This window comes from Paenisporosarcina sp. OV554 (genome assembly GCF_003058165.1).
Lineage (GTDB): Bacteria > Bacillota > Bacilli > Bacillales_A > Planococcaceae > Paenisporosarcina.
The window spans coordinates 1-57,671 of the sequence record NZ_QBUC01000023.1 but is presented as its reverse complement, the minus strand read 5'-3'; the positions used below and the strand labels follow the sequence as shown (position 1 = coordinate 57,671).

Here is a 57,671-nt window from a genome sequence, read left to right as displayed (position 1 = left end):
TGAAGTATATACCACTCCTTTTATTCTTTGCAGCATGAATCAAACCGAATTGCCGAAGAGTTCACTGGTGTTTGATTTTGTCGAGAAAGAGTTTAAGTCGAGGTTGGTGACAGATCCTGTCATTAAACTGGCCTCTCCAATTGGTGGATTTCTGTTCCCTAGCTTCACGGATAACGCCGCAGACATCCATCACATCCTTTACGCAGCGAGCAAAGCGAATAAACCGGATTTCCAATTTATCGAGAATGTTTTGAACGGCAATGAAATCATGACGGCCGAGGAAGACAAAGCGGTGTTTGAAGAAATTGTCAAAGCAGTAATCGGGGATGAAGTAAATTCGAAAACCCTCGCTAATGTATATGATGAAATCAATAGTATGTTAGTGGTGGATGAAGAGTATGAGGACGACGAAGAAGAGAGTATGCCTACTTTGAATGCGAAAGAGGTTGAACGTGTGCTGAAGGCGAGCGGCGTAAAAGATGTGAGTACGGAAAAAGTGGAGCGGGCCTTTCAACAGGTGGTTGAAGACAGAACGTATGAAATGAAAGCAAGTCATATCATTCCGAGTTACGCGTCCAAGTCCATTAAGATTAGCACGAAAGTAGCGAATATTTCAATCAGCCCTCAAGACTTGAGATATGTCAAAGAGGTCAATTACAATGGCAAACGCTGTCTGTTGATCGAGGTGGAAGAAGACACGATGATCGAAGGATTTAAGCTGCTTCCGGAAGAGCTGTTGGAGTAAAAGTGAGATCTGGGTCATCCTTCAGCTGGCTATCTAAAATGGAAAAGAAATTGCTGGGAGATATAATGCTGATTCTTTAGGGTTTGTTTTGAATACTTTAGCATGGTTGGATAATAGGTTTGTATTGCAAAATCAGAATGTTGCTATTTTGGGATATTAGGATATCAAATTTATAAAAACCTCATTTAGATACACCACGGGGAACCTTACCACAAATAAGTGCGGTTTTAAATTAAATTAAATAAAAAACTAAGGCTGATTTTCTTTACTAAAAGAAAATCAGCCTTTATAAATCATATACAGATTTTTTCATGTACTTTTATTACTGAGTAGTTAATCCACCATCGATAACGAATTCTGAACCTGTTGAGTGACCGGTACCCCCTATATATAATATATGACAAAATCTGGGCTACATAGATTAGAGTGTATGGCAAACTGGGATACCGAAAAACGGCTAATTGAATGGAGAACCCTAAAAGTTTTCTACTCTCCTTCGAGCTATTGGTACTTTAGTTGAGTAAGGCACAATAAGATAGCTTTTTTTCGTATTTTATTATTTAACAATCTAGGCGCATAGATCTAATAGATCAAGCGTCTTTTTTTTGTGTCAGATTGTATTATTCTACGGACTGTTCTTGCGAGAATATATGATAACGTTAATCAAATGAATTTCATATTTATGAAATTATTTCATAATAGATTGAATTTTACTCTGATATATATTATATTATTCACGAATATGAAATTCGGGGTGAAGTGATGAATATAGGAATGGAAATAAAGAAATTGAGGACTGAAAAAGGAATTACTTTGAAAGAGTTAAGTGAAAAAAGCGAACTATCTGTTGGATTTCTGTCTCAATTAGAAAGAGGGCTTACTACCATAGCAGTGGATTCACTTGAAAAACTAGCTGATATTTTGGAAGTACATTTAACACATTTTTTTGATTATCCACTTAAAAGGAAAGATATGGTTTTAAGAAGTTATGAACAAAAAATAATGGATTCAGTAGAAGGTGGTTTTATTAAGTATAGTTTAAGTACAAATTTGGAAAGTAAACAACTTGTTCCAAGGCTTATAGAAATTATTCCTCAAAAGAAAGATGAAGAAATATTATCCTATAAGCATGAGGGAGAAGAGTTCATTTATGTTTTAGAGGGTATATTAACAGTTTACATAAATGGTAATAGGCATGAAGTATATCCTGGTGACAGTGTTCATATGGACTCAAATATTGCACACAATTGGGCTAATTACACTAATAAAATGGTCAAGCTTATAGCTGTTAATACGCCTAATTATATCTACAATAGAGGATTTGATAATACAGATGCTGACTAGTAAAGACATTATATAAAGTTAATAGAAAGTGGTAATTACAATGGATAAATTAATATTATATCTAATTGGTTCTTTTTTTGTAATCGGAGCTATTGATTATATTACCGGAAATCATTTGAAACTGGGTGGGAAATTTGAGGAAGGCATAAAGACCATGGGGGCTTTAGGGCTTGGCATGATAGGAATAATTTCATTAGTCCCTATATTTACAAATTTTTTATCTGTTGTGATTATTCCAATCTGTAGATTTTTTCATCTAGATCCCTCTATAGTTCCAGCAGCATTTTTAGCTGTAGATATGGGGGGCTATCAAATGGCTAATAAGCTAGCATTGACAGAGGAAATGGGGGCATTCTCAGGAATTATCATTGCATCTACTTTAGGAGCCACAATTAGTTTTACAATACCTGTCGCGTTAGGGATGCTTTCTAAAGAGGATGAAAAATACTTTTCTAAGGGTGTGTTGGTTGGAATTATTACTATACCAATAGGATGTCTTGCAGCAGGCTTATGGCAAAAAATAAATATCAATATATTAGTGTTGAATCTGGTCCCTATATTTGTTTTTGCCATTATTTTAGGGGCAGGATTATTAAAAGTTCCTCATGTTTTTATAAAAGTTTTTAATGTATTTGGAAAGCTTATAGTGAGTTTGAGTATTGTTGGGTTACTTTTACAAGGTATAGAAGTGATATTTGATGTAAGGCTTGTATCAGGATTAGCACCACTATCTGAATCTACTGTTATAGTAGCCAAGATCGCATTTGTTTTAGGTGGAGCATATCCTATGCTAGCGCTTATTAATCGAATTTTTAAAAATAGTTTTGAAAAAATAGGGGAGAAATTTGGAATTAATTCAGTGTCAGTAGCAGGCATTCTAGGAAGTTTAGCTAGTAATCTGCTGATATTTGGAACATATAAGGAAATGAATCCTAAAGGAAAAGTGGTATGTACTGCCTTTGGAGTAAGTGGAGCATTTGTATTTGGTGGTCAACTTGGATTTGTGTCAGGAGTAGCACCAGATATGATAGGAGCATTTATAATATCAAAGCTTACAGCCGGAATAATCAGTATAGTACTAGCCGCATGGCTGTATGACCGTGAAAGTAAAGAATTTAGTCTTAAGGAAAATGGAGGTATTAGTAATGAATATCAGAGATAGGGTCGAAAAGTTAAGGCAGCTAATGAAAGAAAATCAAATGGATGCTTATATAATTCCCAGTTTTGATGCACATCAGAGTGAATATGTAGCAGAACATTGGAAATGTAGACAATGGATATCGGGATTTACAGGGTCAGCAGGTACTGTAGTTATTACATTAGAGGATGCTGGGTTATGGACAGATGGTAGATACTATATTCAAGCTGAAGAGCAGCTTGAGGGCTCAGGAATCAGATTATTTAGAATGATGGATCCAGGGGTACCATTTTATTCAGAATGGCTAACAGATGTTCTTAATGAAGGAGGCATTGTGGGCTTTGATGGAAATGTTTTTTCAATTAATATGGTTAAAAAGATGGAAAAAGATCTAAAAGCAAAGAGAATCGCATTAAAAATGAATCAAGATTTAATTGGTGATCTGTGGGAAGATAGACCGGAGATTCCTAAAGGACCAATGTTTACTCATGACGTAAAATATGCAGGCAAATCACGAGTAGAAAAATTAAGTGAAGTAAGAGAAGAAATGAAAAATAAAGGAGCAAATTATTATATTTTAACTTCCCTTGATGACATTGCATGGCTTTTAAATATAAGAGGAGCCGATGTGCCTAACAATCCAATTGTAATAGCTAATGTAATCGTAGCAGAACATAAATGTTATTTATTTATTGATTCTTGCAAGGTTCCCGCGTTGGTTAAATTAGAACTGGAGGCTGAAGGAATCGAGTTAAAAGCGAATCATGAAATACAAACATTCTTGAGAAATCTTTCAGACGGAGATGCCGTTATTTTAGATACGAATAAAACAAATATCAGTTTATATAATGCCATTAACAGTAATACAAAGAAAATTGAAATTCCTAACATCACGACTAATTTAAAAGCTATTAAAAATGAAGTTGAGATAAAAAATTTAAAATGGTGTGAAATAAAAGATGGTTTAGCCATGGTGAAATTTATAAAATGGCTAAAAAACTCTGTAGATAAAGAAGAAATTACAGAGATTACTGCAGAAGAAAGATTAGAAGATTTCAGAAGGGGTCAGGAAGGATTTGTTGGACCTAGCTTTGATACGATAGCGGGTTATAAAGAACATGCTGCGATGATGCATTATAAAGCCAATAAAGAAACCCAATATACTCTTAAGAATGAAGGTCTTTTTTTAATTGATTCAGGCGGACAGTATTATGATGGAACAACAGATATTACAAGAACGATTGCTTTAGGAAAACTTACCGATGAACAAAAAAGAGATTTTACTTTGGTGTTAAAAGGATTTATTGCATTAAGCTCAGTAAAATATTTATACGGAGCAACAGGCTCTAACTTAGATGTTTTAGCAAGACAACCAATTTGGCAGTATGGTTTGGACTATAAATGCGGGACTGGACATGGGGTAGGTTTTTTCTTGAATGTTCATGAAGGACCACAAAGCATAAGGAATGATAATAATAATGTTATATTAGAAAAAGGCATGATTATTACGAATGAACCCGGAATTTACCTCGAAGGTAAATATGGAATTAGAATTGAAAATATGATGTTAGTAGTTGAAGACGAGAAAACAGAGTTTGGTCAATTTATGAAGTTTGAAACAATCACGTATTGCCCAATTGATTTGGCCGGTATCAATAAAGATATGTTAACAGAGAGTGAAAAGCAATGGTTAAATAATTATCATCAAGAGGTATACACAAAGCTAGCTCCTTATTTAAATGAAGAAGAGAGAGTATGGCTAAGGGAAGAAACTAGGGAAATATAAATAGGTATTGCCGAATACAAGTAATATTTATCGCCTTAAAGTATAAAATCAATGAAATTCACTAACCTTGCAGATTCATTTAAAGTACAAGTAGAAATTACAAAAGAGACATATGGCTTAAATGGAATTCTAGGTGTTTACTTTATGATTAAGTTGGATCTAATCATTGATTTTAGAGAAAAAGCAGCGATTCGAAAATAAAAAAAATTCATATAGATGTGCCACGAAGAAGCGTATCATAATGTTATTCAATAATATGGTACTGTAATGGAGCAATGAAAAATAAGCCTAATTTCTCAGCATTAAATTGAGAAATTAGGCTTTTTAATATTGAATTTTCCTTAACCATAGTAGGCTTCCGATTAAAAGGGGAAAAGTTCCATTCTCTCAAATAAAGCAAGAGTTAGTGCAGCGAATAATTAACCCCCCTCAATGAAATTATTTAATGAAAAGGGCTTATCTAACACAATAGGACAATATTTTGGGATAAATAATAAACAATAGCGAATTAATTTTAAGATTACTGAAGCAAGGAAATACGTCGATAGCTACTGGCATGTGAAAATATTTGCCTACTATATAAACCTCATTTAGATATATTACGGTGAACCGTACCATATAAATGAGGTTTTTTTGAAAGAAAATATTAGCAAATCTAATGATAAAATTTGTTTCTCCACTCTACACATGAGGAGAATGTTACAAAGTTAGTGCTGAAATAGTTGGTTTATAAAAAAGTTTGATCAAAAATACGTCTTATTAAGTTGATTTCCCCAATATAAAAGAGCCTGCTGTTGAAAAAAAGATTGATCAAAACAGGCTCTTTAAATATCTCACGAGAACGATTTTTATAAAAAAGCTTGATCATTTTCTACCTGTGTTGCTCAACAATCACGCCCGATTATTGAAGTTCGGTTTTAGACTAATCAACTTCACATATTTACTTTATGAAACTTCAAGATAAAGACTGCTGCCACGATAAGAAGGGACACCGTCAGAAAAGTAACCGCGAGCGCGTTTTGCCCACTTGCGTACAAAGCTGCGGAAGCAACAATGAACACAACCAGCTTAAGCGTAGTTCGTATGGGGAAGGAGAAGATGGGGAGCGACGCCTTCGGGGAGAGAAACATACCCCATAGAGTGGCTATGACTAGTGGCGTGGCAACCGCGAGTATAATTTTGACCGCTGCTCCTGTCTTGATATGATAACCCCAGTAACTGAACGCAGCCATTGCACCAAGCTCCAGTAGAAAGAATCCGGTGAGGACGCTAACACCTATCCATTTTATTTCCATCCGACTCTTCCTCCTAATAAAAAGAATTAAGAAACTAATGTTAATTTTTTTATATACAATATGTTTCGGCCATATTCTAAAATCCTGCCCTCTAACTTAATAAAAATTATTTAAAAATTCCGTGATTTTAGCAATCGCTTTATTCCAGAAAATGGCCCTTTAATTGAACAATACTGCTGGAGTTTAAAGGTCAAAAGAAAACCCTATATTAATACAGGGTTTTATCAAACTTTGTTATAAATTATCAATCTTTTTTACAAATTATCAAACTTTATTTTAAATCAACTGAAATAGTTCTGTGATCTTTACTCAACCAATGTGGAGTGCGGTTTACAACTGCTTTTAAAAGATTACGATGTAAAAAAGTCTCTTTGCAAATAAAATGTACTCTATAGACTAGACTCTTAAAAAATCTACCTATAGGGTGCTTTCTTTTGGTCAAGAAAATGGTGAAATTGCAGCTTTTGGATAACTTATAAGGCAGTTTGTAATTGTCCAGCTCTCGTAATTTTATATTCTACAAATACTTTCAGAGAGTATCTATTCCGACTCTACTTTGTATAGGCAGCGGCTACAATATTTACAAAAAAACATTAACTGAGGAAAGTTTTTTTATCTTTTCTATGAATATAAGAATTATTACTTCCGACTAAATATCTATTTGTTATATTAAGGTGATTGCATAAACCGAAAGCACCAAGACCATTTACTTATTTATATTTACTTTCTCTTATTATCATATTAATCAAGGATTTACATCAATCATCTAAACTTATAAGAGTAATAGATTTTATAAGGAGATGAGCAATATGAAGAGGAAAAATTTTATATTAGCAACAATGGCCACCCTTATGGTGTGTTCAGCGGCAAGCCAAGTGTCAGTACAACCAGCCTCAGCCGCTATAAACCCGTCTTGGTCACACAACTCGAAGAGCCTTGGTCCCAAAGAGTTTGATCTTCAGGCGCACCGCGGCGGACTTGGGCTCACCGTTGAGTCCACAATTGCATCGTTTTCCAAGGCCCTCGAGCTCGGGGTGAGTACACTCGAACTTGACGTGCAGATTACCGAAGACCATCAAGCAGTTATTACTCACGACCGTAAGATATCGGGTGCCAAGTGTAAAGACAAAGGCCCGGCATTTGCTGGGGACCCTGAGTACCCTTACGTTGGCAAGTATATAAAGGATCTAACTCTTGCTCAGGTACGTACGCTGGACTGCGGTTCACAAATGTTGCCGCAATACCCAGGTCAGGCCCTGAGCACTGGTGCACAGATACCACTTCTATCCGAGGTTTTCGATCTTGTCAAGCTCTACAACGCTAATAATGTCTGGATGAATATCGAGACGAAGGTGGAAGCCGGGGCACCGGAGCAAACAGCGCCACGTGAAGAATTCGTGCAGATTGTTGCCCAAGAGGTTCGTGAAGCCGGAATGCTTAACCGAGTTTCAATCCAAAGCTTCGATTGGGGTGCGCTCATGCGAATGAAAGAGGTTGAACCTCGCTTGCCCCTAATCGCACTGACTAACGGTCCTCAATTCCTGCAACCAGGTCAGCCGGGTGCATCTCCTTGGTTGGGTGGTATTGACATAGACGACTTTGGGGGAGACCTCGTTGCGGCGGCCCACTCGTTCGGCGTTGACGCCATTTCACCAGTTCATGGTTTCCCGCAGAATGGAAAAGTCACTGATGAGAGCTATGTGCCGTATGTGACAAAGAGTATGGTTCAGGATGCACACAAGTACGGCATGAAGGTCATTCCGTGGACAGTCGACGACGAGCCTACTATGGACAAGCTTATCGATGATGGCGTAGATGGAATCATCACTAACTACCCAGACCGCCTACGTGTGGTCATGGAGCAGCATAATCTTGAACTACCTAAGAGTTATTCTGCTCGCAAAGAGTAATGGAAATGAAAAATTTTATTTGGTTGAAAAAGGAACCTGAACTATAGATAGAGAATACTTACATTATAGAAACTCCTTTTATCAAGGTGGAAGAATGTCCATTTGCCTTTGGTGAAAGACAAAGTATGTAATCAATAAATAGGAGGTAATTATGGGGAGATTAGTTCATTTCGAAATTCATGTGAATGACATGGAACAGGCAAAGAAATTTTATGGAGAGGTATTTGGATGGTCATTTCAAGATTATAGTGAATATGCAGGAATGCCTTACTTTGGAGCCGTGACTGGTGATGAAAAGGAACCTGGAATCAATGGTGCTTTAATGCAACGTCAAAGTGCTCCGGCGGAAACTGGCCAAGCTTTAAATGGATTTGCTTGTACAATGGGTGTGGAAAATTACGATTTAACGGAAGAAAAAATTATTGAGAATGGCGGCAAGGTCGCAATGCCCAAATATGCCCTGCCTGGAATGGCATGGCAAGGATATTATATTGATACCGAAGGCAATATATTCGGAATTCATCAACCCGATGTGAATGCAAAATAGAATCCGTGATAGGTGAATAAAAAGGGGAGCAAGGGAGAAGTAATGGAAAAACAATATTTCCAAAATTCCTGACTGGCTTATTTACAAGGCTTGAACGGTGGGCAAAATAACTTTATGAACACAAAAAAACTGGAGCCCCAAAAGGCTCCAGTTTTTTGATTCAAATATTCTTAAACGAAGATGGCCTCGTTTTCCTTACCACTGTTCTTTGGCTTTTATTACCTGGTTGTATTTCCAATTCACTTTGCAGTCCTTTCAGCAAGGAGTAGCACATGAAGATCATAATAAGGGCAAATGGAAAAGCTGCTGCAATAGAAGCTGTTTGCAATACCTCTAATCCACCGGATATTAGCAGGACCGCTGCAACCGCAGATTGAATGATGCCCCATGTCATTTTGATTTTATTGGAAGGATTCAACGTTCCACCTTCACTCAACATGCCTAATACGAATGTAGAAGTATCCGCAACAGTTACGTAATAAATAGCCACAAGAGCAAATCCCATGATGCTTAATACGGAACTTAATGGAAGATGTTCAAAGAATGTAAAAATAGCCAATGACACATTGTCCGCTATATAGGTCGCCAGTTCATGGTTTTCTGAGTTGACTACCATATCAAGAGCGGAGCCGCCAAATATGGACATCCAAATACATGTTCCAAGTGTCGGAACAATCAATACGCCGATGACAAACTCTTTTACCGTTCTCCCCCTAGATATACGGGCGATAAACATGCCGACGAACGGTGCCCAAGCAATCCACCATGCCCAATAAAATAATGTCCATGATGCAATCCATTCTCCTTCACCAAATGGTGTCATCCTTAAACTCATTTGGACAAAATCATTAATATAGAGCCCAGAAGTATTAAAAAACACTTTAATGATCGTCAAGGTTGGACCGACTATAAGGATCAACAGCAAAATGGCGAACGATATAATCATTGCCGCGTTGGATAAGTATTGAATTCCCTTCTCCAAGCCAGTGTTGATTGAAATAAGGAAAATCACTGTAGCCACTGCAATGACAATCAGCTGGACAAACAGCGTATTTGGGGCACCGAATATGGTATGCATCCCTGCAGTAACTTGCAAGGCTCCAAGGCCAAGGGATGTTGCAATCCCAAAGACTGTTGCAAAAACAGAGAGAATATCAATCGTTTTGCCGATGGGTCCATATATTTTATCCTTCAGAATCGGATAGAAAACAGAACTGATGGCTGCAGGCAGTTTTTTGTTATATTGGCAGAGAGCAAGAGCTAGTCCAATAACCGTGTAAATTGCCCATGGATGCAAGCCCCAATGAAAAAATGTATATTTCATGGCGAGATTGGCTGAGTCAATAGTAAAGCCTTCTCCATATGGAGGGTTCGTATAGTGGGTGACCGGCTCAGCGACACTCCAGTAAACAATCCCAATTCCCATTCCTGCCCCAAACAACATGGCTAGCCAGGATGCGGTATTAAAATCAGGCCGGTCAGTCGTCTTGCCTAACCGAATATGGCCATACTTAGAAAACAGCAAATAGATGGAAAAAATCACAAAGAAAAGGGTAGAGCCGATATATACCCATCCAAGGTAATCAATGGATGCATTATAAATAGTATCGGTTACTTTGGTAAGAAGGTCTGTGAAAAAGACCCCCCATGCAATAAAGATAAGGGTTAATAATAGTGAGATGATAAAAACACTATTTTCTTTTAGCTTATTAACATTCATGGAAACCTCCAACAGAATTAAATTGTGAAACTAATATGGCAGATAAGTCCAATTGTGAAGACGAAATAAAGAATTCATTGATCAAGAAGGTTATATAGAAATTCCCATTTTTCAGTGTTCATTAACTCTTCAAGTGCCAACTCTAAATTGCCACCCAGAAATATAGTATTACCCTGTATGGCGACAACCATCGCTTCGATTGATGCATCTTTATCATTGCTTCTATACACGTCGCCTATTGATGGCAGCATATCAGCATTAAAGTTTGTCAGGTCATTTAAGCTGCTGTCATCAATATTTTGTATGTCTTGATATTCAATCGGGTTACTTTGTTCATGGCGGCCCTGAACCATCAAAAGATACTCATTATGCCTAACCCCGTTAGACTTGCTAGTAATAACACCTTTGGATTCAACGGTTGCCACTACCTCAATTTCATTTAAAGAATAATGATCCAAGTAATCAGGATTGGGGTGTGTAATTAATATGTAATCTCCTTCCTCAGCTTTTCGATCCTTGCTGAGGGTATAGATGTTTTTATTGAAAATAAAGCTATCCAGTTCCTTTGGCTGGTACTTATCTATTTCCGCCGCACTGCTTAAATGCTGTGATAAATCCCTCAATTTCATTAAATGAACAGATTTTCTATACATAGGTTTTACCGAATAAACCCTGTGTAATTCGTTCTGATAATATACAATTTGCCCTTTTCGGACCTGAAACAATTTCACATTCTCAACCTCCAAATTATTGCGCATTTAGTTATTTCTAGTTTTTTATATACCCTATTATTTTTCAGGTAATAAATGCCCATTATTATGTATTCCCCTGATGAGTACAAATTAAACAAAATCATTTCTTCGTGCAAAATATAGCTAATTCCCTGTAAAAAATGCCTGGTTATACAGAGATGCTTAAATAAAAAAACACTAGCACCTCATGTGTTATCACATACACTCCACGCATTGTGAAGCAGTAGCTTGGTTGGAATTGAGATAATAAAGTTTTTAAAATAATGTAAAAGTTCAAGCCGCAAATGGCTTGAACTTTTTTTATTAAAGCTCACGAAAGAAATGTTGGCAGGGACCATTCCGTAAAAAGGCCCCAGCAAGAAAATCACTGGAGCCTTTCCCGATCTATTAAAGAGCCTGCTTGATGACTTTCTTGGAGTACAGAACCGACAATAATCCGAAAATCGAATAAAGTGCTGTGTAGATGCCCATGACGATGAACATTGGTGCCCATAGCTCGGTCCCGAATAGGAACCATCCCGATTTGACGGCGAAGTAGCTGTGGCAAAGTCCGACGATTAAAGGAATGCCGAAATTGAACAGCTGTTTCAAGCGAATTCCTTTAAGCAAATCGCCTTGCGTAAAACCAAGCTTTCGCAGAATGGTATAGTTCGGTTTTTCTTCATCACTCTCGCCCATCTGCTTGAAGTACAGGATGCATCCGGAGGTAATCAGGAAAGTGAGCCCAAGGAATCCAACAATGAACATGGCAAGGCCCATCGTATTTTTCTGCTTGTTGCTGATATCCAGGCGGGAATCGTAAGCATCGTTGCCACTCAATCCGTTTTCCGCAAACAGTTCATTCGCACGAACAATCTCCTTTTCGTCGGCTACGTCGATGCCGATATAAAGCATGGATTCTTTTTGGATAACTGGATCTACATCATTTTTCAATCGCTCAAATACAGTCTCATCAACTACAGCGATTGGGAGTCCGCCATCCGTGAAGTACCAGGAGACGACGAAGTCCTTCTCAAGCCCTATGAACTTCTGTGGGATACGTTCTGTTTTGCCGATCAGCTCGATATTCCCTGAGTCTTTTATTTCGATAATCCGCTGGAGCAAATTGCTGGTCCCGGTGAAGACCGTTTCATCCGCAGTGACATCAATGTTTTTGACACTGCTGTCGCTGACGACAGGAATCTCCATTTCAGCTGCATTCTTCTCAAGCTCCGGCAATTCCGTCTCCATAATGTCCGATGCATTGATTTTCACTTTGATGACATCAATCAAGGTTTCATGGTACTTGATGCCTTCCGTCTCCAGCGACTGTTTAAATTTATCAGCAGCAGCTGTATCTGTCAGCGAAAAGTCAGCGGGGGAATAATCCGTTGCCGTCTTTTCTGCGGAATAGTAAGAGATATAGCTCAAGCACAGCAAGCCGATTGCCAGTGCTGAAACTGCCGTGATAATCGTTAGCAGCAAAGCGTTCGACTTCAATCGGAATTGGATTGAAGAGAGGGATAAAACCTCATGTACAGCCAAATGGCCATCTTTTTTCTTGCGGATCAAATTGGCGATAAAACTGACCGAGCCTTTATAGAACAGATAGGTCCCGATAATGACTGAAGCAAGCGTGTAGCCCATGGCAATGAGCAACCCTATCATCCCTGAGAAATCACCATCGAACAATCTGGATGATACAAAGTAGCCTGAAACAATCAAGAGTATTCCAGCAATGCCGATGCCTATTTCCAACTTGGATGTTTTCTTTACATTGCTTTCCGTGGAAGAAGTCAAAGTGAATAAGGATAGAATGCTTTGTTTTCGGATGAACAGATAATTCATCACAAGAATCAAAAGAAAAACTCCAATGAAGACAATCAATGTCTGAATGAATGCCTGCATTGAAAACTCGAGGTTAGCCGCTGTATCCACTGCTGTCACTTTAAATAAAATCATTAAGGCCAATTTAGAAAATGAAAACCCGATGAAGATACCCATTACGATTGAGCTGAAATAAAGGATGAGGTTCTCGATGCTCAGAATACGGAATATTTTCGCTTTGTTCATGCCAATCAATTGGAACAAGCCAATTTCCCGGCTTCGACGCTTAATGAAAATCGTATTGGCATACAACACGAAGATTGTGACGATCCCAATTAGCAGGAAGGAGGCTGCCCGTATGGAGGCGCCGCCTTTGACTGTGCCTTTCGTTGCATCCATCGCCGGATCATATTGAAGCGTGACGAATGAGAAATACAGTGCAACACTGAAAACGAGCGCAAATACATACAGGTAATAATTTTTGAGGTTCTTTTTCAGGTTGCGAAAAATGAGGATATTAATGTTCATTTTGCACGCCCCCTAGGACTCCTTGCGTCTTGATGATATCGTCGAAGAACGACCGTCTGGATTGCTCGCCTTTATGCAGTTGAGTATACACCTGGCCATCCTTGATGAAGATCACTCGGCTGCAGAAACTGGCCGCTGTGGGATCATGTGTCACCATCGCGATCGTTGACTGGCGCTGGCGGTTCAATTCACTCAGCTTGTTCAATAGGTCGGAAGCGGATTTTGAGTCTAGTGCACCGGTCGGCTCATCCGCAAAAATGATGCTTGGTTCATGGATGAAAGCCCGGGCAGCAGATGTCCGTTGTTTTTGACCGCCTGATATTTCGTTCGGGTATTTATGTGCAATATCAAGAATGCCGAGGTCTTGGGTCAATGCCTTAAATTTGTCTTCAGCTTCCTGTTTCGGCATTTTAGTGATTGATAGCGGCAATAGGATATTTTCTTTGACTGTTAGAGTGTCCAGCAGATTGTATTCCTGGAAAATGAACCCTAGGTGATTTTTACGGAATTCTGCTAGTTGCTTCTCTTTCATCGTAGTCATTTCGCTGCCATTAATCGTAATGGTGCCTTGGCTTACATGATCGATGGTGGATAGGACATTGAGCAAAGTAGTCTTGCCCGATCCCGATGCGCCCATGATGCTGACGAATTCTCCTTTTTGAATGCTGATGTCTATGCCTTTCAAAACTTCCTGTCTATTTACCTTGTTACCATAGCTTTTGTGGATTTTGGTTGCTTCCAAAATGTTCATTTGCCCGTACTCCTTTTGATTTGCTGTATTGATTTCATTATAAAAAGGAATGGCGTAGTAATCCTGCGATTGCCCGAACAAAAGGCAAAAGCATGTGACACTTTTGTCACATGCCCTGTAAGTTCACAAATTCATTTTGTTTCGGGAAATATAAAGTGGCAGTCGTCCCTTGCCCAAGAATGGAACGGACATCAATTTTAATGAAAAGGGGGAGAGCTGCTTTTTTAGCTAGATAAAGGCCGATGCCTGTTGATGCCTGTTCTCTGTGATTGGCAGTGGACGTGAATCCTTTGTCAAAAATCCTAGGAAGGTCTTTAGGATCGATTCCTCTTCCCGTATCATTCACTTCCAGACAGAACTGTCCTTCTTTATTGTAGCTTCGAATCAAGATGTCAGTGGCTTGACTGTATTTGATGGCATTGGTCAACAACTGACGGATAATGAAGGACAGCCACTTGGCATCACTTAGTACGTCCGTTGTCCCAAGCTGGATATCAAAACCGATTCCTTTTTGGATGCACCAGGATTGCACAGTCTTGATTTCGTTGAAAACGATGGATTCAAGATCAATATGCTCAATATATAGGTCGTTCTCGATGACCTCCAGCCGTTTTTGGTGGAGCTGCTGGTCTAGAAGAAGATGAATCCGTAGCCACTCATGGTTCAACTGGGCTTTCAGCGAGCCGTTTTCGATGCGCCCAATCATTAATTGCATGGCGGTCAATGGAGTCTTCACCTCGTGGATCCAGGAGAGGAGATCATCTTTTTCCTGCTCCAAATGGATCCGGTTCACCGACAATTCCTGCTTCAGCAAGGAGGTCTGTTCCGTGAGGCTGCGCTCCACAATTGTTTCAAAAGGGCTGGCCGGTTCAGCGACTTCCGAAAGATCGAGGCTACTTTCCCAATCTTCAAGACTTCTGTAAAATCTCGTCTCCCTGTAGTATCGAATGACGAGAAAGATGGAAAAGAACACGAGCGACAAAAACGAGACATAAAGCATGGAACCAAGAGGGATGGTGACGTCAATATATGCTATGAACAGGGATAGGATCTGCAGCGAGATGAACAGGAGGATCCAGCTAAGCCGTTCAATCAAAAAGTTACGAATCATAGTTCTCTACCTCTTCTAACGCCATGTAACCAAGTCCCACTTTCGTTTGTATGTAAACCCCAAGTCCCAATTCATCAAGGCGTTTGCGCAATCGGTTAACATTGACCGTCAACGTATTGTCGCCGATAAATCGTTTGTCGTCCCAGAGGCTGTTCATCAACTGGTCCCTACTGACAATCTTGTTCTTCTGCTCGATGAGAAGCTGCAGAATAAAGCTTTCATTTTTGGTAAGCTCGATTGATCCCAAATCATTAGAAACCGTATTCTTTTCGAAATCAAGCGCGGCACCGCACCACGTCCGTAGGCTTACTGGATCGGCATTATAGTTATAGGCACGGCGAAGTATTGCCTGGATTTTCGCGATGAGAACCTCAAAATGAAAAGGCTTTTGAATAAAATCATCCGCACCAAGTTGCATGGACATGACCATGTCCGTCGGATGGTCGCGGGAGGATAAAAAGATAATCGGAACATTTGAATGCGCCCGGATCAACCGACACCAATGAAACCCATCGAATTTGGGCAATTGAATATCAATGATGACCAGATCTGGCTTTACGGAAATGAATTCCTCCATGACATTACTGAAATCAGGGATGCCGAAAACTTCGTAGGACCACTGTGAAAGCCTGTCCTGGATTTCGTCAAACAAGGAAGTATCATCTTCAATCAACAACAATTTGAACAAGAGAATCACCACACAGCCTTTAGTATTACATAAAGTGTATAGTAAATTCTGTCAGGTTGCTAATCATATTAAGGTTCAGATATAGGAGTGTATTTTGGGAAAGAGACTTCGTTTGTGATTTGATAAGATAATTTATTAACTTCTTATATGATGTTAATATTAGGGGAAAAACTCTAAAAAGAAGGAAGTGCTAAAACGATGAATTTAGAAATGGTTATGCAGGAGCTTGAAGCCCTTGGCAAGGAACGAACTAAAAAAATGTACATATCCAATGGTGCACATGAGCCGCTTTTTGGCGCGGCTACAGGCGCTATGAAACCAATCGCAAAGAAAATAAAAATAAGTCAACCTTTAGCTGAAGAGCTTTATTCCACTGGGAACTACGATGCAATGTACTTTGCAGGCATTATTGCAGACCCAAAAGCCATGACTGAGTCGGATTATGATCGTTGGATGGATGCTGCGTATTTTTATATGCTGTCCGATTTTGTAGTTGCCGTAACTTTATCAGAGTCAGATATTGCACAAGAGGTTGCTGATAAATGGATCGCAAGCGGTGAAGAGCTAAGAATGTCAGCGGGCTTTAGTTGCTACTGTTGGCTTTTAGGGAATCGACTAGACGTTGAATTTTCAGAAAGCAAGATTTCCAATTTGCTTGATCTTGTGAAAAAAACGATTCATGATTCACCAGAACGAACGAAATCCGCTATGAATAATTTTCTATACACCGTGGGTATTTCATATTTGCCGCTTCATGAAAAGGCAGTCGATACCGCAAAGGCAATAGGAAGAGTAGAAATCAAACGGGACAAGAAAAAAAACAGTTTTCTAAATGCTTACGAAAGTATTCAAAAAGAAGTCGATAAAGGAAAGCTTGGTTTTAAACGTAAGCATGTAAGATGTTAAAATCAGCCTCGCAAAATTGGGGTGTATTATAATCTATGGATTCTTAGAGTAAAACGTTGTGGCTTGGTTGGAATTGAGAAATTAGTGTTATAGAATTTTTTAGGATAGAAATTATTATTAATTTAGTTTTAAAACTCAAGCCAAAAATGGCTTGAGCTTTTTTATTAAAGATTATTAAAGAAGTGTTTGGCTAAAAATTTCAGTTGCTACTAGACTCATCTGCCACTTCATATGTATCAACTGTATTTTTATTTAAATCAAAAGTTTTACCAAAACCAGTACAGATAGAGACGGTACCAAACATTTGCAAAACCATCTTCCCTTCATAATTTCCAGCGATAACTTTGTTTTTTGCTCTGGGGTAACTTGTCTATGGATATTCAACAACTGGAATTGTCATGCATTGTTTCTAACAGAGGGAAGATAGAATTTATCCATTCTATTTTCATGCCCCTGTGTTGAGAAAAATTCAAATCATTCACTAAAATTGCATACAAATTTAGAAACCCCCAATCATTCGGACGATTACTGGGGGCTCCTTTTGCATGGAATTTTAAAACTAGAACTCGCACAATTGCACCTAACGCAGGGACGAATAATTATCAGTGTGTCTAGTAGTTGGAAAGGTATAATGCCGTTGTAGTCTGAATATTATATCAATAGACTTGGGAGGTAATATAAATGACGGTTTTGACCAATAGAATTGTAGCTTTGAAAAACTTTGTGAATGGACAATGGGTCGATTCATTAGCAACAGAGTACTTAGATGTTCCAAACCCAGCAACAGGAGAATTGTTAGCAACAGTGCCTGTGTCAACGAAAGAAGATGTGGAACAAGCTGTCCAAGCTGCCAAATCAGCCTTTATGACTTGGCGGAAGGTTCCAGTACCAAAACGTGCTCGTATTTTATTTAAATATCAGCAATTATTAAATGATAACCATGAAGAATTAGCAAATTTACTTGTAATGGAAAATGGGAAAAGCTACAAAGAAGCACATGGGGAAGTACTCCGTGGTATTGAATGTGTGGAATTTGCTTCAGGTGCACCAACATTAATGATGGGTGAAACACTATGTAGTATTTCAGAAGAAATCGATTCGGAAATGTATCGTTACCCTTTGGGGGTAGTAGGTGGGATTACTCCGTTTAATTTTCCGATGATGGTTCCTTGTTGGATGTTCCCACTCGCAATTGCATGTGGAAATACATTTGTATTAAAGCCATCGGAACGCACCCCGATCCTAGCAAACAAACTCGCAGAATTGTTAGCGGAAGCTGGTCTTCCAGATGGTGTATTTAACATTGTTCATGGAACTCATGATGTTGTAAATGAATTAATTGAAAATCTAGATGTAAAGGCAATTTCATTTGTTGGTTCTCAACCTGTTGCCAAGTATGTATATGAAAAATCAGCCTCACAAGGGAAAAGAGTCCAAGCTCTATCCGGGGCGAAAAACCATCATATTGTCATGCCTGATACGGATTTAGAAAAAGCCGTTCAAAATGTTCTAAGTTCCTCTTTTGGAAGTGCTGGTCAACGATGTATGGCATGTAGTGCCGTTGTATTAGTTGGACATCAAGAAACATTTGTGAATGCTCTAAAACAAAAAGCAGATGAAATGAAAGTAGGTTATGGGATGGATGAAGAAGTCCTGCTCACACCTGTTATTCGTCATTCTCATCGTGAAAAGATAGTTGGTTTAATTGAGCAAGCGGTAGAAGAAGGAGCAACTCTTGTTCGTGATGGAAGACTTGAAATGGGTGACCATCCAGATGGCACATTCCTTGGAGCAACTATTTTTGACAAAGTGACCCCTGAAATGATGATTGCTAGAGAAGAACTGTTTGCTCCAGTTTTAAGTATTCTTCACGCAAAAGATTTAGACGAGGCACTTGAGATTGTTAATAAATCAAAGTTTGGAAACTCAGCAACCATTTATACACAGGATGCAAAGGCAGTGCGCCAATTCCGTGAAGATGCAGAACCAGGTATGCTCGGTGTCAATGTAGGCGTGCCGGCTCCAATGGCATTCTTTCCTTTTTCAGGAGCAAAGGATTCTTTTTACGGAGATTTGCATGCAAATGGAAAAGACGGTGTTCAATTCTTTACTCGTAAAAAAGTGATAACATCTCGCTTTATGTAAAAAGGTTTCTGTCTTATTTGAAAGGAGTTGTTAGTATGAAAACGGAACAAAAGAATCAGTTAGAAGAAAAAGATGAAAAATACCTTTGGCACTCGATGAAAAAATATAATCCTTCTACAATGGTTGTAAAATCTGGCGAAGGTGCATGGATTACGGATACAGCTGGGAACAGGTATTTCGATGGAATGTCTGGGTTATGGTCAGTGAACGTTGGCTATGGAAGAAAAGAATTAGCGGAGGCTGCATACGAACAGCTTCAAGAATTGCCTTATTACCCTTTAACACAAAGCCATCTTCCTGCAATTAAATTAGGGGAAAAGTTAAACGAATGGTTAGGCGATGAGTACGTTATTTTCTTTTCAAATAGTGGTTCAGAAGCGAATGAAGCAGCGTTTAAAATTGCGAGACAGTATCATCAACAAAAAGGGGACCATGGACGATATAAGATCATTTCACGTTATCGTTCGTATCACGGGAGCTCAATGGCAGCGCTGTCAGCGACAGGTCAGGCTCAGCGGAAATACAAATATGAACCTTTGGGACAAGGGTTCTTACATGTCACTCCACCCGACAGCTATCGCTTTCCTGAGTATCATACGGCAAAATCATTTAGCAAAGCATGTGCAGAAGAAATTGATCGTATGATGAAATGGGAACTATCCAACACCATTGCTGCCGTTATCATGGAACCGATCATTACAGGTGGTGGTGTTCTTATTCCAGATGATGATTATATGAAGCAAGTGAAAAGCATTTGTGAAGAAAACGGAGCCTTACTAATTTGCGATGAAGTCATTTGTGGATTTGGTCGTACTGGTAAGCCTTTTGGTTTTATGAATTACGATGTCAAGCCAGACATTATTACAATGGCAAAAGGTCTAACAAGCTCCTATCTTCCCTTGTCTGCAACGGCTGTGAAACGTGAAATCTACGAAGCGTTTAAAGGGACAGATGACTATGATCATTTCCGCCATGTAAATACTTTTGGAGGAAATCCTGCTGCGTGTGCTGTAGCCCTTAAAAACTTAGAAATCATTGAACGAGAAAACCTGATTGAACAATCAAGTCGACTTGGGAGTCGTTTATTAAGTGAATTAGATGAACTATATAATCATCCTAATGTGGGGGATATCCGTGGTAAGGGATTATTAGTCGGAGTGGAGTTAGTAGAGGATAAAGATTCGAAAAAACCACTAGAGCTGAAAAAAGTGAATGAAGTGATTTATGCGTGCAAAGCAAAAGGACTTATTATCGGAAAAAATGGTGATACCGTAGAGGGATATAACAATGTTCTTACTTTAGCTCCACCGATGAGCATGACTGAAGATGATTTTACATTCCTTGTTAAAACGTTTAAGGAAGCCATACTTTCACTATAAAGTTCGTTTATTTATCTATTTATACTAGTAATCTTCCTTATTTTAGCCTTAGTCGGAGAACGATTAAGGCTTTCTGTTATTTCCTCTTAGATACTTCATCATGGTTTCTTCTAAAGTAAAGATTTTATTCTTCGATGCCTTATCCGTTTAACAACAAAATGAATTTTTTCTTATCATTCTAAAATTGAAAAAGGGGATTTTTTATATGACTAATAAAGTAAAAATCGGTTTGATTCAAGCATCCAACGATGTTCATGGAAATGAACCTGTTAAGCTTCATAAAGAAAAAGGGATAGAAAAGCATATCCAATTAGTAAGAGATGCTGCAGCTAAAGGTGCTCAAATTATTTGTCTGCAGGAAATATTTTATGGACCATATTTTTGTACAGAACAAAATCCGAAATGGTACGAAGCAGCAGAAGAAGTTCCAAACGGACCGACGACGATTCGATTCCAGGCTCTAGCTAAAGAATTAGGTGTGGTTATTATTTTACCAATTTATGAACAAGAAGGTATTGCCACTTACTACAACACAGCAGCGGTCATTGATGCGGATGGATCCTTTCTAGGCAAATACCGCAAACATCATATTCCACAAGTCAACGTTGGGAATGACGGTAATGGATTCTGGGAGAAATATTACTTTAAGCCAGGGAATTTGGGTTATCCCGTCTTTGATACGCAGTTTGCAAAAGTTGGCGTATATATTTGTTATGACCGCCATTTCCCAGAAGGTGCAAGACTATTAGGTTTGAATGGCGCTGAAATTGTATTCAATCCTTCAGCGACTGTGGCGGGACTATCGGAATATTTATGGAAACTAGAACAGCCAGCTCATGCAGTTGCCAATGGTTATTATGTAGGGGCAATTAACCGTGTAGGAACAGAAGCACCTTGGAATCTAGGGGAATTTTATGGACAATCCTATTTAGTTGATCCAAGAGGAAATATGGTGTCAATCGGTAGCCGAGATCAAGATGAAGTTGTAATTGGCGAAATGGACAAGGAACTGATTAGAGAAGTACGGAACACTTGGCAATTTTTCAGAGATCGCCGACCAGAAACATATGGAGCAATGTCAAGCATTAATAAGTAATACCGATCAATTTTGCTAATAGATAAGAAAGTTTATGTTTTTACTAGATACACCTTCGAACTTGGTGCAGCTATGTCTAGCTCCAAGCGCCAGCTCGCGGGCCCCTTTGTGGGGTCAGAAAGGCGATTCGCCTTTCATCATTCTGGCGTCGAGTTAGAGAGGCGCTTTGCGCTTTTCTTGCCTAGCTCCGTATCAAAAAGATGATAGATTGATTACTCTATTTGGGAGGTATGAAGATGAGAGATGATAGCAAATCCTTTGTTTCTCTGGCTATATTAAATCGGAATTTTGAGGAAGTGAAAGCAGGTCTTTCACCAGCAGCGGCAATGGATGAATCCAATCGTTGTCTCTATTGTTACGATGCACCTTGCATTCAAGCATGTCCAACAGGGATTAATATTCCTTCCTTCATTAAAAAAATTGCTTCTGGAAATTTAAAAGGATCAGCTACAACCATCATGGAGGCAAATCCGATTGGGGCTAGTTGTGCTCGAGTATGTCCTACTGAAGAACTTTGTGAAGGAGCATGTGTGTTAAACCATTCTACCAAGCCGATTATGATCGGGGATTTACAGCGATATGCCACAGATTGGGCAATTAAAAATGAACAAATATTATTCAAAGCTGGTGAAAAGAATGGAATGAGCGTTGGCATAATTGGAGGGGGTCCTGCTGGATTGTCAGCTGCTCGAGAACTTGCACGCTTAGGCTACGATGTCACGATTTACGAAGCTAAATCAAAAGCTGGCGGACTTAATACGTATGGAATCGTATCTTTCCGCTTACCGCAAAAAGTGGCTCAATGGGAAGTTGAACAAGTAGAAAAATTAGGTGTTCAAATCAAAACAAACATCACAGTAGGACGAGATATATCTGTAAATGAAATTCTTGAAACGTATGATTCTGTCATTTTAGCTATTGGTATGTCCAAAGGACCTATGCTTCAAATTGAAGGAGAAGAGCTAAAAGGGGTTTATGATGCGATTCAGTTTGTTGAAGATTCAAAAACAAAAGAAATAACAGACGAGTTAATTGGCAAACGTGTAGTTGTAATTGGCGCGGGGAATACCGCGATCGATGCTGCAACTTGCTCCGTTCGTTTAGGCGCGGAAAATGTGAAAATTCTATATCGTCGTTCCCAAAAAGAAATGACAGCTTATGAGTTTGAGTTTGAATTTGCTAAGCAAGATAACGTTGAATTCAGATGGCTAACTGCTCCAACTCGTTTGATAGGGGACAGCATTGGTCAAATAAGACAATTGGAATGTATCAAAATGAAATTGGGTGATCCGGGAATTGATGGTCGTCGACGACCAGTTCCTATTGAAGGCTCTGAATTCATTTTAGAAGTTGATGCGGTCATTAAAGCGATTGGTCAAACGAGATACCTAGAATTAATAGATGCATTTGGACTCGAACAACACAAGGGAGTCGTGAAAATTAATCTCGAAACGTATCAAACGTCCAATCCAAAAGTTTATGCAGTAGGAGATGTCATATTTGGTGAAGGGCAAGGAGAAGCAATGGTGGTTTCAGCTGCTCAACATGGAAAAAAAGCGGCATATGCTATTCATCAACAATTAAAAAATTCTATTATCGAAACCGCATAATTAATAGAAGATGTAGTTTTTACTATCATTTGCTTAGGAGGAATTCAGATGGCGGATTTAAGGATTAATCTTGCGGGGATCGAGTCGCCGAATCCATTTTGGCTGGCCTCGGCACCACCAACTAACTCAGGGTATCAAGTTCAACGTGCGTTTGAAGCAGGCTGGGGTGGAGCGGTTTGGAAAACCCTAGGTGAACCGATCATTAATACCTCTTCAAGGTTTGCGGCAATTAGTTTTAATGGAAAAAAAGTGGTCGGTTTTAACAACATTGAACTGATTACAGATCGTCCACTTGAAGTGAATTTAAAAGAAATTTATGAAACGAAAAAACGATTTCCGAATCATGCGATCATTGCCTCTTTAATGGTTGAACCTAGCAGAGAAAAATGGCATGAAATTGTTAAGCGAGTAGAAGACGTAGGGGTTGACGGTCTTGAGTTGAACTTCGGATGTCCTCACGGGATGGCAGAACGTGGGATGGGATCAGCTTCAGGTCAGCAGCCGGATCTCGTTGAGTCGCAAACAATGTGGGTGAAAGAAGTAGCTAAGACTCCAGTCATTGTGAAACTAACACCAAACATTACGGATATAACGATGACAGCAAAAGCAGCTGTAAGAGGTGGAGCAGACGCTATTAGTATGATCAATACAATAAATAGCCTAGCGGGAGTAGATCTCGATACGTGGAATACAATCCCACACGTTGCAGGAAAAGGGGCTCATGGTGGCTATTGTGGACCAGCAGTTAAACCGATAGCGCTAAATATGGTAGCGGAATGTGCAAGAAACGCAAATATTAATATTCCATTATCAGGTATCGGAGGCATTTCAAATTGGCGAGATGCGGTTGAATTCATGTTGATGGGTGCTACGGGTGTTCAAGTTTGTACAGCTGCCATGCACCATGGATTTAGTATTGTCGAAGACATGATTGATGGACTCAATAACTACCTCGATGAAAAGGGAATCCTATCGGTTACTGAACTTATTGGGAAATCGGTAGAAAAGTACTCCGATTGGGGAAATCTAGACTTAAATTATCAAACAGTAGCAAAGATTAATACGGATATTTGCATCAATTGCAACAAATGCCACATTGCTTGTGAAGATACAGCACATCAATGTATCGATATGCTAACAGATCCAAAAGGAAACAAATATCTTAAAGTCCGCGAAGCGGATTGCGTTGGATGCAATCTATGTGCCATCGTATGCCCTGAAGAAGGAGCAATCAGTATGATAGAGCTTCCACGCGAAAAAATAGCTATGACTTGGAATGAGCGTCAACATGCATTAGCTAGTTTAAGAGGATAACAACATCTGTTTTCTAAATTGAGAAAGGAGAATTGTTATGAAAAAAATGATTAAAAATGGAACGATTGTCACGGCAACAGATACGTTTAGTGCGGATGTTCTTATTGATAACGGAAAGGTCACAGCGATCGGCTTCGATTTGCCAAGTGCTGGAATGGAAGTTATTGATGCAAAAGGGTGTTATCTATTCCCTGGTGGGATTGATCCACATACTCATCTAGAAATGCCATTTGGAGGAACGGTGAGCAAAGATGATTTCGAGTCAGGTACAATTGCCGCTGCTTTCGGTGGAACAACAACAATCATTGATTTCTGTTTAACAAATAAAGGTGAGCCGCTCAAGAACGCGATTCAAACTTGGCACGCGAAATCCAAAGATAAGGCAGTGATTGATTATGGATTTCACTTAATGATTGGAGAAATCAATGATAGCGTTTTAGATGAAATCCCTCAAGTCATCGAGGAAGAAGGCATCACGTCTTTTAAAGTGTTTATGGCTTACAAGAATGTTCTACAGGCAGACGATGAGACTTTGTTTCGAACACTTGTAATGGCAAAAAAACATGGAGCACTCGTAATGGTTCATGCTGAAAACGGAGATGTCATAGACTTTTTAACAAAAGAAGCGTTAGCGGCTGGAAACACTGATCCAATCTATCATGCGTTGACGAGACCATCAGAAATCGAAGGGGAAGCAACCGGAAGAGCATGTTTATTAGCAGGTTTAGCCGAATCCCAGTTGTATGTCGTGCATGTCACTTGTGCAGAAGCGGTTGAGAAAATTGCAGAAGCGAGAAACAAAGGATTTACTGTGTATGGGGAAACTTGTCCTCAATACCTTGTTCTGGATCAATCGGCTCTTGAAAAACCTGATTTTGAAGGGGCAAAATACGTTTGGTCTCCACCTTTACGAGAAAAGAAACATCAAGAAGTATTATGGAACGCATTAAAAAGTGGTCAACTTCAAACACTTGGTTCTGATCAATGTTCTTTTGATTTTCAAGGACAAAAGGACTTGGGGAAAGGAGATTTTACCAAAATTCCAAATGGTGGCCCTTTCATTGAAGACCGGTTTAGTGTGCTTTTTTCAGAAGGAGTAAAAAAAGGAAGAATTAATCTCAACGAGTTTGTGGATATTGTCTCGACTCGTTCAGCAAAGTTATTCGGATTATTTCCCCAAAAAGGAACGATTGCAGTTGGAAGTGATGCAGATATCGTTATTTTCGATCCGGAAAAAGAACGTACCATTTCAGTTAATAGTCATCATATGGCCGTTGATTATAATGCCTTTGAAGGGATGAGAGTGACAGGTGAGCCTGTTTCTGTTCTATGTCGTGGAGAATTTGTCATTCGGGACAAGCAATTCGTTGGCGAACGAGGCAAAGGACAATATTTAAGACGTGGTAAGCATGTACAGCCTTCTAATCCCACAAAATTAGAAGCTTCACGATAATCACAGCAGCAATACACATGAAAATCAGGTGTTTTTAAGGTAAACAATGGTCTTTAAAATCCCCTGATTTACTTCCTATTGCTCATATTCATTTATAAAAAAGTAATGACTCAGGAGGTTAGTTTATGAGTTCGTTTAAAGAATTTGCTTTAGAGAAGGAAAAAATTGATTTATACCTGTACGAAGGATATGAGATTAGTAAAGTCACAGAATCTCTCGATGGGGAATTTGTTGAATTTGAAAAACCAGCAAATCGAGAAGAGAAAAAAAGCTTGATACTTTCTACAGCAGATGGAAGAAAATATCTTTCTTCTATTGTTTTTGAGCAACAGAAGGACCGAATTAAATTAGGGAAATAATACTGTGGTGAAAAAAATATTACACGAATCTCATAATTTACTTTTGAATCAATTATATGGATGAAAAACCGAATCGGATCGTGTATGTATCATGTAACCCAACTATCCATGCTAGGGATTTACGGATATTAGAAGATGGTGGGTTTGAAACGAAAGAAGTTCAACCTGTTGATATGTTCCCACAAACTACGCATTGTGAAGCAGTGGCTTGCTTGGTTGGAATTGAGAAATTAAGAAGATAAAAAATGTCCTAGAATCAACTTAGATTCTAGGGCGTTTTTTATTTAGTTGTGTTTAGAAAAAGTACTAATTTGAATATCATAAAACAAATTATTTCTATTCGACAAGAAACTACAAAAGAATGTGAATAATTATGCTATTTTTACAAGTATTGAAATATAAATACTTCCTGTCCCATTACAATAGAAGATTTGAAGGAGATGTACATTATGAAAGAAGTAATTTCGATTCCAGCAGCAAAGACGCTAGACATCATCAAAAAATATTTGATTCACGCACATCCTCATCCAAGAAAATATAAAGAATCTCAGTATGTCGCATTTCGAAAAACTGGTGGAGTAATGGATACTTTATACAGTGTCCAACAAGAATTAGTAATAAAACCTGAAGCGCAAAATACTGAAGAACAGTTAATTGATCTGGACAGTGATATTAAAGAACGAGTATTAGGATATATACACGAACGCAAACATACCTTTAGATTTGGAGAAAAGGAAGAATATAAGTTTTATATATTAATAAAAGAACAGGATCTTCAACACATGCCTCGACCAATTGAAGGGAATAGGCAATCTCATACTTATTATTCCTTTGAGGAAATAACCAGTGGTAAAAGTAAAATAATGAGGGAATCCGCGATTAACAAGTGAACATTAAATAATGTTGTTAAAAGTGATGAAGGGGCTTAATGAATGGAAATAGAATACAACATAACAGAAGAAGACTACATAAAATTTAACTTGTATCACATTAAACATTCAAAAACGGGCGTACAAGCGTTAAGATTTCAGCGTTATTTACCTCCAGCTTCTATTATTGCGATGTCTTTACTAATGACAATTATTTTTGATTCATCATTGATTGTAATGCTTACAATGTCTCTATTAATGAGTATTCCATGGTTGATTTTCTTTCCCGAGTACTTTAAGAATTCCGTTAAACAAAACGTTAAAAAGATGTTGAGGGAAGGCGACAACAACGGAATGATAGGGAGTCAACACTTGATAATGAAAAAAGAAGGAATAATTGTGATTTCTCAATTTGGTGAAACGAAAGTCAGCTGGGCGGACTTAAAAACCATAAAGAAGATGAAGACTATATATATCTTTATGTTGGAGCGATGAGTGCTTATGTGATTCCAAAGCAGCAACTAAATGATATTGATGGAGTAAGAAAATACTTAAATTCAAACTTATTATGAAATAGTAAAAAAGCTTTAATCAATAATATATAAAAGACAATATCGTTTGAAACGTAAAGCCTTGAATATTGCTACTGCATTTAACGCGTTGCAAAAAAACGGAAAATTTTAGGGGATAGATTACTATGGCATTTTCAAAAGAATTAACAGTGCAAATAACACAATATGTGTACGGTCATTTACCAAAGGAGGAATGGTACGAGAAAAACTTTTTTCCTTTCATCCAAGATGTAGAGTTACGAAACAGACTAATTGTAGAGTTTAAAAATAGTAGAGTAATATATAAAATTTTTGAGGGTTTACAGGCTAAAAATGAGCTTTTATTAGCTCAAATTAAAACGCAGGTAGTCATGTATGTTTCAATTCAAGAAGCGGTTATTAATTATGTCCTTTATAATTTTTTTGAGAAAGAAGACGTTGTGCAAAACATGTTATATCAAGAAAGATTATGTGAAATATCTATTCCTATTGTTAAAAAAGAAAAATTACAAAAATATTTAGAACATGATGGCAAAGAAATACTTACATGTTTTAAACAGAGAAAAAGTGTAGATAGGACAAAAATCCGCTACGAAAAAAAAGTTCTAGCTTGTTTTGAATTAAATTTAATTGAGGAAAAGATGAAAGATGATTTAATTAACTTATATTCTTATAGGAACACAATTCATATTGAGGCAGAAATAAAGAAAAATCTAAAATATGATTTGGAGATGGGAGAGCTAGCATATAGAAGAGTGGAAGGATTAAGTACTCAATTACAAGAAAGTCTGAAAGTCTATAGCAACTCATGACAGGGAGAAATGATGCCAGGATTTCTCATTGTTTGTGTAATTATCATAATGAAAACAGATTGGCCCGTTGCATTGGTCTGCTTTTCTAGTATGAAGTATTTCAAAGAAGGTACTCAACAACAAAGGATAATGAAGAAGAATTTCACCACTTAAAAGAGAAGAATAAACGAATTTAAGAATTTCATTTAATTTATAAAGTTAATGAAGTTCTCTCTTTCTTACAGAAAAACCCAGGATACCTGCGAAAATTCTCCGCTAATACCCGGGGTTTTAAATTTAGAAATTACTTATTTCAGCTGTTTCCATCGGTAATCTCAACAATGTTTTTATCATTGGCATTAACCATGCCGGACTGCTTGATTGTCACAACTTGTCCTGCTTCCAAATTCGTAAATACGATTGGAGTGATGATAGATGGAGCGTTCTTTTCTACATAATCCAAATCTACTTCCATTAAAATTTGGCCTTGTTGTACAAGGTCGCCTTGTTCAACCTTAGAAGTAAATCCTTCACCTTTAAGCTTAACGGTATCAATCCCGATGTGAATAAGGATTTCGATGCCGTTATCTGCTACTAGACCAATCGCATGTTTAGTAGGGAATAAAGTAACAACTTTACCGTTTACAGGTGAAACGACTTTTCCATCTGTAGGTTTGATTGCAAACCCATCTCCTACCATTTTGCCCGAGAATACTTGGTCAGGAACATCAGTAATTGGTAAGATTTCACCAGTTAGAGGACTACTGAACTCAAGTTCAGCCTTGTTAATAGATGCATCTTCAGATTCGTTGATCTGCTGAACAGTTTTCGGTACATCTTCTTTCGAAAGTGGGGCTCTGCCATTCATAATATCTTGCATTTGCCCACGCAGACTGTCTGAAACTGGTCCGAAAATAGCCTGAATGTTGTTGCCGACTTCCATAACACCAGAAGCACCAAGCTTTTTCAATCTCTTTTTATCTACATTGTCTTTGTCGTTTACACTGACACGTAGACGTGTGATACATGCATCAAGGTGGTTAATGTTTTCTTTTCCACCCATTGCTTCAAGAATTTCATAAGGTAAATCATCGATTACTTCACCATTTTCATCGTCAGCTTCGTCAGCTTCACGACCCGGTGTCATCAAGTTGAACTTCTGGATGGCAAATCGGAAACCAAAGTAGTAAATGACCGAGAAGACAAGTCCTACAACGATTACCCAGAACCATTCAGTTCTGCCTGGCATAACGCCGAAGAGCAGGAAGTCGATTAGACCACCGGAGAAGGTCATTCCGATTTTAACGTCAAGCAAGTGCATCGTCATAAACGATAGTCCTGCGAAAACTGCATGGATACCGAATAATACTGGTGCTACAAACAAGAAAGAGAATTCAAGTGGTTCAGTAATACCCGTTAGGAATGAAGTAAGAGCTCCAGACGCCATGATACCGCCGACAAGCTTCTTCTTCTCAGGACGGGCAGTGTGATAAATAGCAAGTGCTGCTGCAGGAAGACCGAACATCATGAACGGGAATTTACCTGTCATAAAGGTACCAGCTGTGAACTCTGTGCCGTCTTGCAATTGAGCAAAGAAAATACGTTGGTCACCACGGAAAATTTCACCGGCAGCATTTGTATAAGATCCAAATTCAAACCAGAATGGTGAATAGAAAATATGGTGCAACCCAAATGGGATTAACGAACGTTCAACTAACCCAAATACAAAAGCCGCAAGTGTGCGGTTTGTTTCCAGCATGAAATGTGATAAAGCATTCAAGCCATTTTGAGCGAATGGCCAAACCATAAACATCACGATACCAAGTAAAACCGCTGAGAAAGCGGTAACAATAGGAACAAAACGTTTCCCTGCAAAAAATCCAAGAAACTGCGGTAATTTAATATCATTAAACTTATTGTACAGAAATGCCGCTAAAACACCGACGATAATACCGCCAAAGACACCCGTTTGAAGCGTGGGAGTTCCTAAGACAGTGGCATAAGCAGGGGATTCAGTTACCATCTCTGGCGTTATATTGCCAATTGCTTTCATGGTTACATTCATAATTAAGTACCCGATAATGGCTGCGAGACCCGCTACACCGTCACCACCAGCAAGTCCGATTGCCACCCCAACAGCAAACAGCAATGGTAAGTTATCAAATACAACTCCACCGGCTTGGGCCATAATGAACAATAACTTTTGAATCCAGTCAGCGCCCATGAATGGTACGGCTTCAATAAAAGAATCCTGTGCGAAGCTTGTACCAAATGCAAGCAGAATACCTGCTGCAGGCAAAAGGGCTACCGGAAGCATCAACGCTTTTCCGACCTTTTGCATAACGCCAAATAAATTAGTAGACTTAACAGATTTAGTAGACATGGAATTTCCTCCTTTTTAATTAGATAAAAGATGTAGTAAATAGATTCTTCTGATTAGCTGAAACAAGTAATGAACAATCCAAAAATAAAAAGGCATGAGTAGAAAAGATAAGGTTAAAAAAGGGGATAAGTTCCCCTCGGATTTAACCAAGAATCTTTTCATACTCATGCCTGATCGAATCAGTAACACGTATGGTTGATTAGGATTTATTTATTAAGCGTTGGAGATGAATCGTCAAATATAGAACTTCAGCTTCATCTACAGGCTTATTCAATTGGTTTTGCATCACTTTTGTTAGCTTCCACGCAAGATTATAGCATACCGGATATTCTTTTTTCAACAATTCTTCCAGCTTATTCTCTTTTTCAATGGGATTTCCTTTGTGAGCACGGTCAATTGCCCGGTGGAGATGCTGGATCAGCCGATGATAATCGACATCATCCTTTTCCAGATGAATGGACAGGTTTTCTTCGATAATTTCAACAAGTTTTGAAATTAGAAGATTGTACCGGTTGATGTCACGAAGTGATTTGTCTGTAACCGCACTATGGATATGAAGCGCGATAAAGCCAATTTCTCCCTCTGGAAAAACAATATCCATCCGGTCTTCCACTTTTTTCACGACACCTTTTGCTACTTGGTATTCTTTTGGATACAATGCCTCAATTTCATATAGAAATGGATTGGAGAATTGCATATCTTTTTTTGCTCGGCTGATGGCGAAAGCAAGATGGTCTGTCAACGCCACATGAATATGCTCATTCAAATCTTTGCCCATTTGTTCTTCGACAAAAAGAAGTAACTCTTGGATAAAGACAATCAAGTTTTCTTCAATATGAGGAAGCAGGTTGACGTATTGCTCCTTTTCCTTTTCATCTTTCAACAAAAACGTTTTATCCGCTTTATCAAAAGAGATAAAATCTCCTTTTTGCTGGTTGAAGCCAATTCCTTTTCCGATTAATACTACTTCTTGATATGTATCATGATGAGCAATGACCACATTATTATTCAGCACTTTTTCTATCGTCAATATCTCTTTCATTTCAGCCCCCATCCGCCGTCTGGTCTCTTTTTTCTGCCAGATTGACTTGCGCAAACGGACAATTTTTCTTCAGCACTTGATATGTTACCTTCATTATATTCAATAACGACTTTTAATCAAACTGGGAAGTAGTTGGAAAGTAGATGCTTTCGCCTTTAGGTTCTATTATATAGGAAGACTCACAAGAGCAACTTTTCTATTTCTTTCATGATACAACAGAAATCAAATTGTTAATTTTATTATGTTTTTGTGCATTCGTTGAGTTTAGAAATAGCTAAGCGTATACTTGCTAGATAAATTCTATTTACAATATTAGGAGGAAGCATTTTGGTAGTAAAACCTAAGGCTATTTTTTTAGACATGGACGGAACAATCCTAAACCATCATAACAAGGTAAGCATTCACACGAAAGAAATCATAGACGATCTGCGAAACAAAGGGATCTTCGTTTTTATTGCTACTGGGAGAAACGCTACGGAATTAAGAGAGATGCTGCCTGAAGGATTTGAGGTAGACGCGATTATCACTGCTAACGGCATGGCTGGATATATCGGTGAGGAAGTAGTATTTGAACATTCACTATCACTTGATCTGGTGGAAACGATCATAGAGAAAGCACGTGAAAATAAAGTATATTATGAACTTTTCCCATACGGCGAATCTCGAATGGTGTTAGAGCAAGATAAAGGTTATGTGTTAAATGAAATGAGAGAGCCAAAACCCGAAAGCGTAGAAATCAATGAGTGGATTTCACGCCAAAAAGCAATTAAAGAAGAAATTGCCTGGACAGAAGAAATAACAGGAACTCATTTTTCGAAGTTCTACTTTTTCTCGAGAACCAAAGAGGCAATCAATAGTTGGAAAATGGAACTTGAGCAACTACAGAAAGAAATGGCATTTACAATGACTCCTTCTTCTCCTCACAATGCAGAAGTGATGGTCGCAAACGTCAGCAAAGCATCAGGAATCGAACAGATGCTGGAGCGCTTTGGTTTAACTGGCTGTGAAACCTTAGCGATTGGTGACAGTGACAACGATTTGAAGATGTTCCAATTTGTAAATCACGCGGTGGCTATGAAAAATGCACCAGATCACATTAAAGAAGTAGTTGATGACGTAACAGAATTTACTTGTGATGAAGATGGGGTTTATCAATATCTTAAAACTAATGTATTGGCATTGAAAATTTAGTTTCAGTTTGTAACGATGGTAAGTGGATAAAAGAATAATCAATCCCTCACTCCAGCGTTTTCTATTCATTCACTAATAAGAGACTAACTTAAAACTAATCTGAAGAGGCTTATCATAAGTAGGTGAGGTTTCTCTTTTGGAAGAATATTAATATATTAAAGCACATCAATGTATTAAGTTGATGTGCTTTTTAAGTAATCTTTTCTCCACGGGAAGTCTTGATGAAGTATGCTTCAAACGAACTAGAGTAAACCTAATCGTATCGAATGGTATATGTATCATGCAACCGAGTTAATCTTGCAAGAATCTTAGATTATTAGAAGACGGAGTCTATGTAACGAAAGAAGTCCAGACAGTTGATATTTTCCCACAGACTACGCATGTAGATGGTGTCTCGCTACTCACTTTAAAAGAGGCAACTAACCCTTCGGGGAAGAGTCTTTATGCTACTTGTAAAGGATTAACGAAGGTATAGTGAATATGGATTTTACCATCGTGAGTATACAAGTGATCTTTTCAACTGAATGAATGAAGAATTTTGTGGTGTCAGTTCTTCCAATGAAAGAACATCCTTAGTTTTTTGCAGATATAGATGGCATAATTTTCATTTTCACATTCGCCAATTTTTTCATCAAGTTAAGTTTTTTTAATTTGTATAACTCCATCAATACTTTAGAAGGTAATGTACAAAGAGTTGATTCGACAGTAATTTCCCAGGAAATATCTTCTTTTTCGACGTGATTTGCTAGCCAAAACATTATTCCTACTGCTGTTAAAAGGACTACAAAAACATTGCCAACATACACAGGAATTCGAGTGATTTGTTCTGTCTTTGACTTCTTCTTCTTCTTCTTCTTCTTCTTTTTGCGTGATAGAACATATTAAATTCTCCAATCGCTTCTGTTGCCATTTTGATCGCTTCATTCTGATCATCATGTAGGTAGTGGCAATAAAGTTTCTGCAAATCGCGCTAGATTCCACCCGCCGATATACGGCTGATTCCCATAGGCAGCGACCTTGCTGGTCAATGGAACTGAATACAGTTGCTGGATCATAGGTATCCATAAATGCGCAAGGACCATAATCAATGGTTTCTCCGCTAATGGTCATGTTGTCGGTGTTCACCGTTCTTTTTAATATTTCAAAAGGTCTACTCATATTGTTAATTGGAAGGGAGCCGATTCTCTTCTATTTATAAAACACCAACATTAAAAATGAACAGATTCTTAAAAAAGAGAAATATTGGAAGGTTATTCGGTTTCTTTGTCGAAATTAAAATGGTGCTAATTAGATTTATGAAGGCATGAATCGTGTGCAATCTTTAGCAATAAGGGGAATGATTTTCTTGGAGAACAACAATGTGGTGGAAGTGAGTGTGACGATATTAGCGTGGTGTGTCATCGCATGGATTGCATATCGTTTGTATAACAGGCAATCAGATAAACCGAAAATCTGGAAAGTGCTAGTGGTCATGCTAGTCGGGTTGTTTTCGTTCTCATTCAATACTGAGATTTTCGGTACGGTGATGAGAATACCGATTTTACCGCTGGGTGTATGGGTTTTATATGCATATTTCAGGAAAAAGAACGAGGAGTGGCAGACTTACCGGCCTTTTGCCTGGTTTGGTTTTGCAGCCAACTTTATTCTTCTCATCTTCTCGCTGCTTGCGGTTCCTATTTTTCAGGTCATGTATCCTGGAAGTGAACCGTCAACTTATCTTTCAAACATTGACGATGCTTCCATTATTCCCATTCACCCTGGGGTAAAGCATCAGGAGATGGATAAAGAAAATGCTTTGGCATCCATCCTTGATTTCACTGAAGAACCGATGCATAGCACAGACTGGTATTACGGAGCGAATTTGGGAGAGGATTCGACCAACACACAAGAAAAGTTTCCTTACCAACTTATCGGAGCTATCCCCAAATGGGGCAGTGGACTGATCTCCGTAGTTTATATCGAAGAGGATGGAAAAGGACTATTGATATCCACCCCAAAAGAACAACATTATTTTCGCTTAAAAGACTCTCTGATTGAGGGGGGAAATTAAGATGTCAAAGAGAAAACGACTAGTCCTAATAAGTGTCTTGGCCATTTTACTGGTCATCAGTTTACTATATTGGATTACTTCTAACAATCCGGGTTCCTTTCCAGATAAGGAAGAATTGATTAAGGAAATCAATCACATTTTCCCGGAAGCCAATGTAAAAGAGATTAAGGACACCATCGAGCTTGATGAAAAACATGTATTTGTCCCGTTTATATCGGAAGAGAACAAATATGGAGTCAGTCATTGGGTATGGAAGAGAAGTGATTGGGATCTCGCATCTGTCAATACCGGGGGTGAACCAAGATCATGGCGAATAGAGGATGGAGATTCCTCCACTACCTACTTAGTGTGGAACATCGCTCCTCAAACACCCATTGAAAAGCTGAAGTTCTATTTGATAAAAGAGCGGACATTCCGCATCACCGAAGGAGTTGAGTACTATGATCCGGGTGTCCAGCTCGAGGAAATAGTTGAACTCTCGGACACATCATACGGTGTTATTCCATTGCCGGATAAATGGTCATCCATTTTGGCTTCATATACGAAGTTGGAGACAGCTAGACAGCCAGATGTGTTCAGCAATTCCTTTAATATAGAAAACTATATGTATTTTGGCTGGATGGCCTATGATCGTTCCGGCAAAGTGCTGCCACCAGATCATTCGCTCTTTGGAAGTGGCTTTACTGGTGGGGAGGAACACATTGAGCATATCAGGTTCCTGGATGAATTAGAGATTGAGACAGTCGATTAGCAAATCGAGTAATTATTAATGCCTGTCATCGAATGAAGTAATTTCACACTTCACTCGATGACAGGCATTTTATCTTGTATTTTATTGCTGAATGATTTTTAATCAGGTACCACAATAAGTTCGATAAGACTGATTGATTTCTGCCGGTACTGTACAGAAATCCGTTTGTTCTTGGGAGTGCGCATAAGGTTTCGAAAGGACTTCAAGTAGCTTCTCCATCACGCCATAATCTTCATGTTCCACTGCAGCTTCAAGTGCTTCTTCCACCCGGTGATTACGAGGGATTATCGCAGGGTTGCTGTTCCGCATCAATTGCTGTGAGTCCTCTTTTGATTCTTCCTGTCTGCTTAGTCTCGCTTGCCAAAGCTCATTCCACTGCGTAAATTCTTCGCTATTAAACAGATCCTTATCTTCCCGTGTTTCAAAAGTTAGTGCACGGAAGGTATTGGTATAGTCCGCACTATGCTCCTGCATCGTATTTAGGAGATCCTCAATAAGTTTTTCATCCTCTTCTTCTTCGTTAAAGATTCCGAGTTTTGCCCTCATTCCTGCAAACCAATTAGCGTGATAGAAGTTATTAAATTCTCCAATCGCTTCTGTGGCCATTTTGATCGCTTCATTCTGATCGTCATGTATTAGCGGTAATAGAGTTTCTGCAAATCGTGCAAGATTCCACCCGCCAATATACGGCTGATTTCCATAGGCATAGCGGCCTTGCTGGTCAATGGAACTGAATACAGTTGCTGGATCATAGGTATCCATAAATGCGCAAGGACCATAATCAATGGTTTCTCCGCTAATGGCCATATTGTCGGTGTTCATCACCCCGTGGATAAAGCCGACCAACTGCCATTTAGCAATCAGCGAAGCTTGACGTTTGATTACTTCCTGAATGAGTGATAAATATCGATTCTCATCAGCTTCAACTTCAGGATAATGGCGTTTTATTGTGTAGTCAGCCAGTTCTTTAAGTTCCTCAATTGAGCCAAAGTTTGCAGCGTATTGAAAAGTACCGACACGGATGTGACTGGCAGCGACACGGGTCAGAATAGCACCTTGTAATTCTGTTTCACGGTGTACTGTTTCACCGGTTGTCACCACTGCTAGACTGCGGGTGGTAGGAATACCAAGCGCATGCAAGGCTTCGCTAATGATATATTCACGTAGCATCGGTCCGAGTCCTGCCCGACCATCGCCACCGCGGGAGTATGGCGTTCTGCCTGAACCTTTGAACTGAATATCAAAGCGCTCACCTTGAGGAGTAATCTGCTCTCCTAGAAGTAGAGCCCGGCCATCCCCTAACATGTTAAAATTCCCGAATTGATGTCCCGCGTATGCTTGAGCTAGAGGTGCTGCGCCTTCTGGAATTCTGTTTCCAGCAAGTTCAGCTACACCGTATTTGCTTTGCAGTGCTTCGCCATTCAATCCTAAAGTCTTTGCCAACGGAGAATTAAAAATAATCAACCCCGGTGAGCGCACAGCGTCTGGAGTGAAGCTAGTGAAAAATGCATTCGGCAGACGAGCGTAACTGTTGTCAAAATTCCATCCTGTTTCTAACATTGCTTTTTCCTCTGTCATGTTATCACCTTTTCTTCTAATGTCTTTTTGAATTTTTTCTTTCACTTATGATATTTTTTGTTATTTACTTTCTATATAAAAAGGCATCTTGTTTAATGTTTACTTCTTCCATTTTATTATACCCTTCTAACTCATAGATTTCGTCCTTTAACCATTTTCTAAGTATGTACTAAAATAAGTAATGAACATAAACATGAAAGTGAGCATGGAATTCAACATCCTGTGGCAGGATGCTTGTAACGAAAACCTCAGTTCGAGATAATAAGTAAAACACTTAGACATTAACTTGATTTCTCCAATCGACCATGAGCTTCAGGAAGGATCATCCCATGAATTTTTCATTAAATGATATAAAAATAAAAAGACTATGCGGAATGGTCGCTTATAAAAGAGGCAAAGTCATTAACCAGGCAGGGAAAATCTTCCTCGAGCCCGATGCAGAGGACGATTTATCCATTAAGGCAACTGTAGAAGGTAGAGGCATGTTTCAAATAAGCGTGAGACAAACGCAAGATGGGAAAATTATCGCTTCTTGCAGTTGTCCGCCGGTCGGATTTGTAACGACTTACTGCCATCATATTGCAGGTGTTCTTTTGGCAATCGATGAAATACAACAACGGGAAAATCCTATGTCTGCTAAAATGCTGGGTTTATTTACTCAGCAAAAACCAAGGCCAAGAGGCAAACAGCTTCATTTCGATAAGAGGCAAGTTCTCCAAGTGGAATTTAGCTGTAGCCCTGTGTTTCTCGGGAAGGCAGGCTATGTATTGGGGATAACAATAAAAGCCGGGATCGAAAGATTGGATAGAATCAAAAACTTAAGAGAATTCTTGAAGAAAGTTGAGCAAGGTGATTCGTACGAATGCGTTCCGGATTTTTTATATAGTCCAGAAATCTATAGTTTTGACAAAGAAACAGAGGCAGTCATTCTATTCTTAATGAAAAGCCAGCGCATTGCAGAAGGTTTAAATCCATTAGAAGATACACTGGTCATTTCCGCCTCCGATTGGGAGCAGCTAGTGCCTTTATTGCTGAAGGTTCCGTTAGTGAAGGTGATCCATGCTGGAAGGTCGGTTGACGGTCTCCGCTTGGAGAAAGAATTGCCTTTGTCTTTTCGATTTGACCAAGCTCGTTTAGGTGATTATCAACTGGATGTTGACGGATTAGAAGAGATTCTAGTGTTAAAAGCTTACGAAACTGCATTTTCTGGAGGCGCATTAATCCAAATGTCCGCAGAAGACATCAACCGTCTGGCCGAATTAAAAGAACTAATGGAAGGGTCTGAAAAGCAGCTCATCATTTCTTCTGCTCAAATGGATCATTTTCTGGAAACGGTCATTCCTGGATTAGAGCGACTAGGGACAGTACATATTGCAGATTCGATTACTGAACGGCTGGTGGAAACGCCGCTTCGCGCAAAAGTGTTTTTGGACCGCATCAAACATCGCCTGGTGGCTGGGGTGGAGTTCCATTATGGACATTTGATCATCAATCCATGCGAAGAAACGGAAGTTGAGTTCCGTCACTATCCGGGCGTCCGACGACAGCGTAATAAAGAACAAGAAATCATGAAACTGATTCAAGGTAGCTCTTTTAATCAGACAGATGGTGGTTTTTACATGCACGACGAAGAAGCGGAATATCATTTTCTGTTTCACGTCGTTCCGGATTTAGAACAACTGGTTCAAATTTATGCCACGACCGCGGTGAAACTACGGGTGCAAAAAGCGTATGCCGGTCCGAAAATCAAAGTAGAAATCGGGGAAAGAACGGATTGGCTGGCTTTCCGTTTTGACCTTCAAGGAATTCCAGAATCAGAAATTAAGAAATTATTGAAGTCTCTCGAAGAAAAGCGGAAGTATTACCGGATTCCGAGCGGTACGTTAATGTCTCTGGAGACAAAGGAATTCTTGGCATTGAACGACTTCCTGCGCGACTTAGGAATAACATCAGATAATTTCGATGAGGAAGAAGTCCGTGTACCTTTGATTCAGGGAATGCAGCTGGTAGAGTCTCTTGAAAACGGCCAACTAGTAAAACCAGGGAAAACCTTTGCTAAGCTAATGAAAAATTTACATCGTCCTGAGGACTTGGATAGTGAAGTGCCGGAGAGTTTAGAGAGCGTGCTCCGTGATTACCAGAAAGTCGGATTCAGATGGTTCAAGTTGCTGGCCAAGTATAAATTTGGAGGCATTCTGGCTGACGATATGGGACTTGGCAAAACACTGCAAAGCATTACTTTCATCTTGTCGGTGCTTCCGGATATTCGTGCCCGGAAGTTGCCGGTATTGATAGTAGCACCTTCATCTTTGGTCTATAACTGGAAGAATGAACTGAAAAAATTTGCTCCAGTTATAAATGCAGGAATTATAGATGGCAATAAAGAAAAAAGAGCGTTTTTATTAAAAGAAAGTGAGGGATTGGATGTCATCATTACATCTTACCCAGTGTTACGAATGGATAGGGCGCTGTACCGTGACAAACACTTTCACTCTTTATTTTTAGACGAAGCACAGGCATTTAAAAACCCTGTTACCCAGACGGCAAAAGCGGTCAAAGTAATTCAGGCAGAATACCGTTTCGCCCTTACTGGGACACCAATCGAAAATTCGTTGGATGAATTATGGTCGATTTTCTCTGTAGTCTTTCCGAAACTGTTGCCGAATCGAAGACTCTATAGCGAGATGAGACGGGCAGATATTGCAAAACGAGTACGCCCGTTCATTTTACGGAGGTTGAAAAAAGAGGTCTTGAAAGAACTGCCTGATAAAGTCGAAATCATTCAGATGTCCGAATTGCAAAAAGACCAGAAGAAGTTGTATGCCGCTTATTTGGCGGAATTGAAACAAGATGCTTTAAAGCATTTGAACAAAGACAGCTTTAGAAAAAATCGCATCAAAATTTTAGCTGGATTGACGCGGCTTCGGCAACTATGCTGCCATCCCGCTTTATTTGTTGAAGGATATGAAGGTGGGTCGGCTAAATTTGATCAATTGATGGAAATTGTGGAGGAATGCCGAATCTCAGGAAGACGGGTTTTGATATTTTCCCAGTTTACGCAAATGCTAGGTATTATCGCACAGCGATTGAGTAAAAGTGGCCACCCTTATTTTTATTTAGACGGCAAAACACCTCCTATGGAACGTGTAGAATTATGCAACCGGTTCAATGAAGGAGAAGGGGATTTATTTCTTATTTCCTTAAAAGCAGGTGGTACTGGATTGAATCTGACAGGTGCTGATACGGTTATCCTGTATGACCTTTGGTGGAATCCGGCGGTCGAGCAGCAAGCTGCAGACCGGGCACATCGCATGGGGCAGAAAAATGAAGTTCAGGTCATCCGCTTGGTGGCGAAAGGAACCATTGAAGAGAAAATCACCGAACTTCAAATGAAAAAGCAAAACCTGATTGACGAAGTGATCCAGGCAGGCGAAGAGCCATTAAAGGCTATGACAGAAGAAGATATCCGGGAAATATTAATGGTAGAATAAAGACTTTCCTCAAAATTTCATTTCATACCAACTAAGGAGTCCATGATCAATGAATAATAACCAAAAGGTTTTATCTTTAGATCCAATCATTGATAAGAACTCCCAGGTTTTAATTTTAGGTTCAATGCCTGGGGTGGAATCGTTAACAAAGAAACAGTATTATGCAAATCAGAGAAATCATTTTTGGAAAATAATATTTACTATTTTCGACAAGGAAGATTCATTGGATTACAGTAGTAGAATTTCATTCCTTCATGAATACAAAATCGCATTATGGGATGTTATTCATTCGTGTCAAAGAATAGGCAGTCTTGATTCAGACATTAAATATGAAAAACCAAATGATATAGAGAAATTCCTGGAATCTCATCCGAATATAAAGTTAATCTTATTTAATGGGGGGAAATCATACGAGGTTTTCAAAAAACATATTGGACTTAGTTCATCTTCTGGCATTGATTTAATAAAATTACCTTCAACGAGTCCAACCCCAGGTAAAAATGTAAAATCATATGAGGAAAAATTAAAAGAATGGAACATCATCAAGAAGTACGTAATCAATCAATCGTGAACTTCATAGTAAATGAGGTTTTTAATCCGTAAATGAAGAAAATAAAAACTTTTGTTACAGTTCGATAAATTTACCACTACCAAAACACTAGAGATTAAACCATTCCAAATTTCCTGAATAAAGAAGTAGTAAAGCATTTCTCTTCTAAGGCCGAGGGAACTCATCTAATTATGATGAGTTTCCACGGCCTGCTTCTGATTATAACGAGGTACTGGAATTCCGGATAAATAATTTTAAATACAGACTATTAATAAAAGGAATATATGGTAATATATTTTTAGTAACATTTACCTAATACTAAAGATACTGCGAAGCGGAGGTGAAAGTAAAACTTTTGATTCATGAAAAAGCTGCAAAATAATATGTAATTGATTTGAGTATTTCGGATTTCGAAATAATAAAAATAAAGCATTTGCTGTCCAAATTCATAAAAGTGTATATAAAATAAAAAATTGAAAGAAGGATTTATCTTTGAAAAAGAATATATGGATAAAAATAATTTTTACGATGATGCTTTTGCTATCAATTTCATTAGGCAGTACGGTTCAGGCTGAAAGTAATAGTTCATTAAATGATGGAACATATACGGTAGGAGAAGAAGTTTCCGCAGGATTGAATACGTTCAGTATTTCGGAAGGTAGCGCTACTATTAATATTAGTAGAGGAACTGATGATTTAATTTGGGAAACGCTTAATAGTGATAAGAAATATTCCTCTGATCGATTTACTGCAAATTTAAAAGATGGCGATGAAATAGAAATCTCTCTAGATTATGGTGCTTCTACTATAGCAGTAGAGCAAATCTCTAAAGTAGACTTAAAAAATATGTCTGCTGGTTATTATGAAGTTGGTACTGATATTCCAGCGGGAACCTATACTTTAGCGGTTAACTCAACTGATTATGAAATTCCTTATATTGAAATTTCTAATCAACAATATGAAATAATTGAATCCTTTTATTTATATCCTGAGGAACCTTCTGAATACAAGGTATCAACAGGAGATAAAATCTATATCTCAGAGCTGACAGGTACAATAAGTTTTAAAGAGAAAATTCTTGTTCCTCAAAGCATTTCGCTAAACAAATCAAGTTTGTCATTAGTGGTAAACCATACACAACAGTTAGTAGCTACTGTAATGCCTTCTACTGCTATTGATAAAAGTGTAAGTTGGACTAGCAGTAATCCGGAAGTTGCAACAGTGGATGCAAAAGGAAATGTAAAAGCAATTAAAGCCGGTAGTACGACAATTACGGCAACAGCAAAAGGCGCAACATCCATCAAGAAAAGCATTGACGTTTTAGTAACGAAAATTGTCCCTACGAGTTTAAAATTAGGTAAATCAACTTTAAATATTTCTAACAATCAAACTGTAAAAGTAACTGCAACAGTAGCTCCAGCTAATGCGGCGGATAAAACAGTTGTATGGAAAAGCTCAAACACAAAAGTGGCTACAGTGGATTCAAAAGGAAATATTAAAGGACTTGTAAATGGGTCAGCTATCATTACGGCGACTGCAAAAGATAATGTGAAAGTTTTTAAAAAAGTAACTGTAAAAGTATCTACTAAAACTGTGAAATTAAACAAAACAAGTTTATCAATAACGGCAGGCAAGACTGGGATACTTACAGCAACAGTTACACCATCAGATAGCACGGATAAGACAGTAACATGGAAATCTTCTAATACAAAGATTGCAACAGTGGATAGTAAAGGGAAAGTAACTGGCAAAGCAAAAGGAACGGTAACGATTATAGCAACGGTTAAAGGTGCTAAAGAAGTAAAAATAAAAGTAACAGTTACACCACCGGTTATGGCGAAATCAGTTAAGATGAATAAAACTTCAGCTACATTAGCTAAAGGAAAAACCTTAACTTTAGCTGCATCGGTAAGTCCAAGCAATACAACAAATAAAACAGTAAGATGGAAGTCTTCTAATACAAAAATTGCAAAAGTTGATTCCAAAGGAAAAGTAACGGCTGTAGGTGCTGGTACAGCTAAAATAACGGCTACTACAACGAATGGTAAAACAACTACAGCTTCGATTACTGTGCCTTATGTAAAGAATTTAAGTTCAGGTACATGGAAAGCAGGTACGGATTTAGCACCTGGCCGCTATAAAATTACCACGAAATCCGGTAGCGGGAATTTGTTTATTGCTGAAAACTCCTACGATCGTTATGTAAACGAGATTCTGTCGAGTGAAGATGATGGATTTGGCGTAACAGTTGTGACAACAGATATAAAATCTGGAGACAAAATAGAAATTTCGGGTCTGGAAAGTGTACAATTCACGCGTGTCTCAAGTGTTAAATCAAATACATTGCATTCGGGGTACTGGACAGTTGGGAAAGATATAAATGCTGGTAGATACAAAATAACAACAACAAGTGAATTTGGGAACTTGATTATATATAGAGGAGATAGTTTACTTGTAAATGAAATTCTAGCAAATAAACGTGATGACTACGCAGTTACAAGTGTAACTACCACTCTTAAATCCGGGGATCGTATTTATATTTCTGGTTTAAACAAGGTAATTTTCACTAAAAAATAAATAACAAAAGATGACTGGTTATTTACGTTCCTTTTATCAAATCTTGGCAATAAACAAACCAAATTATTCCATTAAATTGCATTAACAAGAAGACACCCCCAATCAACTGTTAGTTTGATTGGGGGTGTCTTCTATATGAAAAGTGTAAGATGAATACCTTCATGATTTCTTGTCTAGTCCGTTAATTGTAAATACCTCTTTGCCTCCCCTAACATGGATGTTTTATTGGGAGGTGTTCTTTGTCCAAGCATAAAGTTTAATACGAAGGCAGTACTAACACCTTTTTGAAAATGATTTTCTTTGTAAATCTTCCTTCACTGAATTTTTGTTAATTTTGAAGGTGTAATTTTTCCATTATAAATTCCTCCTAATGAATTTCTATCTATCGCTATCGCTATCGCTATCAAAATCTGATTGAAAATATTAAGTGAACTCCGAAACTTTAGTATAATTAAAATAATGAAAAGGGGAGACAAATATGAGCATCGCAGATTATTCTAAATTCCAAACATACAAAAATCTAATCCAGTCTTTACCCGTTCCTTTTATTGATGAAGCATTAATCAATGACCAGTTTTTACTAGAGAAAGATGAGAAGAAAAAGCTTGAAATTTATTATGCTCCTTTTGAATATGTAAACGAGCATGCCAAGGTTGTGATTGTAGGGATTACTCCAGGTTTACATCAAATGAAGAAATCCTACTCGACTGTGTTGAATGTGATGGATCAGCAGTTATCGGATGAAGAGGTTCTTCATGAAGTGAAGAAAAACTCCAGCTTTGAAGGGCCGATGCGGAAAAACCTAATTCAAATGCTAGATGAACTAGGATTGAACGATTATTTGGGGTTATCATCTTCGAGCGAACTTTTCGAGACGGCTAGCCATATGGTTCAAACGATGTCGGTATTACCTTATCCTGTGTTCTATAACGGGAAAAACTACAATGGGTCGATACCAAACATTCTTAAAACCGAAGTACTTCAACGTCACATTCTTGACTACACAGCGGGTGAGCTAAATAAGTTAAATGACGCACTCATTATTCCACTCGGAGTTAACGTCTCGAAGGTAATAATGTATCTTGCTGATCATGGCTATCTTAATAAAGAGTCGATCTTAAATGGCTTTCCTCATCCATCGGGTGGAAATGGTCACCGACATAAGCAATTTGCTGCTAATAAGGAAGATATGCAACGAAAACTGCAGGATTATTTTGGCGTTCAAGCTCCGTTGTAATGGTTACAGTTGAGTTAAGGTAAGGAGGAATCTACAGTGTTACAAGTAGATAACCCTGGAAAGATTGTCATTCTTAATGGTACTCCAAGATCTGGGAAGTCCAGCATTGCTAGTGTAATTCAAGAAACTTTTGAAGGTCTGTGGATGAACATCGGGGTCGATCAGTTCATGAAGATGACACCCGAAAAATATCAGCCTGGGATTGGTTTGAGACCTGGGGGTGAACGTCCTGACCTCGAGCCACTCATTGTGATTATGTATCGAGCGATGTATGAGGGAATCGCAACGTATAGCCGCTTAGGAATAAATGTGGTGGTGGATGTCGGACACCATGACGGGTATTCTGTCCCCCGTGGAATTCTGCCAATGTGTGCTCACATACTAGATGGACTCCCGGTTTTGTTCGTGGGCGTTCGATGTCCAATCGATGTAGTGATGGAACGACGGATTGACACTTGGCATGTCGGATACAACGCAGAAGGCATGGTGCCAAAGCCAGTCAGCTTATGGCAGGAGCTCGTTCATGTACCTGGTATTTATGACTTGGAAGTCGATACTTCAAGGCTATTTCCCGAAGAGTGTGCTAACTTAATCCTGCGGCGACTTGAAGATGGCCCACCCCCTACAGCTTTTCAGCAGATTGTAGGTTGAGGCAGAGGAAATCTCAAGAATTGCTCTCATATTCTCGTTTTGATCCGAGAAAACAAACTCACGATTACAATTCCTATAAGCAGAAACTGTTAATACCTGGCTTTCAACTTCCAGCATAATTCGATTAAACCACTTCCTAAGAGTTATTTTCTAGGTCGTTGTCTAAAAGAGTTAATGGATGTCTTGAGAGACGCATATGAGCCAATAGCTGCATACCCATAAAACCATCCCATAAATAAACCAGCGATTAGATGTCCTCTGTGGCTGATGAAAACGGATATTAATAACCCGATAATTAGCGCGATAAAAGGAACCGTAGTCTTTTTTGGCTTTATAAAAATTTTTATTAATTGAGTTAGGATAAGTACGACTGGGACTGCGATAATAGCATCCCAAAAGTTAGTATGTATTGTAGGGAAATTCATTAAGTAATCATATCCTTTTTTAAAAAGTAGTATGCGGATTGCTCCATAATTTTATGCAATTCACTAAATATAATGCACTGCCATATAGCTAATTATTTTGAAGCAAATAGCGAACAAAAAAAGGGGGGAATGATGAAAAAAAGTTATTTTATTTGGTTTAAGATAGAAGATATCAAAATCGTCAACGTTAAAGATAATGTAAATACACCTTTGATGTAATTGAACTTTAAATCTAACGGGGCTTTAGTTGAAGAACACGAGATCGTCAGAGACGGTCTTTTTTCATTTGCCTAAAGCCCAAGACAAATTGGATATTTATTCATTGGACAGGAAAAGCGAAACCGCCAAAAGCCCGTCAACTCAACGATGTATATTGGGTGAATTAGAGTGTATGCCTTATACAACGCGGTTCAGCGATTTCCCATATTTTTAAGCCAAATAAAAAAAATGTAATCTATTAATTCTCTTTAAAAATCTTAACTCCGCAATCTATCAATAACTGTGCATTGCCTTGCACCTCTGCAGATTAAACGCCGTGCCTTCTCTAATGAGATTTTGACAAAAACTGCTTCATCCGTATCGTCTTTTACATCTCAACTGCAAGTGCCTTTCCATTTGCAATCAATATACAAATAATCTCTACTTCTACATCATCCGATCTTGGAAAAGAAGTTCTATTTTCACAAGGCTCGACTCCTGTATCCATCAATATCTCGGCCTCTTGTCGAGATATTCGAATGAACATGAATCCTCGATTTCAACATTACCTGCTTCCATTTCGATTTCCACTAAAAGAAAAAAGCGATTCCTGATTTGTACGAGACAATTTGCTCCAATTGAAATAACGTCATAACGTCCTCTATACGCATATAATTTCACCTCCTTTTCTCTATTAAATACAAGAGTAATTGAAATGTTCGATGGAATTCGCAAATAGGATAAAATTCGAGCTTGATATTGCTTAGTTGGTAATTCAAAAGATAGTCTAGATTGGTCCAGTCAATCTCTATATTAGAGCATATTGTATAAATAGGAATGCCTCGACACTATCAACAGGAAGTGAGACATTATGTGCGGAGATTCTTATAGCTGCGGTGGCTAAGGGGTAAGGCTCTAGCTTTACGCAAATTGTCGTATTATTCATTCTATTGATTATCGTAGGTGCAATAATCTGGCATTAATAAAGATTGATTACTCCAAAAGGCATTCAACATAAACAGAAGAATTTTTGCGAAGAAATGAGGGATAAAATGGAAAATTTAATTATGCAACACCAAGGTCAATATGTTGAAGTTATTGATCATAATGGTGGAGTTTATAGAGGAATAATAGAAGGAATAGGAACTAACCCACATAGAGGAATGTTTTTTCATGATGGCTTTAGGAGAAGATTTATACCGTTCTTCTTAATCTCTTCTCTTTTTCTTCTAGGTGGAAGAAGAAGAAGACGTATATTCTAAAAAATAAAACACTGTAATTTATACTATAGCGGAAAAGCGAAAGCCCGCTAACATTTTATAACTCCTTTGTTTAGCCCCTAACCTTTTTTTCATGAACCGAAAATTCACAGTTCAATGAGATCCTTTGACCTGCAATCTTGAACCTCGCAAAGCGTCCGCTACAGGACGCTTTTTTTGCTATTAACTTTGGGGAGAAAACCCTGTCGAGAGACAGGATTCCTCCCTACATTTGACCTCGGACCGAAGATGACCACTTCCTGATCTGTATTTCAATAATCACAAGGAGTGCAATCACATTTTGTTCCATAATTAAACAGTGATATAATTTCAATACACAATAGGGGAGGGAACTGCATGATTAGTAAAGTCGGTCAAATTATGTTGTATGTAAATAACCAAGATGAAGCAGTGAGTTTCTGGACAGAAAAAATGGGGTTTAGTGTAATTTCTGAAGAAGATAATGGTCAAGGAATGAGATGGATTCAAATCGCTCCAACAAAAGAATCTGAAACAAGTATTATACTGCACAATAAGGAATTAATTGCTAAAATGGAGTCTGGAATAAATCTTGGAACACCTTCATTAATGTTTTTCACAGAAGATCTCGATAAATTATATAACGACTTAACCAATAAAAATATTACCGTAGGAGAAATTGTAAACATGCCTTCTGGTAGAGTATTTAACTTTGCGGATAGTGAAGACAATTACTTTGCGGTGATGGAAAAAAGTGAATAACAATTGAATGGGAAAGTGAATTAGTTGCTTGTTTCACTACAATTTCATAAATTAAAAGACACCACCAATCTGCTAACCCTGATTGGTGGTGTCTTCTATTAAAGTACTCTAATGTCTCACCACGTCACTCAGAAATGACCGGCTCTGTAGTGATTTTTTGATCACGAGGTAGTGCCAGGCCAACGAGTCCAAGTAGTGGTAAAAATGAGATGACAATCATGGTCTGATAGATGCCAATGTGGTCCATCAATATGCCGATTACGACCGCACCAATTGCCCCCATTCCAAAAGCCAGCCCTACTGTTAACCCCGCCATTGTCCCAATTTTACTCGGAACAAGTTCTTGTGCATAAACCACCGTTACTGAAAAACTTAGCATAATGAAAAATCCAATAAGTATTAACAGAACAATAACTGCAGGTAATGGTACGTATGGCAAGAGCAGGGATAAAGGAATTGGGACTAAAAGCGATAGTACAATGACGTTTTTCCGACCCATTTTATCTGCCCATGGCCCCCCGAAAAATGTACCTACCGCACCGACTGCTAGAAATAGGAAGATGATGAGCTGGCCTTTTTGAATCGTTAGCCCATAAGTTTCTATTAAATGAAAGATATAAAAGCTGGTTATATTCGTTACATAAATGGATCGAGCGAAAATGATCATAAGTAAGAGGCCAAGTGCGACGCCTATTTGTTTTTTCGTTAAATTGGCCATTGAAGACAATAGCACTCTTTTACGATTCAGTAATCGTTCTTGTTCTAACTGTGCTTTATACCAAGATGAAATCTTCATTAATATAAAGATGCCGAGAGCCGCGACTAACAAAAATAAAGCGGCTCCTTTTTGACCAAGTGGAACCAAGATAAATGCACTGATAAGTGGTGCTAATGCTTGTCCTGAATTTCCACCAACTTGATAAATTGATTGAGACAGGCCTCTTTTAGTTCCTGCTGCCATAAAAGATACACGTGAACCTTCAGGATGGAAAATGGCAGAACCAAGTCCTATGAAAATGACGGAAATGAGAATCATCCAGTATTGCGGGGCAAACGCTAGTCCTGCCATCCCTAGAAATGATAAAAACATTCCAAATGGAAGAGAAAATGGTCTTGGCTTTAGGTCACTAAAAAACCCGACGACCGGCTGGAGAACTGAAGCGACCATATTCAATGCGAAGGCGATTAATCCTAACTGTGTAAACGTTAGTCCAAGATCCTTCTCGAGGACCGGAAACATGGCCGGAATAACAGATTGGAGCGAATCATTTAATAAATGACATCCACCAATCGCAAATATGATTGGATAGACTGGATTGGAAGCCATTAATGAAGTTGTTTTTGCTGTTACTGTTGTCATAATACACCTACAATCCTTCTAGACTCGAAATAAACAGATGAATATAGTATAGCAACCACTTGGTAAGAAAGAAAGATGACTATCCTTGGTAAGACTAATAATTAGTGGATTGAATTTCACTGATTCTGCTTGTTCATATGAAAGAAGAGTGGTTTGTCCTTTTTGCAACCAGTGGAGGATTGCTTGCTGTAGAGAGTATCTTTTATTTCGTTCATCCAAAAGAAGTAGAATTCTTTCCTACTATTGTACATATGGTTTAGTCGTGGGGATTTTGTACAATTGACTTGAGGTGTTGAAAATGAAAATACTGAGGATTGTTTTGGAGACCGGCAATATTGAAAAAATGAAAAAGTTCTATACTGAAACTTTGGAGATGCCAATCGTAAGAGCAAAGGAGAGCTTCTTTACAGTTAGAGCTGGAAATACACATATTACGTTTCAGCATTCCAGCAATGATGAAGCTCCCTTATATCATTTTGCTTTAAGAACTAATCTTTCTTTCTATGAGTATATGTTCATGAAAATGAAAGAAGGGAATATAACTCTTTTACCGGATTCCGAAGGGAATTTGAGTGGGTATTGGAAAGGGAAACAAGTGTATTTTAATGATCCAGACGGGAATATTGTCGAGATTCTAGAGCGGGAAATTCCATTAAATGAAGAAACTCACGGTTGGGTGGATGTTTGTGAAATCGGATTTCCTTCTGAAAGTGTTGAGGATATGAGTGAGTTCCTGTCACCAATCAACAATGTAAATCCTGCTGAATCTAATACTTTTCGCTTTTATGGGGATGAGCTTGGAACTTTTGTTTTAGTCAAAGAAGATCGGAACTGGTACCCGACAGATAGGCCCGCTACGATTCATCCAATAGTGGTTGAAGTAGAGGGAGATTACTATCAGGTTTTGAAGCATTCGAGTTTACCCTATACCGTGAAGGTGAAAAGGTCTTGGTCCAGGGAACTGCCTGTGGTTCAGATGAGAATTGCGAGACCGACAGATCAACTGGACAAAATCATTGAGTTTTATGAAACAGGGTTGGGGCTACAGAGGGTTGGTGAGTTCTGGAAACATAATGGATATGATGGTGTTATGTATGGGCTTCCTGACACAAATTTTCATCTGGAGTTTACGGCGCATGAAGCAGGTTCACCTTGCCCTGCTCCAACCAATGACAATTTGCTCGTTTTTTATTTACCCAATTGGGATGTAATTAATAAGGTTGCGAGCACGTTGGAGGAGATGGGGTACCCAGAAGTTAAATCGGAAAATCCATACTGGGAAGATGCCGGAATTACGATAGAGGATCCAGATGGATGGAGAATCGTCCTGTTTTGTTCTACTGGGCTGTAGTTGGGCGTATAATTTCAATTTGAATTAGCATCTTCTTCTTATCATTCGAATTTTTTTCATGCTACCATAGGAGTATATGAAACTATTCGATAGGGGTTATATTATGGACTTGGAAAAGATTAAGAACGGATTAAGTCAAAATCAGCCACTTTTTATAGGAGAGGAAACTGCGATGCGTTTTGCGGTTCTGATTCCGCTTGTTCAAGTGAATGATGAGTGGCATGTTCTGTTTGAAGTACGTTCTCTCACAATGAGGAAACAACCAGGGGATATTAGTTTTCCAGGCGGAAGAATCGATCCAACAGATGCAACTCCATTAGACGCAGCCATCCGTGAAACGCATGAAGAGTTAGGTATTGATCCATCGAGCATCCGGATGTTAGGGCAGATGAGTGCCTTTATTCCAACGTCGTCTTTTGTTGTATATCCATTTGTCGGGATTATCGATGACCATCTAACACATCAACTCAACAAAGTAGAAGTGGAGAAAGTATTTACAGTACCAGTCAAATGGCTATTGAATCATCAGCCGTATAAACATTTGGTTCCCATGCAACCCATGCCATTAACCGATTTCCCTTACGATAAGATTGCAAAAGGCAATCAGTATCAATGGAGAACACGGGTGATAGAGGAATGGTTTTATGAATATGAGCAGTATACAATCTGGGGATTAACCGCACGAATTTTAAAACATTTTATCGATACCTTAAATAAAGAATAAATCCATTTGTTAATATATGTAGCCGAAATTACATTTCGGTTGCAAGTTATTATATAGAAGGTATTTATTCTTTCTACCCAAAAACACCTAGCCTGTCATACTTCCGGTCTGTAGTGGATAGAATAGGGATAAGCTCAAGGGAATTTCATTTGGAGGTATTTATATGTATGATCCAACCATTTTTGAGAATTTAAAAGTAGCCTTTGAAAATCTTGTGTATGATTTAGACAATATAGAACGCAAGATTGATATTACGAACCGGATTGATCGAATGGACTTTTCGATTATGGCGAGGGATTTTGCCATCCACTTTACGCTAGTCGATAAACAAGAGGTTACAGCAGAAATTGTATTGGAAGCTTCTTTAGAAGATTTAGCAGCAGAGATATTGGATACGCCAGATGAAAGTCAAGGGTGTTCCTTGTACATACGATTTATTAAGCGGGTTGGAAATATAACCGAATGTAAGAAGATTGAGCAAGCACTATCAGATATTTGGGAGGAACCAGACGCAAAGCTTACTCAAACATTGAGTTTCGTCTATGACCAACAACCGTCAAGGTACTTAAACACGATTGAAGTAGCATTTAGTCATAAAATTAACGAAGAACACATGAGTGACATTCCGGATTTTCTTCATCATGTTTTAGCATCATTGAAAGTATTGAATGCTATCTAATAACATAAGAATAAAGCGATGACTTAGTCATCGCTCTTTTTTTATATATAGTTTATGGTTTCCTGGAACTTATCGTAATTCAACAGATATGAGATATGCTTGCTCATAATCAGTGGCTCTTTTTAAATCTTCTTTTGTTTCTATTTCATTCACAATAGACATTTCATCTTTACTTGAGTATGCAATAGTACCAATTACTTTACTCTCTCCAATAATCAAAGGGCCTTCATTTACACCTCCAGAGCCAGCAGCGAAATTTATTCTTGCTTTACCATCTATTTTATTTAGAACAGTACCCGACGATTGACCATCGTCTGTCATGATCGATGTTAACCAATTTTCTTCGTTTTCATTAATTGGTTGCTGAATGAAGGCTACTCTAATCGTGTCTTCAATATTTTCTTGTGATATCGCTGAACCCATATTGCCAATCTGACGCACAAATTCCCCATTTTCATAATAATCAACTGTCGCAATGATTTCAGTGATTTCTTCATTATTTATTTCCATATCAAAAATAAATGAATGTTCACTCGTTAGATCAACAAGACTTTCTTCAAATTTTGTCAGCTCTGCATGTTTAATCAGTGCATCGCCTGCTGAATCCTTTGAACAGGCAGTAAGTAGTAATAACGAAAGGAATATACCTATGGTTAAATGTTTCAAATGAAGGCCTCGCTTTTTTATTTAATGTATTTGTTTAGTACCTTTTTAATGATTATTGTCTAATACTAGTTGCTATTTATTCTCTTTATCTTTTACATATTTTAACTTATAATTCGTGACTGTCCAGTAGTTCATTAGTTTTTAATTAGTATCTCAGAGAATATATTGCAGGGAATTTATATGTTATTGACGAAGAGAACCATACGTGAAAATTAGGATTTGATTATAACCAATAGGTGAGGAGTTCATGATCATGAAAGAATTCAAAGTAACTTATTTCTTCGATGAAGAGCATTACATCAGAAGGTTTATCCATATGGAGTCCCAAGAAGAAGCAGAAGAGTTGATCCAAAGCGAACGAGGCCGGTACATTTCGTTTACGGACAGCAGAGGAATTTATCATGAGCTGGATACACGAAATGTTCGAGTCATTCAACTTTCTGAGTATCATCGAGTGGATAAAAGTAAGAAGAAGTAATGATAAATCGAAGAATAATAACAGGACAATAAATATAGTTTGTAGAATCTACTAATAACACATTATTTTAGAAAGAATAATAAATTGAGATATTTTTGCGGTGTAGGAAAAGTACTTAACATATAGGGAGTGTGGGAGTATGTTTCATGCAAAAGATGTTTTAGCCGATCAGTTGTTAGCAAATGCTAATGACCCTAGCTGGTACATTCCATTTTCAGGATCAGTGGAAAATTTGTCTGAGGACGAAGCATTTTGGAAGCCAAACGAAAATAGTAATAGTATTGCTGAAATTGTCCAGCATCTCTTATATTGGAATCAAACATGGCAAACAAGGTACCAAAAATCTCACGTCAATGCGGTGCCTTCCATAGGAAATAATAATAAAAGCTTTATTATTCCTGAAAATCAAACATTTACTGACTTAAAAAAACAACTTTTAGAAGTGCTGTTACTATGGCAAGGTTTATTAACTGAAGAAAAAGTTGAAAGTGAAGTAAATGGTTTCCCTGAACATGTAGAGTGGTGGGCAGTACTCGGTAATGTCTCAACTCATAACGCATATCATATTGGTCAAATCATTTATATTAGGAAGTTACAAAATAGCTGGAAAATAAAAGAGGAATAATCATGCATTATCTTCTTTTCATAAAGGGGTGTTTGGAGTGAATCAAACTGAATATGAATGGGTCAAACAGACGCGAGGAGTAATTTTTGAATTTTGTAGTAAACTAGAATCAAATGATTTTAGTCGCCAAGTGGATGGATTTGGTTTTCAAAGTATAAGAGACTCACTGGTACATATATCAGACTGTTATCATGCTTGGCTTGGCTCATATATTTTATTAAAAACAAATAAACCACTTACGGCAAAGGAAGATTTGGCCGAAATAGGTTTGGATGAAATAAAAGTTCGTTTTGATCAAGTAGATTCGTATGTAAAAGAGGTATTTGAAGTATTCTCGAATAACATGGATGAGCCAATTCAAAGAGAGATACCTTGGAGAGTAGGAGGAGAAATAATATCAATAACGCCTGGTAAATTACTTATGCATACTATCACTCACGAATTCCATCATAAGGGTCAGATAGTAGCTATGGCGCGCCAAATGGGCTATGAACCTCCAAATACAGATGTTTTAGGAACTAGAGATTAGAGAAATTCAGCTACTAAACGATGGATATTACTATATAGAACGTAGAGCTGAAATGAAGATAAAATATGCTTTGCATGAATAACTATACTCAACAATATATTGATGAATGTCGCTTGAAAGTTGAAAGTCAGATTGGCGACTACAATAACCTGGCTACAAAAATTGCAAATAATAAAGAGCCTCTTATAGATGCAATAGAATCATTTGAACATACTTTCTTCAATAACATGGTTTTAGTTTTAGAACTTCACTCCATAGAAGTAGGTTAAGCAAGGCATTTTTTGCTGAAATTGAAAGTAAATATGTGAGTTAATAAAAAAGTTTAACCTGAAGATCTCGAGCTGCAGGACAAGCTGTCTTCTCAGCTCATATTACGCATCCACCTATACATTCAAGTCAGTAAAGTTGCCAAGGAACGGACATGGCAGCTATAACATCTACTTGTTTTGGATGTGGGTTAACGAGGAGGGGGATTTTTGGTGTCAGAACTAAAGTTTAGAATTGCAACAAAACAAGATTTGGATAGTATTGTGGAAATGCTGGCTGATGATGTTTTAGGTAGCAAGAGAGAGCGTTACGAACGACCACTTCCAGACAGTTACATCAAAGCATTTCAGGCGATAACAGCTGACCCTAACAATGAGTTGGTAGTAGCTTGTCGCGGAGAAGAAATTATTGGAGTTCAACAAATTACATTCACCCCCTATATCACACATCAAGGTGGATGGAGGGCAACGATTGAAGGAGTGAGAACATCTTCTTCTGAACGTGGCAAAGGACTAGGAACCGAACTAATTCGCTTTGGAATTCAACGTGCAAAAGAGCGAGGTTGTCACTTAGTTCAGCTCACCACGGATAAAAAACGGGAAGATGCCTTACGTTTTTATGAGAGTTTAGGCTTCAAAGCATCCCACGAGGGGTTAAAGATGCAGCTTTAGCTAAAGATTCTCAAGTTATCGAAAACTGTATAAAACTAAGAATGAAGGGGTTCCGATACCCCTTTTTTCTTATTCCACCTTTCCCCAAAAGCCTCTTATTATAGTGAAATCAACTTCACCCCCAATGACGTAGAAATCCCTTTAGCACCTTCATTCATTACCTGATTGTGGTTCCATATAAAAGCGGGTCGTAATAGTGGAGCTAACGTATTCATCCATTTTTTGTTGGTATTAACTCTCCAAATGCCTTGATTTCAAGGTAGGTGGGGCTTTTTAGTTTCACTACTTCGGATTCGAATGCCAGTTGATAAGGTAACTTGGTATGAAAAAACAACATAAATCGATCCCCAACCGCAATTTTGGTTGACTCATTCTTTATTCTTTTTGAATCTAATCCCTTCCACCATTCACCGTAGTTAAACTCATTAATAAGTCCCCAAATCTGTTCGATGTCTGCTTCAAACATCCAGTTGGTTTCAAAATTGTAATGATAAATCGACATAAGTAGCCCCTCCGAAATACTTTTATGGTTTATATGGATATATACCCAAATCCACACATGTCATTAACATCTATTCTGTTATTGATATAAGAAATAAATGCTGAGCGGTTGCTCAGTTGTAAAAATAGAAGTTCACGTAGGAAAAAAGCGCACTGACGTAGGAAAAAACAAAGCTCACGTAGGAATAATAGCCATTGACGTAGGAATTTCCAAAAAAATGTGTAAACGAACCGAAAATCCGATTTTAGAGAATCGTATCGTGACCTTGGCAAATGAACTAGAAGACTACGAGATTGTCCAATCGATTCCTGAAATAGGAAAATCGCTGTAACGATTATCTCCGAAATTGGTGAAATCGATCGGTTTAGTCATCCGAAAAGAAAATGGTGACATAAATGAAGGAAGTTTCACAAAGCTTAGCAAGATTGACAAATGGATATACATGGAAAACAATTGGTCATTCAGATGCTATGACTTGTTTGGCCGGATTATGTAAGGTATGCAATCAAAAAAATATGCAAAAACATATTAGTTATAATAGGGATCTATATCAATGTCTGTTTTTAAAATAAAATACTAAAAATTATTGAGTTGAAATAATATTTTGTAAATTGAAAAAAATAAGAGGTTGCTATAGGATATTAGAGAGATTGTAACAGATGAAATACAAATTTCATGAGGTAAATACGCAACAAGAAAGCTGGTGAATAAGATGAATGCCAATCTTTCCGATAAAATTTACCAATGTATGCAAGAAATGAAATTAAGTAGAACAGATTTGGCAAAACAATCCGGCATCCATTTAAGTGAAATAAGCCGTATTTTGAATCATAAACAGTCACTTTCCGTGTGCAATTTGGATGAAATCACTCTTTCACTAGGGCTAACGGAAGGCGCTTTATATTCTTATTATGCTGAGGAATGTTTTAATGTTAGCCGGTATTTGGATAAGCGGAAAAGTGAGCAATTTTTATATAATTGTGCAGTGATGGGATTTGAAGAACAACTCCACTCCATTTTGGATGCAGTATTAGAAGAAAGGTCTAAAACTATTCGAAACAAAAATTTCGTTCACATTTTTGCTGTGGCTGAGCAGCTTTT

General features: G+C 38.2%; 53 protein-coding genes and 6 pseudogenes (1 of these 59 running past the window's edge). 42 read left to right on the top strand and 17 right to left on the bottom strand.

Annotated elements, in window-relative coordinates; translation table 11 throughout:
- The 5 genes from C8K15_RS16370 to C8K15_RS20420 all read left to right on the top strand — a co-directional run.
- On the top strand, positions 1 to 745 hold the 3' portion of the coding sequence (locus tag C8K15_RS16370; RefSeq protein ID WP_108587437.1) for a DUF4317 domain-containing protein. It extends 452 nt beyond the left edge of the window; 745 of the gene's 1,197 nt are visible here — the last part of the coding sequence; the start codon falls outside the window, past its left edge; its stop codon occupies positions 743 to 745.
- Positions 746 to 1,507: 762 nt separating this feature from the next.
- Entirely contained in the window at positions 1,508 to 2,089 is a 582-nt protein-coding gene (locus C8K15_RS16360) for a helix-turn-helix domain-containing protein (RefSeq protein WP_108587436.1), read from the top strand.
- A 40-nt stretch (positions 2,090 to 2,129) separates the two neighbouring features.
- A complete protein-coding gene (gene eutH, locus C8K15_RS16355) occupies positions 2,130 to 3,251 on the top strand; it encodes an ethanolamine utilization protein EutH (protein ID WP_108587435.1) in 1,122 nt (373 codons plus the stop codon).
- Positions 3,235 to 5,013, top strand: coding sequence for an aminopeptidase P family protein (locus C8K15_RS16350; protein WP_108587434.1), 1,779 nt, complete (start codon positions 3,235 to 3,237; stop codon positions 5,011 to 5,013). Before eutH ends, C8K15_RS16350 begins: the two co-directional genes overlap by 17 nt.
- A 51-nt stretch (positions 5,014 to 5,064) precedes the next feature.
- On the top strand, positions 5,065 to 5,214 hold the full coding sequence (locus tag C8K15_RS20420) for a hypothetical protein (RefSeq protein WP_158268345.1): 150 nt from the start codon (positions 5,065 to 5,067) through the stop codon (positions 5,212 to 5,214).
- Positions 5,215 to 5,945: 731 nt separating this feature from the next.
- Here C8K15_RS20420 and C8K15_RS16345 read toward each other — a convergent pair.
- Positions 5,946 to 6,308, bottom strand: a complete 363-nt coding sequence (locus tag C8K15_RS16345) for a YrdB family protein (protein ID WP_108587433.1) — start codon at positions 6,306 to 6,308, stop codon at positions 5,946 to 5,948.
- 809 nt (positions 6,309 to 7,117) lie between these two features.
- Here C8K15_RS16345 and C8K15_RS16340 point away from each other — a divergent pair.
- Both C8K15_RS16340 and C8K15_RS16335 read left to right on the top strand, forming a co-directional pair.
- Complete coding sequence (locus C8K15_RS16340) at positions 7,118 to 8,218, top strand: glycerophosphodiester phosphodiesterase family protein (protein ID WP_108587432.1); 1,101 nt, start codon at positions 7,118 to 7,120, stop codon at positions 8,216 to 8,218.
- Positions 8,219 to 8,369: 151 nt separating this feature from the next.
- A complete protein-coding gene (locus C8K15_RS16335) occupies positions 8,370 to 8,765 on the top strand; it encodes a VOC family protein (RefSeq protein WP_108587431.1) in 396 nt (131 codons plus the stop codon).
- A gap of 160 nt (positions 8,766 to 8,925) precedes the next feature.
- Here C8K15_RS16335 and C8K15_RS16330 read toward each other — a convergent pair whose 3' ends face one another.
- From C8K15_RS16330 to C8K15_RS16305, 6 genes are all read right to left on the bottom strand, one after another.
- Entirely contained in the window at positions 8,926 to 10,485 is a 1,560-nt protein-coding gene (locus C8K15_RS16330; protein WP_108587430.1) for a glycine betaine uptake BCCT transporter, read from the bottom strand.
- 74 nt (positions 10,486 to 10,559) lie between these two features.
- On the bottom strand, positions 10,560 to 11,216 hold the full coding sequence (locus tag C8K15_RS16325; protein WP_108587429.1) for a hypothetical protein: 657 nt from the start codon (positions 11,214 to 11,216) through the stop codon (positions 10,560 to 10,562).
- 408 nt (positions 11,217 to 11,624) lie between these two features.
- On the bottom strand, positions 11,625 to 13,571 hold the full coding sequence (locus tag C8K15_RS16320; RefSeq protein ID WP_108587428.1) for an ABC transporter permease: 1,947 nt from the start codon (positions 13,569 to 13,571) through the stop codon (positions 11,625 to 11,627).
- Positions 13,561 to 14,322, bottom strand: a complete 762-nt coding sequence (locus tag C8K15_RS16315; RefSeq protein ID WP_108587427.1) for an ABC transporter ATP-binding protein — start codon at positions 14,320 to 14,322, stop codon at positions 13,561 to 13,563. The genes C8K15_RS16320 and C8K15_RS16315 overlap by 11 nt, the downstream gene beginning before the upstream one ends.
- A 106-nt stretch (positions 14,323 to 14,428) precedes the next feature.
- Positions 14,429 to 15,433: a sensor histidine kinase gene (locus C8K15_RS16310; protein WP_108587426.1), complete on the bottom strand. Its 1,005-nt coding sequence runs from the start codon at positions 15,431 to 15,433 to the stop codon at positions 14,429 to 14,431.
- Positions 15,423 to 16,121 carry a response regulator transcription factor gene (locus tag C8K15_RS16305; protein ID WP_108587425.1) on the bottom strand — a complete coding sequence of 233 codons (699 nt, stop codon included), beginning with the start codon at positions 16,119 to 16,121 and terminating at the stop codon, positions 15,423 to 15,425. The genes C8K15_RS16310 and C8K15_RS16305 overlap by 11 nt, the downstream gene beginning before the upstream one ends.
- A 198-nt stretch (positions 16,122 to 16,319) precedes the next feature.
- On the opposite strand from C8K15_RS16305, the gene C8K15_RS16300 reads away from it, so the two are divergent.
- The 13 genes and pseudogenes from C8K15_RS16300 (at position 16,320) to C8K15_RS16240 (ending at position 28,615) form a co-directional block, all read left to right on the top strand.
- Complete coding sequence (locus tag C8K15_RS16300; RefSeq protein WP_108587424.1) at positions 16,320 to 17,027, top strand: DNA alkylation repair protein; 708 nt, start codon at positions 16,320 to 16,322, stop codon at positions 17,025 to 17,027.
- Between the two features lie 681 nt (positions 17,028 to 17,708).
- Positions 17,709 to 19,172: a CoA-acylating methylmalonate-semialdehyde dehydrogenase gene (locus C8K15_RS16295; protein WP_108587423.1), complete on the top strand. Its 1,464-nt coding sequence runs from the start codon at positions 17,709 to 17,711 to the stop codon at positions 19,170 to 19,172.
- A gap of 35 nt (positions 19,173 to 19,207) precedes the next feature.
- Positions 19,208 to 20,551 carry an aspartate aminotransferase family protein gene (locus tag C8K15_RS16290; RefSeq protein WP_108587422.1) on the top strand — a complete coding sequence of 448 codons (1,344 nt, stop codon included), beginning with the start codon at positions 19,208 to 19,210 and terminating at the stop codon, positions 20,549 to 20,551.
- Positions 20,552 to 20,756: 205 nt separating this feature from the next.
- Entirely contained in the window at positions 20,757 to 21,647 is an 891-nt protein-coding gene (locus tag C8K15_RS16285; protein ID WP_108587421.1) for a nitrilase-related carbon-nitrogen hydrolase, read from the top strand.
- A gap of 236 nt (positions 21,648 to 21,883) precedes the next feature.
- A complete protein-coding gene (locus C8K15_RS16280) occupies positions 21,884 to 23,257 on the top strand; it encodes an NAD(P)-dependent oxidoreductase (protein ID WP_108587420.1) in 1,374 nt (457 codons plus the stop codon).
- Positions 23,258 to 23,305: 48 nt separating this feature from the next.
- Positions 23,306 to 24,571 (top strand): NAD-dependent dihydropyrimidine dehydrogenase subunit PreA, encoded by a 1,266-nt coding sequence (gene preA, locus C8K15_RS16275; protein WP_108587419.1) that lies wholly within the window; start codon positions 23,306 to 23,308, stop codon positions 24,569 to 24,571.
- A gap of 37 nt (positions 24,572 to 24,608) precedes the next feature.
- Positions 24,609 to 26,024 carry a dihydropyrimidinase gene (hydA, locus tag C8K15_RS16270; protein ID WP_108587418.1) on the top strand — a complete coding sequence of 472 codons (1,416 nt, stop codon included), beginning with the start codon at positions 24,609 to 24,611 and terminating at the stop codon, positions 26,022 to 26,024.
- Positions 26,025 to 26,149: 125 nt separating this feature from the next.
- Positions 26,150 to 26,383, top strand: coding sequence for a hypothetical protein (locus C8K15_RS16265; protein WP_108587417.1), 234 nt, complete (start codon positions 26,150 to 26,152; stop codon positions 26,381 to 26,383).
- 56 nt (positions 26,384 to 26,439) lie between these two features.
- Positions 26,440 to 26,625 (top strand): annotated as a pseudogene (locus C8K15_RS16260) (hypothetical protein); the annotation flags it as partial.
- 207 nt (positions 26,626 to 26,832) lie between these two features.
- On the top strand, positions 26,833 to 27,273 hold the full coding sequence (locus C8K15_RS16255) for a hypothetical protein (RefSeq protein ID WP_108587416.1): 441 nt from the start codon (positions 26,833 to 26,835) through the stop codon (positions 27,271 to 27,273).
- Between the two features lie 42 nt (positions 27,274 to 27,315).
- The gene (locus tag C8K15_RS16250; RefSeq protein WP_108587415.1) at positions 27,316 to 27,747 is read left to right on the top strand and encodes a hypothetical protein; all 432 of its coding nucleotides are present in this window, start codon (positions 27,316 to 27,318) and stop codon (positions 27,745 to 27,747) included.
- On the top strand, positions 27,744 to 27,824 hold the full coding sequence (locus tag C8K15_RS21455; RefSeq protein WP_369973773.1) for a hypothetical protein: 81 nt from the start codon (positions 27,744 to 27,746) through the stop codon (positions 27,822 to 27,824). The genes C8K15_RS16250 and C8K15_RS21455 overlap by 4 nt, the downstream gene beginning before the upstream one ends.
- Positions 27,825 to 27,949: 125 nt before the next feature.
- Positions 27,950 to 28,615, top strand: coding sequence for a hypothetical protein (locus C8K15_RS16240; protein WP_108587413.1), 666 nt, complete (start codon positions 27,950 to 27,952; stop codon positions 28,613 to 28,615).
- 292 nt (positions 28,616 to 28,907) lie between these two features.
- Here the strand turns inward: C8K15_RS16240 and ptsG are convergent, their stop codons facing one another.
- Both ptsG and glcT read right to left on the bottom strand, forming a co-directional pair.
- On the bottom strand, positions 28,908 to 30,977 hold the full coding sequence (ptsG, locus tag C8K15_RS16235; RefSeq protein ID WP_108587412.1) for a glucose-specific PTS transporter subunit IIBC: 2,070 nt from the start codon (positions 30,975 to 30,977) through the stop codon (positions 28,908 to 28,910).
- A gap of 199 nt (positions 30,978 to 31,176) precedes the next feature.
- The gene (gene glcT / locus C8K15_RS16230) at positions 31,177 to 32,019 is read right to left on the bottom strand and encodes a glucose PTS transporter transcription antiterminator GlcT (RefSeq protein ID WP_108587439.1); all 843 of its coding nucleotides are present in this window, start codon (positions 32,017 to 32,019) and stop codon (positions 31,177 to 31,179) included.
- Positions 32,020 to 32,346: 327 nt separating this feature from the next.
- Between glcT and C8K15_RS16225 the strand changes: the two genes are divergently transcribed.
- Positions 32,347 to 33,210, top strand: coding sequence for an HAD family hydrolase (locus tag C8K15_RS16225; protein ID WP_108587411.1), 864 nt, complete (start codon positions 32,347 to 32,349; stop codon positions 33,208 to 33,210).
- 572 nt (positions 33,211 to 33,782) lie between these two features.
- On the opposite strand, the gene C8K15_RS16215 is transcribed toward C8K15_RS16225, so the two are convergent.
- Both C8K15_RS16215 and C8K15_RS16210 read right to left on the bottom strand, forming a co-directional pair.
- Positions 33,783 to 34,016, bottom strand: a complete 234-nt coding sequence (locus C8K15_RS16215; protein WP_158268344.1) for a hypothetical protein — start codon at positions 34,014 to 34,016, stop codon at positions 33,783 to 33,785.
- Between the two features lie 62 nt (positions 34,017 to 34,078).
- Positions 34,079 to 34,335 (bottom strand): annotated as a pseudogene (locus tag C8K15_RS16210) (protein adenylyltransferase SelO family protein); the annotation flags it as partial.
- A 178-nt stretch (positions 34,336 to 34,513) separates the two neighbouring features.
- Between C8K15_RS16210 and C8K15_RS16205 the strand changes: the two are divergent.
- Positions 34,514 to 35,260 carry a hypothetical protein gene (locus tag C8K15_RS16205; RefSeq protein ID WP_233260537.1) on the top strand — a complete coding sequence of 249 codons (747 nt, stop codon included), beginning with the start codon at positions 34,514 to 34,516 and terminating at the stop codon, positions 35,258 to 35,260.
- 1 nt (position 35,261) lies between these two features.
- Entirely contained in the window at positions 35,262 to 36,011 is a 750-nt protein-coding gene (locus C8K15_RS16200; protein ID WP_108587409.1) for a hypothetical protein, read from the top strand.
- A gap of 102 nt (positions 36,012 to 36,113) precedes the next feature.
- On the opposite strand, the gene C8K15_RS16195 is transcribed toward C8K15_RS16200, so the two are convergent.
- Positions 36,114 to 37,589, bottom strand: a complete 1,476-nt coding sequence (locus tag C8K15_RS16195; RefSeq protein ID WP_108587408.1) for a protein adenylyltransferase SelO — start codon at positions 37,587 to 37,589, stop codon at positions 36,114 to 36,116.
- 329 nt (positions 37,590 to 37,918) lie between these two features.
- Between C8K15_RS16195 and C8K15_RS16190 the strand changes: the two genes are divergently transcribed.
- The 5 genes from C8K15_RS16190 (at position 37,919) to C8K15_RS16170 (ending at position 46,095) form a co-directional block, all read left to right on the top strand.
- Positions 37,919 to 41,080 carry a DEAD/DEAH box helicase gene (locus C8K15_RS16190; protein WP_108587407.1) on the top strand — a complete coding sequence of 1,054 codons (3,162 nt, stop codon included), beginning with the start codon at positions 37,919 to 37,921 and terminating at the stop codon, positions 41,078 to 41,080.
- Between the two features lie 49 nt (positions 41,081 to 41,129).
- The gene (locus tag C8K15_RS16185) at positions 41,130 to 41,651 is read left to right on the top strand and encodes a DNA-deoxyinosine glycosylase (RefSeq protein ID WP_108587406.1); all 522 of its coding nucleotides are present in this window, start codon (positions 41,130 to 41,132) and stop codon (positions 41,649 to 41,651) included.
- A 471-nt stretch (positions 41,652 to 42,122) separates the two neighbouring features.
- A complete protein-coding gene (locus C8K15_RS16180) occupies positions 42,123 to 44,207 on the top strand; it encodes an Ig-like domain-containing protein (protein ID WP_108587405.1) in 2,085 nt (694 codons plus the stop codon).
- Between the two features lie 478 nt (positions 44,208 to 44,685).
- Complete coding sequence (locus C8K15_RS16175; protein ID WP_108587404.1) at positions 44,686 to 45,444, top strand: hypothetical protein; 759 nt, start codon at positions 44,686 to 44,688, stop codon at positions 45,442 to 45,444.
- A 36-nt stretch (positions 45,445 to 45,480) separates the two neighbouring features.
- Positions 45,481 to 46,095, top strand: a complete 615-nt coding sequence (locus C8K15_RS16170) for a chloramphenicol phosphotransferase CPT family protein (protein WP_108587403.1) — start codon at positions 45,481 to 45,483, stop codon at positions 46,093 to 46,095.
- A gap of 143 nt (positions 46,096 to 46,238) precedes the next feature.
- Here the strand turns inward: C8K15_RS16170 and C8K15_RS16165 are convergent, their stop codons facing one another.
- Both C8K15_RS16165 and C8K15_RS16160 read right to left on the bottom strand, forming a co-directional pair.
- On the bottom strand, positions 46,239 to 46,520 hold the full coding sequence (locus C8K15_RS16165; RefSeq protein ID WP_108587402.1) for a hypothetical protein: 282 nt from the start codon (positions 46,518 to 46,520) through the stop codon (positions 46,239 to 46,241).
- A 476-nt stretch (positions 46,521 to 46,996) separates the two neighbouring features.
- Positions 46,997 to 47,297 (bottom strand): annotated as a pseudogene (locus C8K15_RS16160) (hypothetical protein).
- Between the two features lie 332 nt (positions 47,298 to 47,629).
- Here C8K15_RS16160 and C8K15_RS21450 point away from each other — a divergent pair.
- The 3 genes and pseudogenes from C8K15_RS21450 to C8K15_RS16145 form a co-directional block, all read left to right on the top strand.
- Positions 47,630 to 47,701: pseudogene (locus C8K15_RS21450) on the top strand (YjcZ family sporulation protein); the annotation flags it as partial.
- Between the two features lie 69 nt (positions 47,702 to 47,770).
- Positions 47,771 to 47,980 carry a hypothetical protein gene (locus C8K15_RS16150; protein WP_108587401.1) on the top strand — a complete coding sequence of 70 codons (210 nt, stop codon included), beginning with the start codon at positions 47,771 to 47,773 and terminating at the stop codon, positions 47,978 to 47,980.
- Positions 47,981 to 48,334: 354 nt separating this feature from the next.
- Entirely contained in the window at positions 48,335 to 48,718 is a 384-nt protein-coding gene (locus C8K15_RS16145) for a VOC family protein (RefSeq protein ID WP_108587400.1), read from the top strand.
- A gap of 124 nt (positions 48,719 to 48,842) precedes the next feature.
- On the opposite strand, the gene C8K15_RS16140 is transcribed toward C8K15_RS16145, so the two are convergent.
- Positions 48,843 to 50,078, bottom strand: coding sequence for an MFS transporter (locus C8K15_RS16140; protein ID WP_108587399.1), 1,236 nt, complete (start codon positions 50,076 to 50,078; stop codon positions 48,843 to 48,845).
- A gap of 298 nt (positions 50,079 to 50,376) precedes the next feature.
- Here C8K15_RS16140 and C8K15_RS20945 point away from each other — a divergent pair.
- From C8K15_RS20945 to C8K15_RS16125, 4 genes and pseudogenes are all read left to right on the top strand, one after another.
- Positions 50,377 to 50,700, top strand: a pseudogene (locus C8K15_RS20945) (VOC family protein); the annotation flags it as partial.
- Positions 50,701 to 51,054: 354 nt separating this feature from the next.
- Positions 51,055 to 51,429 (top strand): VOC family protein, encoded by a 375-nt coding sequence (locus C8K15_RS20940; protein ID WP_233260538.1) that lies wholly within the window; start codon positions 51,055 to 51,057, stop codon positions 51,427 to 51,429.
- A gap of 103 nt (positions 51,430 to 51,532) precedes the next feature.
- Positions 51,533 to 52,153, top strand: a complete 621-nt coding sequence (locus C8K15_RS16130) for an NUDIX hydrolase (protein WP_108587397.1) — start codon at positions 51,533 to 51,535, stop codon at positions 52,151 to 52,153.
- A 163-nt stretch (positions 52,154 to 52,316) separates the two neighbouring features.
- The gene (locus C8K15_RS16125; RefSeq protein ID WP_108587396.1) at positions 52,317 to 52,832 is read left to right on the top strand and encodes a hypothetical protein; all 516 of its coding nucleotides are present in this window, start codon (positions 52,317 to 52,319) and stop codon (positions 52,830 to 52,832) included.
- Between the two features lie 69 nt (positions 52,833 to 52,901).
- Here the strand turns inward: C8K15_RS16125 and C8K15_RS16120 are convergent, their stop codons facing one another.
- Positions 52,902 to 53,498, bottom strand: a complete 597-nt coding sequence (locus C8K15_RS16120) for a hypothetical protein (protein WP_108587395.1) — start codon at positions 53,496 to 53,498, stop codon at positions 52,902 to 52,904.
- A 253-nt stretch (positions 53,499 to 53,751) separates the two neighbouring features.
- Between C8K15_RS16120 and C8K15_RS16115 the strand changes: the two genes are divergently transcribed.
- The 5 genes from C8K15_RS16115 (at position 53,752) to C8K15_RS16095 (ending at position 56,068) form a co-directional block, all read left to right on the top strand.
- Positions 53,752 to 53,976 (top strand): hypothetical protein, encoded by a 225-nt coding sequence (locus C8K15_RS16115; RefSeq protein WP_108587394.1) that lies wholly within the window; start codon positions 53,752 to 53,754, stop codon positions 53,974 to 53,976.
- Positions 53,977 to 54,115: 139 nt separating this feature from the next.
- Positions 54,116 to 54,601: a DinB family protein gene (locus tag C8K15_RS16110; protein WP_108587393.1), complete on the top strand. Its 486-nt coding sequence runs from the start codon at positions 54,116 to 54,118 to the stop codon at positions 54,599 to 54,601.
- Between the two features lie 37 nt (positions 54,602 to 54,638).
- A complete protein-coding gene (locus C8K15_RS16105) occupies positions 54,639 to 55,130 on the top strand; it encodes a DinB family protein (RefSeq protein WP_108587392.1) in 492 nt (163 codons plus the stop codon).
- A gap of 74 nt (positions 55,131 to 55,204) precedes the next feature.
- Positions 55,205 to 55,399, top strand: coding sequence for a hypothetical protein (locus tag C8K15_RS20415; protein ID WP_158268343.1), 195 nt, complete (start codon positions 55,205 to 55,207; stop codon positions 55,397 to 55,399).
- 207 nt (positions 55,400 to 55,606) lie between these two features.
- Positions 55,607 to 56,068, top strand: a complete 462-nt coding sequence (locus C8K15_RS16095; protein ID WP_108587390.1) for a GNAT family N-acetyltransferase — start codon at positions 55,607 to 55,609, stop codon at positions 56,066 to 56,068.
- A 211-nt stretch (positions 56,069 to 56,279) separates the two neighbouring features.
- Here the strand turns inward: C8K15_RS16095 and C8K15_RS16090 are convergent, their stop codons facing one another.
- A complete protein-coding gene (locus tag C8K15_RS16090) occupies positions 56,280 to 56,570 on the bottom strand; it encodes an SRPBCC family protein (RefSeq protein WP_108587389.1) in 291 nt (96 codons plus the stop codon).
- 256 nt (positions 56,571 to 56,826) lie between these two features.
- Here C8K15_RS16090 and C8K15_RS21445 point away from each other — a divergent pair.
- Positions 56,827 to 56,951 (top strand): annotated as a pseudogene (locus tag C8K15_RS21445) (IS110 family transposase); the annotation flags it as partial.
- A gap of 331 nt (positions 56,952 to 57,282) precedes the next feature.
- A partial coding sequence (locus C8K15_RS16085) for a helix-turn-helix domain-containing protein (RefSeq protein ID WP_146173670.1) occupies positions 57,283 to 57,671 on the top strand: 389 nt, incomplete at its 3' end.

Coding starts and splice junctions, on each gene's coding strand:
- C8K15_RS16125 (WP_108587396.1), top strand. CDS start 52,317: ATGTATGATCCAACCATTTTTGAGAATTTAAAAGTAGCCTTTGAAAAT.
- C8K15_RS16285 (WP_108587421.1), top strand. CDS start 20,757: ATGACTAATAAAGTAAAAATCGGTTTGATTCAAGCATCCAACGATGTT.
- hydA (WP_108587418.1), top strand. CDS start 24,609: ATGAAAAAAATGATTAAAAATGGAACGATTGTCACGGCAACAGATACG.
- C8K15_RS16350 (WP_108587434.1), top strand. CDS start 3,235: ATGAATATCAGAGATAGGGTCGAAAAGTTAAGGCAGCTAATGAAAGAA.
- C8K15_RS16250 (WP_108587415.1), top strand. CDS start 27,316: ATGGAAATAGAATACAACATAACAGAAGAAGACTACATAAAATTTAAC.
- C8K15_RS16340 (WP_108587432.1), top strand. CDS start 7,118: ATGAAGAGGAAAAATTTTATATTAGCAACAATGGCCACCCTTATGGTG.
- C8K15_RS16295 (WP_108587423.1), top strand. CDS start 17,709: ATGACGGTTTTGACCAATAGAATTGTAGCTTTGAAAAACTTTGTGAAT.
- C8K15_RS16190 (WP_108587407.1), top strand. CDS start 37,919: ATGAATTTTTCATTAAATGATATAAAAATAAAAAGACTATGCGGAATG.
- C8K15_RS16195 (WP_108587408.1), bottom strand. CDS start 37,589: ATGACAGAGGAAAAAGCAATGTTAGAAACAGGATGGAATTTTGACAAC.
- C8K15_RS20415 (WP_158268343.1), top strand. CDS start 55,205: ATGAATAACTATACTCAACAATATATTGATGAATGTCGCTTGAAAGTT.
- C8K15_RS16145 (WP_108587400.1), top strand. CDS start 48,335: ATGATTAGTAAAGTCGGTCAAATTATGTTGTATGTAAATAACCAAGAT.
- C8K15_RS16200 (WP_108587409.1), top strand. CDS start 35,262: ATGTCAAAGAGAAAACGACTAGTCCTAATAAGTGTCTTGGCCATTTTA.
- C8K15_RS16290 (WP_108587422.1), top strand. CDS start 19,208: ATGAAAACGGAACAAAAGAATCAGTTAGAAGAAAAAGATGAAAAATAC.
- C8K15_RS16315 (WP_108587427.1), bottom strand. CDS start 14,322: ATGAACATTTTGGAAGCAACCAAAATCCACAAAAGCTATGGTAACAAG.
- C8K15_RS16205 (WP_233260537.1), top strand. CDS start 34,514: ATGAATCGTGTGCAATCTTTAGCAATAAGGGGAATGATTTTCTTGGAG.
- C8K15_RS16130 (WP_108587397.1), top strand. CDS start 51,533: ATGGACTTGGAAAAGATTAAGAACGGATTAAGTCAAAATCAGCCACTT.
- C8K15_RS16115 (WP_108587394.1), top strand. CDS start 53,752: ATGAAAGAATTCAAAGTAACTTATTTCTTCGATGAAGAGCATTACATC.
- ptsG (WP_108587412.1), bottom strand. CDS start 30,977: ATGTCTACTAAATCTGTTAAGTCTACTAATTTATTTGGCGTTATGCAA.
- C8K15_RS16265 (WP_108587417.1), top strand. CDS start 26,150: ATGAGTTCGTTTAAAGAATTTGCTTTAGAGAAGGAAAAAATTGATTTA.
- C8K15_RS16330 (WP_108587430.1), bottom strand. CDS start 10,485: ATGAATGTTAATAAGCTAAAAGAAAATAGTGTTTTTATCATCTCACTA.
- C8K15_RS16140 (WP_108587399.1), bottom strand. CDS start 50,078: ATGACAACAGTAACAGCAAAAACAACTTCATTAATGGCTTCCAATCCA.
- C8K15_RS16345 (WP_108587433.1), bottom strand. CDS start 6,308: ATGGAAATAAAATGGATAGGTGTTAGCGTCCTCACCGGATTCTTTCTA.
- C8K15_RS16335 (WP_108587431.1), top strand. CDS start 8,370: ATGGGGAGATTAGTTCATTTCGAAATTCATGTGAATGACATGGAACAG.
- glcT (WP_108587439.1), bottom strand. CDS start 32,019: ATGAAAGAGATATTGACGATAGAAAAAGTGCTGAATAATAATGTGGTC.
- C8K15_RS16150 (WP_108587401.1), top strand. CDS start 47,771: ATGGAAAATTTAATTATGCAACACCAAGGTCAATATGTTGAAGTTATT.
- C8K15_RS21455 (WP_369973773.1), top strand. CDS start 27,744: ATGAGTGCTTATGTGATTCCAAAGCAGCAACTAAATGATATTGATGGA.
- C8K15_RS16110 (WP_108587393.1), top strand. CDS start 54,116: ATGTTTCATGCAAAAGATGTTTTAGCCGATCAGTTGTTAGCAAATGCT.
- C8K15_RS16310 (WP_108587426.1), bottom strand. CDS start 15,433: ATGATTCGTAACTTTTTGATTGAACGGCTTAGCTGGATCCTCCTGTTC.
- C8K15_RS16360 (WP_108587436.1), top strand. CDS start 1,508: ATGAATATAGGAATGGAAATAAAGAAATTGAGGACTGAAAAAGGAATT.
- C8K15_RS16090 (WP_108587389.1), bottom strand. CDS start 56,570: ATGTCGATTTATCATTACAATTTTGAAACCAACTGGATGTTTGAAGCA.
- C8K15_RS16175 (WP_108587404.1), top strand. CDS start 44,686: ATGAGCATCGCAGATTATTCTAAATTCCAAACATACAAAAATCTAATC.
- C8K15_RS20940 (WP_233260538.1), top strand. CDS start 51,055: ATGAGAATTGCGAGACCGACAGATCAACTGGACAAAATCATTGAGTTT.
- C8K15_RS16300 (WP_108587424.1), top strand. CDS start 16,320: ATGAATTTAGAAATGGTTATGCAGGAGCTTGAAGCCCTTGGCAAGGAA.
- C8K15_RS16240 (WP_108587413.1), top strand. CDS start 27,950: ATGGCATTTTCAAAAGAATTAACAGTGCAAATAACACAATATGTGTAC.
- eutH (WP_108587435.1), top strand. CDS start 2,130: ATGGATAAATTAATATTATATCTAATTGGTTCTTTTTTTGTAATCGGA.
- preA (WP_108587419.1), top strand. CDS start 23,306: ATGGCGGATTTAAGGATTAATCTTGCGGGGATCGAGTCGCCGAATCCA.
- C8K15_RS16320 (WP_108587428.1), bottom strand. CDS start 13,571: ATGAACATTAATATCCTCATTTTTCGCAACCTGAAAAAGAACCTCAAA.
- C8K15_RS16255 (WP_108587416.1), top strand. CDS start 26,833: ATGAAAGAAGTAATTTCGATTCCAGCAGCAAAGACGCTAGACATCATC.
- C8K15_RS16165 (WP_108587402.1), bottom strand. CDS start 46,520: ATGAATTTCCCTACAATACATACTAACTTTTGGGATGCTATTATCGCA.
- C8K15_RS16185 (WP_108587406.1), top strand. CDS start 41,130: ATGAATAATAACCAAAAGGTTTTATCTTTAGATCCAATCATTGATAAG.
- C8K15_RS20420 (WP_158268345.1), top strand. CDS start 5,065: ATGAAATTCACTAACCTTGCAGATTCATTTAAAGTACAAGTAGAAATT.
- C8K15_RS16280 (WP_108587420.1), top strand. CDS start 21,884: ATGAGAGATGATAGCAAATCCTTTGTTTCTCTGGCTATATTAAATCGG.